Genomic DNA, 56,210 nt, shown 5'->3' on the forward strand with positions numbered 1-56,210 from the left:
GCCAATACAGGCTTTCGCCAATGTCCGCATTCCACTGGTAGAGCCGCATGGCCAGTTGCCGGTTGCCCCGCGCTTCGGTCAGGTACCTCGATATCCGCGTCTGCGACAAAGCGATGCCCACGGCTTCGAGCGTCGGCGTCAATAGGCTGAAGGGGGCTTGCATCGGGGTGGGCCGTGTTCTACTTTTTGCATTGTGAGCCTGGGGACAAGATCACTGCACCGCACATCCCCCTTGGACATGGAATACGATTTTTTGATCGGGGGCTTGGGTACGGAAGTGCCCAAGCCCTTTTTCCATGCGCGACGATGCAGCGAGATCAAAGGCCCCCACGCCTCCGGTTGTAAACCAGGGGGCATGCAGACGCCACAACCACCATTGCTCGGCCACCATGCGGCCTGAGCGTGAAAACGGGCTGCGAAACGCATCGCCGCTTTCACGCTCGGTCCGGACCGCTTACCCCGCGGTCAGCCCCCGCAGCTGCCGGTTCGCCACGGCCAGCATGGACAGGTCCACGTTGGGCTGGGTGCGCAGTTCGGAGAGGAGCTGCTCGACCCGCTCCACCACCGGGCGGTGGCGGGCGATCCAGCCGTCGACCGGGGCTTCGGCGGGAAGCTGGTCGGCGATCTCCAGCACGCGGATGGTCAGCGCGGTCTGGTGGGCGAACAGGTCGTCCAGCAGGGCGGCGACCGCCTGCTTCTGCCAGTGGTTCTCCACCTTCGCCGCCGTGGCCTTGTCGCGCAGCCATTCCAGCCCGAAGCGACGGCCCAGGATAAAGTAGACCGCCGCCACGGCGGCCACGTCGCGCTTGGTGCGCCGCGCGATGCGGACGAGGTCGGGGGCCGCAGCCAGCACCGGCAGCGCGGCCATGCGGCGGGCAAGCTCCGCCGGCACGCCCTGCTCTTCATAGTGCGCCACGCGGGCGGTGAGGCGGGCGGCCTCCTCCGCGTCGAGGAAGGCGTCCAGGCCCTTCATCAGCGTCTCGATGCCGGGGCGGTAGGCCTCCGTCTCCGCCGCGATGTCCAGCGGCTGCGGGCAGCTCGTCAGGAACCAGGCGACGGCGCGTTCCATCAGGCGGACCGTCTCCAGGATCAGGGAGGTCTGCAAGGCCGCCGGGACGACGTTGTCCAGATCCTCGATCCCCGTCCACAGGGAGCGCAGGCCGAAGCTGTCGCGCACGATGGTGTAGCCGCGCGCCACGTCGGCCGGACCCATGCCGGTCTTCTCCATCATCTCCTTGACGAAGGTCGGTCCGGTCCGGTTGACGAGGCTGTTGGTGACGCTGGTCGCGACGATCTCCCGCCGCAGCCGGTGGCGCGCGACGGCGTCGGCGTGGGTCTTGCGCAGCGGCTTGGGGAAGTAGCGGGTGAGGTCGTCCGCCATGAACGGGTCGTCCGGCAGGTCGGACGCCAGCAGGTCGTCGTACAGCGTGATCTTGGCGTAGGCCAGCAGCACCGCCAGCTCCGGCCGGGTCAGGCCCTGGTGATCGGCAAGGCGGGCGGACAGCTCCTCTTCGTCGGGCAGATACTCGATGGCGCGGTTCAGGCGGCCGGACTTCTCCAGCGCGCGGATGAAGCGGGCCTGCGATTCCAGCGCGTCCGGACCCTGGCTGCGCGCGATGGTCAGGGCCTGGCTTTGCAGGTAGTTGTCGGCCAGCACCAGACAGGCGACCTCGTCGGTCATCTCGGCCAGCAGGATGTCGCGCTGCTTCACCGTCATGTCGCCGCGCGCCACCACGTCGTTCAGCAGGATCTTGATGTTCACCTCATGGTCGGAGGTGTCCACGCCCGCCGAATTGTCGATGGCGTCGGTGTTCAGCCGCACGCCGCGCAGCGCCGCCTCGATGCGGCCGCGCTGGGTGACGCCGAGGTTGGCGCCCTCGCCGATCACCTTGGCGCGCAGCTCGCGCCCGTCCACGCGCAGGGCGTCGTTGGCCTTGTCGCCGGCCTCCGCGTTCGTCTCGCCGGAGGACTTGACGTAGGTGCCGATGCCGCCGAACCACAGCAGGTCCACGTCCGCCTTCAGCAGGGTCTGCATCAGTTCCTGCGGGGTAACGTGCGCCTTGTCGATGCCGAAGCGGGCGCGGATCTCCGGCGTCAGCTCCAGCGACTTGGCCGTTCGGTCGTAGATGCGCCCGCCCTTGGACAGCAGGCCGGCGTCGTAGTCCGCCCAGGAGGAACGCGGCAGGTCGAACAGGCGCTTGCGCTCCTCCCAGCTCTGCGCCGGGTCGGGATCGGGGTCGAGGAAGATGTGGCGGTGGTCGAAGGCGGCGAGAAGTCTAATGTGCTTCGACAGCAGCATGCCGTTGCCGAACACGTCGCCGGACATGTCGCCGACGCCCACGACGGTGAAGTCCTGGCTCTGGATGTCGCGCCCCAGCTCCCGGAAATGGCGCTTCACCGATTCCCAGGCGCCGCGGGCGGTGATGCCCATCTTCTTGTGGTCGTAGCCGGCCGACCCGCCCGAGGCGAAGGCGTCGCCCAGCCAGAAGCCGTAATCCAGCGACACCGAATTCGCGATGTCGGAGAAGGTGGCCGTGCCCTTGTCGGCGGCGACGACGAGGTAGGGGTCGTCCCCGTCATGCCGCACCACCTCGGCCGGCGGGACCACAGCACCCTCGGTGTCGAGGTTGTCGGTGATGTCCAGCAGGCCGCGCATCAGCGTCTTGTAGCACTCGATGCCCTCGGCCAGTTGCGCCTCGCGGCCGGCGCTGGCGGGGGGCGGGCGCTTCACGACGAAACCGCCCTTGGAGCCCACGGGCACGATGACCGTGTTCTTGACCATCTGCGCCTTCATCAGGCCCAGGATCTCGGTCCGGAAGTCCTCGCGCCGGTCGGACCAGCGGATGCCGCCGCGCGCCACCTTGCCGCCGCGCAGATGCACGCCCTCCATCCGGGGGCTGTAGACGAAGACCTCCACCATCGGGCGGGGCAGCGGAAGCTCGTCGATGGCGCGGCTGTCGATCTTGAAGGAGATGTAGCTCTTGGGCCTGCCGTCCGCGCCGCGCTGGTAGGCGTTGGTGCGCAGCGTGTTGCGGATCAGGTTCAGGAAGCGCCGCAGGATGCGGTCCTCGTCCAGGTTCTTCACCCCGTCCAGCGCGCGTTCGATCTCCGCGATCAGGCCGGGGTCGTTCGGCACCTGCCGGGCCGGGTCGAAGCGGGCGTGGAACAGCGCCATCAGCTTGCGCGCGATCGGGGCGTGCTCGGCCAGCGTGCTTTCCACCACGTCCTGGCCGTAGGCGATGCGGGCCTGGCGCAGGTACTTGGCGTAGGCGCGCAGCACCGTCACCTCCCGCGCGGTCAGCCCGGCGCGGAGCACGAGGCGGTTGAAGCCGTCATCCTCCATCCGTCCTTCCCAGACGGCGGCGAAGGCCTCCTGGAACTTCTCCTTCACCATGGCGCAGTCGATGGGCAGGCCGTTCTGGCTGCGCGCGGTGAAATCGTGGATCCACACCGGGGCGGCGTGGCCGGCGACCGTGACGTCGAAGGGCACCTCGGTGATGACCTTCAGGTCCATGTGCTCCAGCATCGGCATCACGTCGGACAGCGGGACCGGTCGCCCCTCGTGGTAGATCTTGACGTGAAGCTCGTGCTCCTCCGCCTCCAGCGGGCGGTAGAGGTTGATGCCCAGCCCGCCCTGCGCCATCGCCTTCTCGATGCGCTCGATGTCGTAGACGGCGGTCTCCGCGTTGAACTGCTCGCGGTAGCTGGTGGGGAAGGCGTCGGCGTAGCGGCGGAACAGGGCGCCGCCGTCCTCCTCGCCGTTGGCGTCGAGCAGCGCGTCGCGCAGGTGGTCGTCCCAGCCGCGCGCCGCCTGGACCAGCCGCGCTTCCACCTCCGCCACGTCCACCGCCGGGACGCGGCCCGGCTCCGTCCGGATGATGAAGTGCAGGCGGGCCAGCACGCTTTCGGTCAGCTGCGTGGTGAAGCCGGCGCAGGTGCCGGCGAAGGCCGTCTCCAGGATCGTCTGGATGCGCCGGCGCAGCGTGGTGTCGTAGCGGTCGCGCGGCACGTAGACGAGGCAGGAGGCGAAGCGCTCGAACGGGTCCTTGCGCACGAAGAGGGCGAGGCGCTGGCGTTCCTGGAGATGCAGGATGCCGATGGCGATGTCGAACAGCTCCGGCACCTGGATCTGGAACAGCTCGTCCCGCGGGTAGGTCTCCAGGATGTGCATCAGGGCCTTGCCGTCGTGGCCCTGCGGGTCGAAGCCGGCCAGATCCATCACCTCCGCGACCTTGCGGCGCAGATAGGGGATCTCGCGCGGGCTGCGGTTGTAGGCGACGGAGGTGAAGAGGCCGGCGACCAGCCGTTCGCCGACGATCCGTCCCTCTTCATCGAAGCGCTTGACCAGGATGGCGTCCATCGGCACGGCGCGGTGCACCGGCGACGGGCGGTTGCCCTTGGTCACCATCAGGACGCGCGGGTTGCGCAGGAAGTCGCGCACGTCCGGCGGCAGGGTGGCGTAGTTGCGCAGCCCGTCGAAGACGGTGACCGAATCGTCGCGCAGGATGCCGAGCCCGCTGCCCGGCACCAGGGCCAGCGCCGGTTCCACCCCGTCGCCGCCCCCTTCGAACCGGTATTCGCGGTAGCCGAGGAAGGTGAAGTGGTCCTCGTCCGCCCAGGTCAGGAAGGCCTTGGCCTCGTCCACCTCCTCCGCCGGGACGGCGGTGCCGGCGGCGGCGGCGTCCTTCACGGCGGCGCGCACCTGCTCGCGCATGGCGCGCCAGTCGGCCACGGCGGCGCGCACGTCGGCCAGCACGCGCTCCAGCCCTTCGCGGGCGTGGGCCAGGGCGTCGGCGTCGGTGACCGCGCCGACCTCCACATGCATGAAGGACTCGGGCGCTGCGTCGGTGGGTGCGGCGGCGGGCTCGTACAGCTCGACCAGCTGGCCGGCGGCGTCGCGCTTCACCCGCACCACGGGGTGGATGACGAGATGGACGGTCAGCCCCTGGCGGTTCAGCTCCGCCGTCACCGAGTCCACCAGGAAGGGCATGTCGTCGTTGACGATCTCCACCACCGTCCGGTGGGACTGCCAGCCGTGCTCCTCGACGCGGGGGTTGTAGACGCGGACCTTGGCGGCGCCGTGTGTCCCGGGCGCGGGTTCGCGCTGCTGGCCCCACTGCCACATGGCGAGTGCGGCGCCGTAGAGCTGTTCGGCCGGAGCCTGGATGATGTCGTCGGGCGGCACGTTGTCGTAGAACTGCCGCACGAACCGCTCCGCCGGCGCGGCGCGGCTGCGGCTCAGCCGCTCGCGCACCTGACGCACGACCTCTTCGGTCAGCTCGTCCTTGAGCTGTTCCGCCCTGAGAGCCATCGCTCCATTCCTTCCCATCGTCCTGCGGCTTTTTTCCCGGGGCCGTTTGTCCCGGGACCCTCTGCCGTCTTTCTAGGCAGAGGGTAGCGGATTTGCCGAATCTGGCAACAGGCGGTGGGGCTTGGCCGCTCACGCGCAGGGCCTATGTCTTCCGGATGGGTTGCCGAACCAGAGTGTAATGGCGGACTGTTTTGTTTGCTCTCTTACGATCGTCGCACTTCGAAAGGGGGGCTTCGGATGGATGCTGCCGCCGGGCTTTTCTTCGCGACCGCGCTGGCCATGGGAACCGGCGCGTTGGGCTGGCTGCTGCGCGGACGCCGTGCGGTTCCGGCGTCCGCGCAACCGGACACTCCGGAACCCGCATCCGGCCCCGAACCCCCGCCGCCACCCCCGCCCCCGCCGCCGCCAGTGATCGAGCCGGAGGGCTCGCACCACGGGACGCTGACGCAGGCGATCCTGGACGCGGCGGTGGACGGCGTCGTCATCATGGACGAGCGGGGGATCGTCCGCTCCTTCAACGCGGCGGCGGAGCGCCTTTTCGGCTACGAGGCGGCGGAGGTGGTCGGCCGCAACGTCAACATGCTGATGCCGGAACCCTACCGGTCCGCCCACGACGGCTACCTGACGCACTATCGGGACACCGGCGAGGCGCGCATCATCGGCAAGGGGCGGGAGGTGCAGGGCCTGCGCAAGGACGGGCGCACCTTTCCCATGGACCTCGCGGTCGGCGCCGCCCTGGTGGACGGGGAACGGCTGTTCACCGGGATCATCCGCGACATCTCCGCCCGCAAGGAGACGGAGGAGCGGCTGCGCTACAGCGAGGTGAAGAACCGCGCCATCCTGGAAGCGGCCGTGGACGGCATCATCACCATCGACGAAAGGGGCCGAATCGAAAGCTTCAACCGCGCGGCGGAACGCATCTTCGGCTACAGCGCGGCGGAGGTGCTGGGCCGCAACGTCAGCCTGCTGATGCCCGCCCCCTACCGGCAGGCGCACGACGGCTATCTCGACAGCTATCTGCGGACCGCGCAGCCGCGCATCATCGGCATCGGGCGCGAGGTGGAGGGGCGCCGCAAGGACGGGCGGAGCTTTCCCATGGACCTGGCGGTGGGCGAGGGAACCCTGGACGGGCGCCGCATCTTCGCCGGCACCGTGCGCGACATCACCGAGCGCAAGGAGGCCGACGCCGACCTGCGCAAGGCCAAGGACGAGGCGGAACGGGCCAGCGTCGCCAAGACCAAGTTCCTGGCGGCGGCCAGCCACGACCTGCGCCAGCCCGTGCAGTCGCTGGTCTTCTTCACCTCCGCGCTGGCCGCGCAACTGCCCGAAGGCTCCGCCCGCACCATGGTCAGCGACATGGAGGTGGCGGTCGAGGCGCTGAAGACGCTGCTGGACAGCCTTCTGGACGTGTCCAAGCTCGACGCCGGCGTGGTGACGGTGCGGCCGATGATCTTCCCCATCGACAGCATCCTGGCGACCACGCGGGTCAGCTACACCAGCGTGGCGGCGGCCAAGGGGATCAAGCTGACCGTGGTGTCGAGCGGCGCGGTGGTGCGCACCGACCCCGCGCTGTTCGGCCGCATGGTCCAGAACCTCGTGGACAACGCCGTGCGCTACACCACCACCGGGCGCATCCTGGTCGGCTGCCGGCGGCGCGGCGACGCGCTGCGGGTGGAGGTGTGGGACACCGGCATCGGCATTCCCCCCGGCCAGACCGAGGAAATCTTCGAGGAGTTCACCCAGATAGCCAACCCGGAGCGCGACCGGGAAAAGGGGCTGGGCCTCGGGCTCGCCATCGTCCGCCGGCTGGGGCGGCTGCTCGGCCATCGGGTGTCGGTGCGTTCGGTGCAGGGACAGGGGTCGGTCTTCTGGGTGGAGGTGCCGCTCCAGCCCTCCATCCGGCCGCGCCCCGCGGTGGCCCGGCCCGACCTGTCGGCCGGCGCCGGGCGGGGTGTGATCGTGCTGATCGACGATGAGCCGGTGGTGCTGTCCAGTCTGCGCGCGGTGCTCCAGACCTGGGGGTTCGAGGTCATCGCGGCGGAGTCGGCGCAAGACGCCATCCGGCTGCTGACCGCCCGCGAACGGCCGCCGTCCATGATCCTGGCCGACTACCGCCTGCGCGAGGGGCGCACCGGGACCGAGGCCATCCGGGACGTGTGCGACCTGTACCACCGCGCCATCCCCAGCATCATCATCACCGGCGACACCGCCCCCGAGCGCATCCGCGAGGCGGAGGCCAGCGGCATCAGCGTGCTGCACAAGCCGGTGACCCCGCCCGTGCTGCTCAGCGCGTTGACGCAGACCATCGGCAACGCCTGATAAAAGGCGAGGCGCTTAGCATCCGAATCAATGGAAGTTGAATGAGTGTCGCGTGACGGGTATTTTCCATGGGAGCGCGGTGATGCTGCGCAACCATCGAGACGAGCATGCCCAACGACGACGTCCGGCCCGCCGCGGCCACCCCGGTACCGCCCGCCAAGGCGCCCCTCTTCATCCTGGTGGTCGATCCCGATCCCACCCTGTCGGGTCTGGCGCGCTCCGCGCTCGACGGCTTCTCGCTGAACGGCACCCCCGTGGAGGTGCTGACCGCCGCCACCGCCGACGACGCGCGCGCCGCGCTCTACGCCCACCCCAACACGGCGGTCGTCCTGCTGGAGCCCGTGCTGGGCGGTGAGCCGGCCTCCGGCCTCGCCCTGATCGAGACGATCCGCAAGGAGATGGGCAACAGCCGCGTCCGCATCATCGTCTGCACCGCGCACCCGGACCGCGTGCCCGAGGACGAGGTGGTCGAGACGCACGACGTCAGCGACTACCGCGCCAAGGACAGCCTGACGCCGCGCGCGCTGCGCACCGCCGTGATCGCCCGGCTGCGCGCCTTCATCGGCCTTCAGGCGCAGGCGGCTGGGCGCAAGGGGCTCGCCCGCATGCTGGTGGCGACCACCGGCCTGCTGGAGATGCGCACGCCCGACGTGCTGTTCCCCAACATCCTGCCGCGCGTCGTCGGCCTGCTGGGCATCGGGCAGCACGCGCTGCTGTGCATCCAGGGCGACACGCTGCCGCGCGACCGCAAGATCCGCGTGCGCGCCTCCACCGGCCGCTTCGCCAAATGGAAGGACGTGGACGTCGCCGAAATCGGGGAGCCCAGGGTCGCGGCGGCGCTGGAGCGGCTGAGCCCGAGCAGCGAAACCATCGTCGAGCCGGATTTCTGCGCCCTGCGCCTGCGCGCCCACGGCGGCATCATCGGCATGATCTATGTCGAGGGCCACAACAACGACGGCACCGCCCGCGAATGGCAGCTGCTGGAGCTGTTCCGCAACAAGTGCTCCATCGCCTTCGAGAACGCGCTTCTGTTCGAGGAGCTGAACACCGCCCAGAAGGCCACCGTGCTGGCGATGGGCTCGCTCGCCGAATACAAGGACAACGCCGCCGCCGGCCACCTCCAGCGCGTCGAGCGGCTGGTCGGAGACATCGCCCGCGAGTTGCACGCCCAGGGCCATTTCCGCGACGAGCTGGACGAGGAGCTGGTGGAGAAGGTCGGGCTCGCCAGCCTGCTGCACGACGTCGGCATGCTCTCCGTGTCGGACGAGACGCTCGGCATTCCGGGCGAGCTGGCGAACAACGACAAGGAGATGATCCACCGCCACACCACCATCGGCTACCGCATCCTGAGCGAGGCGTCCGTGCCCCTGCGCGGGCGCAGCATCCTGTCCATCGCCGCGGAAATCGCCCGCTACCACCACGAGCGCTACGACGGGTCGGGTTATATGGAGGGCTTGCGCGGCAAGGCCATCCCGATCAGCGCGCGCATCATGGCGGTCGCCGACGTGTTCGACGCGCTGATCACCGACCGCCAGTACCGCAGCGCCTGGACGCTGGAGCAGGCCATCGCCTGGATCACCGAACGCGCCGGCCGGGAGTTCGACCCGGTGGTGGTGGAAGCCTTCGTGACGGTCGTGCGCCGCATTCAGGCCACCGACCCCGGTTGGTTCCCGAAGCCGGAGGGCGGAAACCAGGGGCTGCTGATCGGCGCCATCGGCCGCAAGCTGCGCGCGCTGTTCGGCAGCCGCGCCGAACCAATCAACTGAGGGGGCTCGGCCCCCCGGACGCAATGGCGGCGCCGTCGTTCCGCGCCGTCATTCCGCGCCGCCGTTTCACCTCCGCGCTGTGCCGCCCCTTGGAACGCTCGCCACAAAATTAAAAAATTTTCTTACGATCGCGCTTCGATTGCGGTCTATATGGCGATACAATTCTTGAAATGATGTTATTGTGAACACATACAAGTCTGTGTTGCCAAGTCCGTGTTGCGGCCTGCTGCGGGACGGTGAGCCCGGCAGCGTTCGGCGGAGCGAATCATGAAAGCAAAAAAATTCCTTGGTGCCCTGTTGACCTCCTGCGCCCTGCTGGCTGGTGCCTTCGAAGCGCGGGCGGCCTATCCGGACAAGCCGATCACCATGATCGTCGCGTACGGGGCGGGCGGATCGACCGACGTCACCGCGCGCATGCTGTCCCCCTACATCGAAAAATACCTGGGCGGCGGCGCGCGCATCGTGGTGCTGAACAAGGGCGGCGCCGGCGGTGAGATCGGCTTCGCGGCCATCGCGGACGCGACGCCGGACGGCTACACGATCGGCTTCATCAACACGCCGAACGTCGTCACCATCCCCATCGAGCGCAGCGCGCGCTTCTCGATCGACCGGCTCGACCCGCTGTACAACATCGTGGACGATCCGGGCATCATGACCGTCCACGCGGATAGCCCCTACAAGACGGTCGAGGATCTGGTGAGCCAGGCCAAGGCCAACCCGAACACCATCACCGTCGGGTCGACGGGTGTGGGCTCGGACGACCATCTGGCGGAACTGATGCTGCAACGGCAGGCCGGCGTGCGCTTCACCCACGTTCCGTTCCCCGGCAGCGCGGAGAACTACCGGTCGATGCTGGGCCGGCACATCCAGGTCTGCGGGCAGAACCTGGGCGAGGGGCTGCGCGGCAAGGCCGGCGGCGATCCGATCCGCATCCTGGGCGTGATGTCCAAGGAGCGCTGGAGCATGGCCCCCGACCTGCCGACCTTCAAGGAACTGGGCTACGACTTCACCATGGCCTCGCTGCGCGGCATAGGCGCGCCGAAGGGCCTGCCGGCCGACATCCGTGCCAAGCTGGTGGAGGCGGTCACCAAGGCCGCCAACGATCCGGAGTTCCAGAGCAAGGCCAAGGAGACCTTCCAGCCGTTGCGCCTGATGGACTCCGAGGCGTTCGGCGCGGAGCTGAAGCAGCTCGACACCGACTTCCGGGGCCTGTGGAAGGAAACGCCCTGGCTGAAGTAGCCGGGCCTTCCCGGAAAGGCGCCTGAACGAAAAAGCCTCTCTCCCGTCGGGGAGAGAGGCATTTTTCTTTGGAACTTTCGAGCGGCCTTTCCGCCGAAGGCGGGGGCGCCGCTGCGGTACGGTAAGCAGCTTTATGCGCAAAGCCCTTCTCCCCTTGGCCTCACGCGCAAACGAAGTTTGCGCTGACGGCGGCAGGCGGCCTGTGGCCGCCGAGTGCGGGGAGAAGGGTTGGGATGAGGGGTCGTTACCGCTCGAAGAGCGGGAAAATCGCTGGCCGGCTGCGCCGGTGCCACCCTCACCCCAACCACGCTTGCCTGCGAACGCCTTCGGCGTCCTCCGGCGGCGCGCCCCTCAAGGGAGAGGGGCTTTTGAGCGCTAGATCAGCTACTTGTCGCCTATGGATATCACGCGGCGGTGATGCGGGTGATGAAGGCCTCGATCTCGTTGTCGAGCTTGTTGAAGTTCTGCGACAGCTCTTCGGTCGTGGTCTGGACGGCGCCGGCGGAATGGCCGGTGGTCTCGGCCGCCTGCTGCACCAGACGCATCTCCTGCAGCACGGCCATCGTGTCGGTGGCGGCGCGCTGCGAGCGCTCGCTGATGTCGCGGGTCGCCGCGTCCTGCTCCTCGACCGCGGCGGCGACGGTGCTGAGCGACTCGTCCACCTGCCGGATCGTGTTGACGATGGCGCGGATGGCGTTGACCGCCGCCGTGGTGGCCGCCTGGACGGCCGCGATTTCCGAGCCGATCTCGTCGGTGGCCTTGGCGGTCTGGTTGGCGAGGCTCTTGACCTCCTGCGCCACGACCGCGAAGCCCTTGCCCGCCTCGCCCGCGCGGGCGGCCTCGATGGTCGCGTTCAGCGCCAGCAGGTTGGTCTGCCCCGCGATGTTGTTGATGAGGCCGACGACCTCCTCGATCTTGCGGCTGGCCTCGCTCAGGCCCTGGACGATGCTGTCCGTCCGCCCGGCCTCGTCCACCGCGCCGCGGGCGAGCTGCGTGGACTGGGAGATGGAGCGCGTGATCTCGTCGATGGAGGCGCGCAGCTGTTCCGCACCGGCGGCCACGCTTTCGACCTCGGTGGTCGCCTCCTGCACCGCGTGCGCGACGCTGTCGCTGTGGTGGGCGGTCTGCCGGGCGTTCTCCAGCATGACGTTGGCCTCGCCGCGCATGGAGTCGGCGGAGCGCACCACCTCGCCCATCATCGCCTTGACCGAGGCCTCCAGGTCGTTGGCGAGCGCGTTCATGGCGCGGCGCTGCTCCTCCGCGGCGCGGGCGCGCATGGCCTCCTGCTCCTTCGACATCTCCTGCACGCGCAGCGCGTTGTCCTTGAACACGCGGACCGTGCGGGCCATCTGGCCGATCTCGTCCCCGCGTTCGGCCGCGGGAATCTCGTTGTCGAGCTGGCCCTGGGCCAGCCGCTCCATCACCGTCGTCAGGCGCACGACCGGGCGGGCGATGTTGAAGCCGATGAACAGCGCCACGCCGACCGTGATCAGCAGCGCCACGACGGCGGAGGCGATGAAGGCCTGGGTGGTCTTGTCCACCGACGCGTTCACGTCCGCGTAGGCGGCGGCCGACTGCTCGCGCTGGTAGGCCAGATAATCGCGCGCCGTGGTGTGCAGACGGGCGTAGGCGGCCTGCACCTCCTGCAGAAAGTCGAGCGGGTCGATGCCCATCTTCAGCAGGTCGAGGAAGCTGGTCACCTTGGCCTGGTAGGCGCCGGTTTCACTGCCGAAGCGCTGCAGCAGCTTGCCTTCATCCTCGGTCGAGGACGCGTCGCCCTTGAGTTTGTCCGCTTTGCCCTTGAGCTTGCCCAACTGCTCCAGCAAGGCCTTCGACTCTTCCTCGATCGCCTTCGGCGAGGCGTTGGCGGTGCTCAGGATCACCGTGCGGTACAGGGCCGCGTGGGCCACGGTCAGCGTGTCGGTGAAGTTCTGGACTTCCGCCTCGCGGCTGAAGGACCGGTTGAAGAGCGTGTCCAGCAGATGTGACTGCGCCGTGATGGCCGATCCGCCGAGCAGGGCGATCATCAGCATGCCGATGATCGCCGTAGCCGCCGGAATCCCCATTTTCGTCGGGATATGAAGGTGATTGAGGATCGTCATGATACACCTGCATCAACCTCTGCCCCGTCGGAGGAACGGCGCTTGGGCAGCGGAAAGAGAACCTGCCGCGCCACCGGCCCGAAGGCCGGCGGCGGGAGTTGTTAGGCAACGCTACTCGACCGGTTACTTGAGCCAGGGGGTGGCCTGCCACAGGGCGCGCAGGTCGGTGTCGATCTGCTTCAGCTCGGCCGCGAAGGCATCCGGGCTGAGAACGCGCAGGGGCTGATAGGTCTCCTTGGCGTCGGCCTTGGCGATGAATTCCGGATCGTTGACCGCCTTGGTGATGGCGTCCACCAGCTTGGCCCGGACGTCCGCCGGGATCCCCTTCGGCGCGCCGATGCCGCGCAGCGAGGCCATCAGCGCCGAGAAGCCCTGTTCCTTGAAGGTCGGCAGGTCGGGCGCCGACTTCCAGCGCTGCTCGCTCATCACGCCCAGGATGCGGATCTGGTCGGTCGCCTGACCGCGCAGCGCCTCGCCCAGGTTCATGCCGCCGACCTGGATCTTCTTGGCGATCATGGCCTTGTAATTGGCGCCGCTGCCGGAGAAGGGAACGTGCGTGAACTGCACGCTGGCCTGACGCTGCAGCGTCAGCATGGCGAGATGCTCGTCCGAGCCCACGCCCGTCGACCCGACGGTGATGGTGTTCGGGCTGGCCTTGGCGGCCTCCACCAGATCCTTCACCGTCTTGTAGGGGCTGTCGTTGACCACGGCCAGGACGTCGGGGTCGTCCACGACGTTGACCAGCGGTTCCAGGCGGTCCAGCGTGAAGCGGGCCTGACGCTCCACCGGGATGGAGACGACGTTCGGCGTGTTCAGCCAGCCGATCGTGTAGCCGTCCGGAGCCGCATCGGCGATGGCCGCGAAGCCGATCTCGCCACCGGCGCCGGGCTTGTTCACGACCTCGATGCGGGCGCCACCCAGGTGCTTCTCGATGAGGGGAGCCAGCAGGCGGGCCGTGACGTCGGTGGACCCGCCGGCGTCGTAGGCCACGATCATGGTGATCGGCTTCTCCGGATAGGCGGCCTGCGCGGAGGCCGCCGTGAGCGCCAGCACGCTGGCCGCGAGCGCCAAGAACTTGCTGCGAATGTTCATCTGGATGCCCTTTTTCCTGCCTGGTTCCTGTGTGTCCATCGCCGTATTGGCTTTTTGGAAATTGCACAAACCAATTGTTTCCAATGGGCTTCTGTAGATTTTGCTTTGAGAAGTGATCGCTAAATAAAGCGCCGGAATAGTTCGCAGCCGGAGATTGCTGCGCATCGGCGGCGAACGCGATGTATTCTGCGGGTATGCTGCTGACGTTGCGCAGCATATCGGGATATGTACGGCAGGCCGTGAGAAAAACCCGCCAAGGTATGTTGGTGGAGAAGGAGAGGTCGGCGGTCGGCGAGAGAGGTGTTGGGAGTCTTGCACGGCCGAATCCGATCCAAAGGCACTGTATGCTCTATCGTTGCACGAAGTTAGCAGGAGAGAATTCGTGCATCAATGGCATTTGATGTCGCAGAACCCTTAGAGAACGAAGAAGTTCGCGCGATACCGGCGGCCCGTTGCGGGGGTCGCGCGAATCTTCCGTACGCAGAGGTTGTCTCCTTTGAAAACAATCGAACAATAAACGCGCCGAATGGTCCTAGCCCATGGCGACCATGAAGGCGACCGATATGGAAATCGGGGACAGCAGGGTCGAGATCAGCAGCGACATGGCGACCAGTTCCCGTCCCGCCTCGTACCGTTCGGCGAAGACATGGGCGTTGACGCCGATGGGCAGGGCTGCCGCCGTCACGGCCGGCGCGATCCAGTCCGGGGGCAGGGAGAAGACCTTGACGGCCAGGAGCCAGGTCAGGGCCGGATGCAGGCCGACCTTCATGACCGACATGATCGCCGCCGGCAGCAGCCGCCCGGAGGTCGGGCTGAAGGCCAGCGTCGCCCCCAGCGTGAAGCAGGCGCAAGGCAGCACGGTCTGTGCCATCAGGCCCAGGCCCTTCATGACCATCGCCGGAACCTGAAACCCGCTGAGGTTGGTGACGAGGCCGAAGAGGACGGACATGACCAGCGGGCTCATCGCCGTCGCCTTCACCGCCTTGATCGCCGCCGCGGTCGGCTTGCCGCCGGTCGAACGCTGGGATTCGGCGAGCAGGGTCGCCACGGTGAACAGCAACGGCGATTGGAACACGATGAGCAGCAGGACCGGCACGGCCACCGCGGGGCCATAGGCCTCCATGATGATGGGCGTGCCGAGCAGGGCGATGTTGGAAAAGGAACTGGCAAGCCCGACGGGCGCGAATTCGGCCTTCCGGCGCTGCAGCAGCATCCAGACCGCCGCCACCGCGAACACCATCAGCGCCGCGACATAGAAAGAGGCCAGGAATCCCCACTCGATGGGATTGGGGATGTTGGCCTTCGCCATGTTGGAGAAAAGCAGGGCGGGCAGGGCGTATATGCCGAGAAAACGGGAAAGCCCCTGAACCATCGTGTTGCTGAATCCACGATACCGCGCGGCCCAATAGCCGAGCGCGATCAAAGCGAACATCGGCAAAACGATCTGGAAGATAAGCGTCATGGGTGGATCACCGTTGGGGCTTCCCGATTTTCAGCCGAATCACACGCTTTCCAGCTTGCGCTCCCGCTCGATGATCTCCAGGGGCGGCACGCCCAGAACCTCGACGAGGGTCTTGCCGGCCTTGATCTCCTCGGTCCACTTCTGCTCGCGCGCGAGCAGCTTCAGGCTGGCCTCCAGCGTTTCGTCGGCGACCTCCAACGGGATCACGACCACGCCGTCCTCATCGCCCAGGATGATGTCGCCGGGGTTGACCGGCACGTTGCCGACCGAGGCGAGCACGTCCATCTTGCCGCCGAAGTTCTTGTGCGGTCCGCGCGGAACGGCGCCCCTGGCAAAGACGGGGACGTTCATGCTGCGGATCTCGGCGAGGTCGCGCACCGTGCCGTCAACGACCAGGCCCCCGAGCTTGCGGACGCTGCAGCAGCGGACGACCCACTCGCCCGCCATGGCCACGTCGTCCAGCCCGCCGCCGGCCACCACCACCACGTCGCCAGGCTCCGCCAGGCTCACCGTGTGATGGACCATGCTGTTGTCGCCGGGCATCGGCACGACCGTCCGCGCCTGCCCGCAGATGCGCATGCCGGGCACCATCGGCTTGATGCGGGAGTCCATGCTCTGGCAGCGGTTCTGCGCGTCGGAGGCGACGCTGCTCGGAACGGTGCGCCACTTATCCAGGGATTCCGGAGACAAGCGCGGATAATCGACAATGTAGCGTTGCATGGCCATGGGAGGGGACCTCTTGTCATCTGGGCTGAACGAAGCGGGGCTTTGAAGCGCGACCGGCGGTGCCGCCGGTCGACGCGCGACGACAGCGGAACCGATGACGATCAGGGCGGAGTGGATCGGCACCGCCGGAATGGCGGAGGCCGGCCGGACGCGCACCCCTCTTCCGGGAAGTTCACGGGCGCGCACCGTCCGAAGTGGCCGACACATCCATGGCGCTTACAACCCCGAGCGGATAGTGTCCTATTTGTTTCGTATTTGAAGCATAGCCCTTCGGGCGGTCATACGCAAGTAGGTTGCCAAAAAGTAAATTCATGCAAGCTGATTTGATGCTGATCCGGCCGGTGACAACCCTACAAATGCATGCAATCCCGCGGCAAGAAGCCACACGGTTGCGTGCAATTGCGATTTAGGGCAGGAAAAGGATGTTGTTGGGCGATACCTGAAATCGCCAGGGTTGCGCCGGTCGGGGTGGCACCCGATTCGGGCGTTACGGAAAACCGGCGCCGTGTCTTACGGGCCGGCAACACACCCGGCAACACACAACGCGAGAGGACGCGCGTGTTCGTCACGCTGTGCGTGTGATCTCGGAAACCGGAAGGGGAGGGAAAAATGCGAAGGGCCGGTGCCCGAAGGCCCGGCCCTTTGATCGCATGCGGCGTCTTCCGGTTTTCGGAAGACTGTCTTCCCTTCGGGAAGATGGAGCGGGCGAAGGGATTCGAACCCTCGACCCCAACCTTGGCAAGGTTGTGCTCTACCCCTGAGCTACGCCCGCGCTCCGTGTCGTCGTCCGTCACCGTGTTCGGTGCCGTCCGGCGGCGTGCGGCGGACTATACTCATCGCCGAACGCAATGCAAGCGTCATGTTTCACTTTTTTGGGACCGCTGGACGAAACCCGGCATGCCCGTTAAAAACGCCGGCATGGACGACGCGTTGACCCCCGAGGGCAGGGCCGAGCCGCCGCTGCCGACCAGCCCGGAGCAGCTCCTGGAGCATCTCGCGGCGCTCGGCATCCGTACCGTGACCCACAGCCACCCGCCCCTGCACACGGTGGAGGAGAGCAAGGCGCTGCGCGGCGCGCTGCCCGGCGGCCATTGCAAGAACCTGTTCCTGAAGGACAAGAAGGAGCAGCACTGGCTGGTGGTGGCGCTGGAGGACGCGCGGGTCGACCTGAACCGCTTCGACAAGGTGATCGGCTCCGCCCGGCTGTCCTTCGCCTCGGCCGACCGGCTGTGGCGGCATCTCGGCGTGCGGCCGGGCTCGGTCACGCCCTTCGCGCTCGTCAATGATAGAGAGAGGCGGGTGAGGGTGGTGTTGCAGCAACAGATGCTGGACCACGACCCGCTGAACTATCACCCGCTGCTGAACGACCGCACCACCGCCATCAGCCCCGACGACCTGCTGCGCTTCATCCGCGCCGGCGGGCACGAGCCGATGATCGTTCCCTTCGGGACCGAAGAGGCGTAGCGGGCCGGCGCTGTCCACCCAAACGCTTGCGCAACCCAAAAGCTTGCGCAACGGGCGCCATGCGCTCATGTATCAGGCAAAGTCGCACAGGGATTCGTGAGAGCCATGTTTTCAATTCCGCCCGCCAAGCCCCCCGCCGGTTCCGCCAACGCTGGCGCCGCCGCCGGTGACCTGATCAAGGACAGCAGCGACCGCGCCTTCATGGCCGACGTGATCGAGGCGTCGCAGTCGGTCCCGGTGATCGTCGATTTCTGGGCGCCCTGGTGCGGCCCGTGCAAGCAACTCGGCCCCATCCTGGAAAAGGCGGTGCTGGCGGCCAAGGGCAAGGTGCGGCTGGTCAAGATCGACACCGACAAGGACCCGATGATCGCCTCGCAACTGCGCGTGCAGTCGATCCCGGCGGTCTACGCCTTCTTCCAGGGGCGTCCGGTGGACGGCTTCATGGGCGCCCTGCCGGAGTCGCAGGTGAAGGCCTTCGTGGAGAAGCTGATCAAGCTGGCCGGCGCCGCGGGCGGCGCGGAAGGCGACATCCTGGGGGAGGTGCTGGCCCAGGCCAAGGAGGCGCTGGAGGCCGGCGATATCCAGACCGCCTCGGAGATCTACAGCGAGATTCTCCAGGCCGACCCGGAGAACCTGAACGCGACCGCCTACGCCGGCCTGATCCGCTGCCTGATCGCCACCGACGATCTGGCGCGCGCCAAGCAGATGCTGGACAAGACGCCGGAGTCCATCGCCAAGGACAAGGACATCGCCGCGGTGCGCAGCGCGCTGGAGGTGGCCGAGCAGGCCGCCAACGCCGGCCCGATCCCGGAGCTGACGGAGAAGGTCGCCGCCAACCCGGACGACCACCAGGCGCGCTTCGACCTGGCACTGGCGCTGTTCGCCGCCGGCAAGCGCGAGGAGGCCGTGGACGCGCTGATGGAGCTGGTGCGCCGCGACCGCGAGTGGAACGAGCAGGCCGCGCGCAAGCAGCTGGTGAAGTTCTTCGAGGCCTTCGGCCCGACCGACCCGCTGACCGTCCAGTCGCGCCGCCGCCTGTCTTCGATTCTGTTTAGCTAGGGCGGGGCTTGCTCTGTTCGCGGTGACGGGGGGCTCTATATTCGTCGCATGAGCCGGAACCCCTTCGACCCGTCACTGGACCGCCTGCCGCGGCAACTGCCGATCTTCCCGCTTGCGGGGGTTCTGCTGCTGCCGCGCGGGCGGCTGCCGCTGAACATCTTCGAACCGCGCTACCTCGCGATGGTCGAGGACGCGCTGGCCGGCGACCGCATGATCGGCATGGTCCAGCCCACCGACCCGGCCAGCCGCGAGATGGAGCCGGCGGTCTACGACACCGGCTGCGCCGGCCGCATCACCAGCTTCGCCGAGACCGGGGACGGCCGCTATCTGATCACGCTGACCGGCGTCAGCCGCTTCACCATCCGGCGGGAGGTGGACGGGGTGCGCGGCTACCGCCTCGTGACCGCCGCGTGGGAGCGATTCGCCGACGATCTCGCCGAATCCGGTGGCGACGTGGACCGGCCGCGGCTGCTGGCCGGGCTGAAGGGCTATTTCAAGACGCAGGGGCTGTCGGTGGACTGGTCGGCCATCGAGTCCACGCCGGACGAGCGGCTGGTCACCTCGCTTGCCATGATCTGCCCCTTCTCGCCCAGCGAGAAGCAGGCGCTGCTGGAGGCGCCGGACCTGCCGGAGCGCGCGAAGCTCTTGATCGCGCTGATCGAGATGGCCATTCTCGACTGCCATGATGGCGACGGCTGCGCGCCACGCCACTGACCCCATTCGTTTGTTCATCCTGACCGCGAGGCCCGTTCCATGAGCGCCCATACCACCGAGGACACGCCCGGCGAAGGCAAGACGCAGGCCCGCGTCGACCCGAAGCTTCTGGAAATCCTCGTCTGCCCGCTGACCAAGGGGCCGCTGCGCTACGACGCCGAGCGCGCCGAGCTGATCAGCGAGCGCGCCGGTCTGGCCTATCCCATCCGCGACGGCATTCCCATCATGCTGATCGACGAGGCCCGCAGCCTCGACACCAAGCCCGGGGCCGCCTGATATGACGGACGAGAATTTCGCCACGGACGAGTTCGGCACGAAGCACTGGCCGGTCGAAATCCGCCTGAAGAAGGAGGAGAAGCGGCTGGAGATCGACTTCGACGACGGCCGGACCTTTTCCTACCCGGCGGAATTCCTGCGCGTGCACAGCCCGTCCGCCGAGGTGCAAGGGCACGGCCCCGGCCAGAAGCAGACCGTCGCCGGTCGCCGCCACGTCGGCATCATGAACCTGGAGCCGATCGGCCGCTACGCGGTGCGGATCGTCTTCGACGACCTGCACGACAGCGGCATCTTCTCCTGGAAGTACCTGTACGAGATCGGCGAGGACCAGGACCGGCTGTGGGCCGAATATCTGGCCGAGCTGGAGCAGAAGGGGCTGAGCCGGGATCCCAAGGGCCGGCGGTGAGGCCTTGAAACCGTCGAACCCGTTGCCCCCTCCCTAACCCTCCCCCGCTGCGCGGTGGAGGGAACTGCCGCCGCTCCGCAAACTCACCCTCTCCCGCGCAGCGGGGGAGGGAGGGACCCGCGCCAGCGGGAGGGTGGGGGCACCGTTCGCCATTTTCCCAACGCGAGTCCAGCCGTGCGGCGGCTCATCCTTCTCGCCCTCCTTCTCGCCGCGCTGGCGCGTTCCGGCGGACCCGCCGGGCCGTTGCCCCAGGACGCCTATGTCTGGCAGAGGCGGTGGACGCCCGCGCTCGGCGACGCGCTGCGGCAGTCGGCGGACATGGTCGGGCGCTGGCGGGTGCTGGTCGCGGAGGTGGACGGGGCGCGGCGGTCGATCCGGATGGCGCCGGACTGGGGCGCGCTGGCGCGGAGCGGGCGCGCCGTCGTGCTGGTCGTCCGCATCGACGGATCGGTGCCGCCGCCGACCGACGACGCATTCCTGGCGGACCTTGCGAACATTCCCGCCTGGGCGCGGGAGCAGGGCGTGCCCGTCGCCGGGGTCGAGATCGACCACGACTGCGCCACGGCACGGCTGGACGGCTACGCGCGGTTCCTGGCGGCGTTGCGCGATCGCCTGCCCGCTGGCTTGCCGCTGTCGATCACGGCGCTGCCGACGTGGCTGCCGTCGCCCCTGTTCGGCGATCTGGCCGGGCGGGCGGACGAGGTCGTCCTTCAGGTCCATGCCGTGCGGAATCCCCGCTTCGGGCTGTTCGATCCGCGCACTGCGCGGGGGTGGGTCGACGCGATGGCTCGCCGCACCGACAGACCCTTCCGTGTGGCGCTGCCCACCTACGGAACGCGCGTCCATTGGGACAAGGACGGCCGCATGGCCGCCGTGGAGAGCGAGGCGCCCACCCTCGCAGGCGATGGTCCGGCGGACGAGTTGTCCGCGGCGCCGGAGGCGGTCGCCGGCCTGCTGCGCGCGCTGGAACGCGACCCGCCCGCCGGACTGCGGGGCGTCGCGTGGTTCCGGCTGCCCACCGCGGAGGATAGCCGGGCCTGGAGCCTCGCGACGTGGCGTGCGGTGGCGCAGGGACAGCCGCTGCGGACGGCTCTGTCTGCGCAGGTGCGGCGTTCCGACACGCCGGGCGTGCAGGACGTGGTGCTGACCAACGCGGGCGAGGTCGATGCCGCGCTGCCGCGCGCCGTCCGGCTGGACGCAGCCTGCACCGTGGCGGACGGGATCGGCGGCTACGAACTTCAGCGTGACGGGAACCGGCTGATTCTGGCAAAGACGCGGGATGGCTGGCTGCGCGGCGGCCAGCGGCGCGTGATCGGCTGGATGCGCTGCGGCGAGAAGGAAGGGGCCGTCGATGTTCGACCGTAAGGTGGCCGTGCTGGCCGTCGGTGCTGCGCTGGCCGTGACCACCGCCATCGCCTGTGGGCCGGACTTTCCCTGGCAGCTTCTGGACCGGCGCGAGGCGACGCTGACGGCCGCCCCGGCCAACGGCTTCGCCTTCGAAGCGGCGCATCTTCTGCCAGCCCCGGCGGACGGGCTGAAGGCGGTCGAGCCGACCGGCTGGGATCATGACGAGGACAAGGACCGGGACGAGGCGGAGCGCGCGGGGCTGACCGAGGAGCAAGGGGGGCTGATCGCCGCGATGCGGTCCGCTCCATCCGGCGACGAGGCCTTCGCGCGCGGGGAGGGGCTGCCGACCGCCGTGCGGCTCTACACGGCGGGCGCGGTCGCCTTCCGTACGGGCGATCTTGAGGGCGCGACCCGGCGCTTCGACGCGATCCTGGGCTTGCCGGAGGCGGAACGGAACGCCCGCGCCGTGTGGGCGGCCTACATGCTGGGGCGGACCTTGGCCGCGCGCGGGGACCTGGACGGGGCGCTGTACGCCTTCGCCCTGACGCGCGATCTGGCGCGCGGCGGTGCCCCCGACCCGCTGGGGCTGGCGGTGGCGAGCTTCGGCGAGGAGGCGCGGCTGTATCTCGCCGCAGCGGACCGGACGGCGGGGAACGACGGTGCCGCCATCGCCGTCGCCGCGACTCTCTATGCGGAGCAGGCGGCGCGCGGGTCGGACGATGGCGTCGATTCGTTGCGCATGGTGGCGGAACGGCTCTTCGAAGACCCCGCCCGGCTCGACGCGGCCATCGGCCAACCCATCGTGCAGCGGCTCGTCGTCGGATACGCGCTCGCACGCTCCTTAAGCCCCTGGGTCGAGCCCCCCGCGAAGCAGGACCGGCGGGTTGCCGCCCTGGTCGATTCTCTGGAAAAGCGTGGGGTGGCGTCTGTGGCTGGGGCCGACCGGCTGGCGTCGCTCGCTTATTTGATGGGCCAGTACGACACCGCCCGGCGCGCGGCGGAGCGGGCGTCCGGGCCGCTGGCTGTCTGGGTCAAGGCGAAGCTGGCGTTGCGCGACGGCGACCTTGGCAAGGCCGCCGCCCTGTACGCGGAGGCTTCCCGCGCCTTCCCGGAGGCCGGCGGCGTGCTGTCGGACCCGGCCACCACGCTGCTGCAGGGGGAGAGGGGCACGCTGGCCCTGGCGCGCGGCGAGTATGTCAACGCCCTGGAGCTGCTTCACCCCGTGGGGCGCGACTATTGGGGGGACGTGGCCCACATCGCGGAGCGCGTTCTGACCGTGGACGAACTGAAAGCCTTCGTGGACCGGAAGGGCGAGATTCCGGCCGGTGGCTCGGATTCCTGGCCGGATTCCTGGATAAGCGAACGCGCCAGCCTGCGCGACCTGCTGGCCCGCCGGCTGATGCGCGACGGCCGTTACGACGAGGCTTTCGGCTATTTCGCGCGCCCGGAGACCGCCGATCAGGCGAGGGACTACGCCAAGGCTCTGCGAAAGGCGCGCGACGGCTGGTGGTGGATCGACCACGCGCGGGCGCTGTTCGAGGCGGCGGTGCTGGCCCGCCGCCACGGCATGGCGATGATGGGCTACGAAGGGCCGCCCGATCTGCACGTCTACGACGGTGCCTATGAAGGCGGGCTGGGGCAGGACCGGCTGGACGGCCCCTACATCACGGACGGCGAGAAGCGCCGGTTCGAGGACAGCCGCGCCAAGCCGGACAAGCGCTGGCACTACCGTTACATCGCCGTGGACCTCGCGACGGAGGCGGCGGACCTGTTGCCGCACCGCTCCCAGGCCTTCGCCGCCGTGCTCTGCCGCGCGGCGAAATGGATGGACCAGACGCGGGAGGAGGACCGGTTCCGCGCCCTCTACGAGCGCTATGTGGAGGACGGGCCATACGTCCCGTGGGCCAACCGGTTCGGGCAGGACTGCCCGGAACCGGACTTCGACGGGGCGGCGCGCCGGTTGCCGGCCTATGTGTGGCTGGATGCGCGCACCGCCGTCCGTCCGTACCGCTGGGGAATCGCCTTCGCGGCCTTGGCCGTCGCGGGCGCGGTCGCCGCGCTGGTCCGGCACCGGCGGCGTTACGGCAGAACCACCACGTAGCGCTTGGTCGTCGTCTCCACGACCTCCCACACGCCGTCGAAGCCCGGCTCCAGCGTGAAGCGGTCGCCGGGGCGGACGGTCCAGCGGCGGCCGTCGGCGTGGGTGATGGTGCTGACGCCTTCCAGGATCTCGCAGTATTCCCACTCGTCGTAGACGATGCGCCAGGAACCGGGTGTGGAGCGCCAGACGCCGGCGAAGCGCTTGCCGTCCGGCGACTCGTACTGGTTCCAGGTGGTGAAGACGGGGGCGCCGGACAGGATGCGGTCCGGGGCGGGGCCGCCGGTCTCGGGCTCGGCTTGGTCGGTCAGCAGGGCGAAGCTCATCGGGGACGCCTCCTCACCAGGTCGACAGCAGCGGCGGCAGGTCGCGCACCGTGTCGATGCGGCGGTAGTTCTCGGTCGGCGGTTCCGCCTCCTCGTGCGCCCAGGTGACGTGGTAGGGCACATGCACGGCGTGGCCGCCAACGGCCAGGACCGGCAGGACATCCGAACGCACCGAATTGCCCACCATGACGAAGCGCGCCGGGTCCACCCCATGCTTGCCCAGCAAGCGCCCGTAGGTCTCCGGATCCTTCTCGCTGACGATCTCCACGGCGTTGAAGCGCTCGGCAAGGCCGGAGCGGGCGATCTTGCTTTCCTGGTCGAACAGGTCGCCCTTGGTGATCAGCATCAGGCGATAGCGGCCGGACAGCGCCTCCACCACCTCCGCCACGCCGTCCAGCAGGTCCACGGGATGCTCCAGCATGGCCTTGCCGAAGTCGATCAGGCTCTGGATGTCGCGCCCGCCGATGCGCCCGTCGGTCAGGTCCACCGCCGTCTCGATCATCGATAGCACGAAGCCCTTGATGCCGTAGCCGTAGACGCGCAGGTTCTCCCGTTCCGCCCGCAGCAGGCGCCGGTCGATGTCCGCCGGGTCGGCGGCGTGGGACAGGAGCGCGCGGAAACGCTCCTGCGTCATCGAGAACAGCGACTCGTTGTGCCAGAGGGTGTCGTCGCCGTCGAAGGCGATGGTGTCGATCATGGGGAGGCTCGGTTCCGAAATCCGTGTGCGATCCAGAGGTATGACGCGGCGCGCGGCCTGTCCAGCGCCTGCCTGCATCGTGAGCCCGTCCGTGCGACTGCCCAAAGCGTGTGCGGACGAAGGGGCCGCGGTGGCGGCGGACAGTATTGGTAACAAACAATATCCGTGAGATGGAGGCCTCAATAGAAGCGGACAAATCAACGGCGTGGGTGGGTGTTGTTCGTGTCGCCATCAATTCGCGGAGCGTCTAATCTCTGCCGCTGCTCATGACTTGTGCATCGGTGATATTCCTGAGGCAGCTATCGAGATTGCACACGGCGGGCATTCCCACTTGTCGGTGGTAGGACCACTTTGGATGGGTAATATTCTTTCTCACAGGCCGAGGGCGCGGCCGACGGTTCCGAAGCGGTTCCGCTGGCCCCCTCGCTCAACCGACGAAATAGGAAAAACCACCATGGCAATGGCTCTGCAATCGGCCCGCGTTGGCCGTGGCTCCTGGGCTGCTCCGGTGGCGCATGTGCTGGACAATGTTCTGGATACATTCGCTCTGTGGCGGCAACGGGCTCTCACCCGCCGCGAACTCGCCCGTCTCGACGACCGCATGCTGCACGACATCGGCATCAACCAGTTCGAAGTCGAGTGCGAAGTCAGCAAGCCGTTCTGGAAGGCCTGATCCTTCCCGGCTGACCGAGACGCTCATGAAAAAGGGCCGCTTCCGTTCGGGAAGCGGCCCTTTTCGTGTCTGGGGTGCCTTGTTCAAACCCTCTCCCATCCCCGATGGGAGAGGGAGGGACCCGCGAAGCGGGAGGGTGAGGGCAAGGTTTTGCCGAGAATCCTACGCTCGCGTTGCCTGGATTCTCGGGCTGACCTTGCCCTCACCCTCCCACCGCTGATGCGGTGGGCCCCTCCCTCTCCCGCCGGAGGCGGAAGAGGGGGGAATATATCAGATGCAGATCTGCTGGAGCGGCGCGAAGCCGTTGAAGCAGACGGCCGAGTAGGTCGTCGTGTAGGCGCCGGTGGCGTGGATGCGCACGCGGTCGCCGGCCTTCAGGTCCAGCGGCAGCTTGTACTCGGCGCGCTCGTACAGCACGTCGGCGCTGTCGCAGGTCGGGCCGGCCAGCACGACCGCTTCGCCGTCGCAGTCGCCGTCATCGCCCAGCACCTCGATCGGGTACTGGATGGCTTCGTCCATCGTCTCGGCCAGACCGCTGAACTTGCCGATGTCCAGATAGACCCAGCGCTTCAGGTCGGTGGCCGACTTGCGGGAGACGAGCACGACCTCGCTCTCGATGATGCCGGCGTTGCCGACCATGCTGCGGCCCGGCTCCACGATGGCTTCCGGCAGGCGGTTGCCGAAGTGGGTGCGCAGGGACTCGAAGATGGCCTGGCCGTAGGCGGTCGTCTCCGGCACGTCGGTGCGGTAGCGGGTGGGGAAGCCGCCGCCCAGGTTGATCATGCCCAGATCGACGCCCAGCACCTCAAGCTCGCGGAACAGCTGCGCCACCTGGAAGATGGCGTGGTCCCACTGCATCAGGTCCTTCTGCTGCGAGCCGACGTGGAACGACACGCCGTAGGGCACGACGTCCATGTCGCGGGCCTTCAGCAGCAGCTCGCGCGCCATGGCGAGGTCGCAGCCGAACTTGCGCGACAGCGGCCACTCCGCACCCTCGCCGGAGGTCAGGATGCGGCAGAAGACGCGCGAACCGGGGGCGGCGCGGGCGATCTTCTCCAGCTCCGCCTCGCTGTCGAAGGCGAACAGGCGCACGCCCAGCTCGAAGGCGCGGCGGATGTCCGCTTCCTTCTTGATGGTGTTGCCGTAGGAGATGCGCTCCGGCGAGCAGCCGGCGTTCAGCACCATCTGGATTTCCGGCACGCTGGCGGTGTCGAAGGCGGAGCCCAGGCGGGTCAGCAGGCTGAGGATTTCCGGCGCCGGGTTGGCCTTCACGGCGTAGAAGATCTTCGCGTCCGGGAGGGCTTCCTCCAGGTCGTGGTAGTTGGCTTCCACGACGTCCAGATCGACGACGAGGCAAGGAGTCTGCGGGCGCTGCTCTTCGAAAAAGCGCGCAATCTTATCGGTCATCTCAGTCTCCCGGACGCAAGATGCAGGTGTCTGGACGAATTGTGAGTAGTCGGGGTACGGAGCGGCCGCGCGCAACTGACCAAAAACAAAAGGTCAGGCGCTCAGGCCGCCGATACTGGACTGCCGTTCGACCTTGCCTGTGTGCGACAGGACTGTCCGGGCTGGGATATTTCGGAAACGGGTGAGCCGGCGCCCACCCACAACAACATGAACCATCGTAACCTCCAAGACGCCGCCTTGCTTAAGGGACGGTCGGGGATCACGCGTTACGTCGTTGCATAACCACATCTCGAAAAGACGAGGGCGGGCCAGCGGCACGTGCGCTTGCGAGTTGCGGTTACATAGATCCATCAGCCCGGCATTTAAAGTGAAAAATGCGCCGCGCCGCAAAAAAGTAGCAACCCTCCGTCTGGGGTGGAAAGTCCCATAAATATCATGGGCTTGGGTGGTGTTTTCGGGCCGGTTCAGGCGTGCTTGGCGGCCAGCGTCCGGTGCGCCAGCGCCGCCCCCAGCGCGACCAGCCCGATGGCCCCCATCATGGGACGCTGCGTGCCGGTGTGCAGGTGGCCGACGGCCACGCCAACCCCCGCCGCGATGGCCATCTGCGCGAAGCCGACCAGGGCGGAGGCGAGGCCGGCCATCATCGGGTAGGGGCCGACCGCGCCGGCCATGGCGTTGGGCAGGGTCAGCCCGGCCCCCACCATGAAGACGAAGACCGGTGCCACCACCGCCGCCAGATGCGCGACGTCGGCGACCGCCAGCGCCACCCCCAGCAGCCCGCCGGCCAGCGACAGCGCCGTGCCCGTGCGGATCATCCAGGGGCCGCCCTTGCGGTGGCTCAGCCGTCCGGCGAGGAAGGAGCCCAGCGTGTAGCCCAGCACCACCACGCCGAAGCTCGCCCCATACTGCGCCGGGGTCAGGTGCAGCCGCCCGATCAGCACGAAGCTGGAGCCGGAGATGAAGGCGAAGATGCCGCTGTAGGTGAAGGCCACCGTCAGCATGAATCCCAGGAAGCCGCGGTCGCGCAGCAGCAGAATGTAGTTGGCGGCCATCCGGCCGGGCTGCAGGGCGTTCTCGTCCCGGTGCGCGTTGGTCTCGGCCAGCAGCGCCCAGGTCGCACCCAGGATCAGCACGGCGAAGCCGGTCAGCAGCAGGAAGTTGCCGCGCCAGCCGAACAGCTCCGTGATGACGCCGCCCAGGATCGGGCCGACCGCCGGGGCCAGCGTCATCGCCATGGCCATGTAGGCGAGCGCCGTCGCCGCCCGGTCGCGCCCGAACACGTCGCGCACCACCGCCCGCGCCACCACCGGGCCGCAGCAGGCGCCCAACGCCTGGAAGAAGCGGGCAAGGATCAGCCCGCCGATGCTGTCGGTCAGCGCGCAGGCCGCACTCGCCACCAGATAGATCGCCACCCCGCCCAGCAGCGCCGGCCGCCGGCCGAACCGGTCCGACACCGGCCCGTAGACGAGCTGCGACACCGCGAAGCCGACCAGGAAGACCGACAGAGTCAGCTGCACGGTGGCGATGTCCGTCCCGAACACCGTGACCAGCGTCGGCAGCGAGGGCAGGTACAGGTCGGTCGACAGCGGGCCGAAGGCGACGAGCGCGGTCAGCAGCACCCGAACGGCGAGGGAATCGGGGCGGGGCATGGGCTTCACAGCGATTCCGGAAGGGAGGGGCCACTCGGCAGCAGACGGCTCTATAACAGAGGGCGCGCCGCGCGGCCCCGCCCGCTTTCGGCATGCTTCCGTTGCAAGTGAAACAACCCTTATCCGTACCGCAGCAGCCGCGCCCCGTTGGTCTTCAGCCAGGCGCGCGGCGCCTTCACGTCGGGGGTCAGCTGCGCGCACAGCGCCCAGAATCGGGCGGAGTGGTTCATCTCCCGCAGGTGCGCCACCTCGTGGCCGACCACATAGTCCAGCACCGGCTCCGGCGTCAGGATCAGCCGCCAGGAGAAGGACAGCCGGCCGGTGGCGGAGCAGCTTCCCCAGCGGCTTTTGGTGTCGCGCACGGTCACGGCGGCGACCCGCGCGCCGATCAGGGCGGCCTTGGCGCGCGACCGTTCGGCCAGTTCGCGCTTCGCCTCCGCCATCAGGAAGTCGCGCACGCGCCGCGCGACATGCTCCGGCTGGCCGCCGACCAGGATGGCGCCGTCCTCCCGCCGGGTGGCGCCGCGCAGGTCGGCGGTGTGGCGGATCACATGATCGACGCCCAGGTAAGGCACGACCGCCCCGTCCGCGAAGGGCAGCTGCGGGGGCAGCGCGGCCAGCCGCGCCCGCACCCAGCCGTCGTGGCGGCCGACGAATCGCAGCGCCTCGATTTCCGGCACGCCGACGGGAATCACCACCTGGACCAGCCCGCGTCCCGCGTCCACCCGCAAGGTCATCCGCCGCGCGCGGGCGCTCTCCCGCAGTTCCAGCGGGACGGGCAGTCCCTCCACGGCCAGCGCGCGCGGGGCTTTCGGGCGGGGGCTCTTTGGTTTGCGGCGGAAGATCATATCTCTTTATAGACCGGCGGGGGCTGTGCAGCCAATGGATCGGCGGCCGCGCGATCGCGCGGCCAGTGGAACGGCGACTTTTCACATTCGAACGGATTTTGTCTCAACTGAGTTCTGCATGTGACATTTGACTCTGGCTGCCAAGTCGCAGGATAAAGTGTCCTTAACCCGAGCGGTTTGGTGAAGTCGTGACCGAGTATACCGAAAAGAGTCTATCCGAAAGTCATATGACGAGCCGTGAATCCCGGCTTGAGGCCTTGTTGTCGGCCAACGGCGCCGCTCACGCTTTGCTTTCGCCGGATGGGCGGATTCTCGTGGTCAACCAAGCCTTCGCCGCCGTCTTCGGGTGTCTGCCGGAGGATATCGAGGACAAGGGCCTGGCCGTGCTCGGCATCCCCCCGGCCATCGTCGCGCAGGTCGTGGCGCAGCTTCGCCGCGTCGTGGTCACGGGCAACCCGGTCACCGCTCCGGGGCTGCTGCCGAAGGGGGAGGTGACACTGACCCCCGTGCGCGATGCCGACGGGGTCGTCACGGCCGTCGCCGCCATCGCCGACGCGAACGCCGCCCTGCTGGCCGCCGCGCGGACGGAGACGGAGCAGGCACGTGCCGAGACCGAGAAGGCGCGCGCCGCGAAGGGCCGCTTCCTGTCCGCCGCCAGCCACGACCTGCGCCAGCCCTTCCAGGCCATGCACCTGTTCCATCACCTGCTGATGGGGCGCCTGACCGATGCCGGCTCCCGCGAGTTGGGCGACAAGCTGGAGCAGGCCATCACCGCCGGCGAGACGCTGCTGCGCGCGCTGCTGGACGTTTCGGCGCTGGAGGCCGGGTTGGTGAAGGCGAAGCCGCAGACCTTCCCGATGGACGAAACGCTGGGCCGCCTGCTGCAGGAATTCGCGCCGGAGGCGGAGGCCAAGGGCCTGCGCTTCAACGTGCGCCCGGCCGAGCTGGACGTGACGACCGATCCCGTCCTGCTGGAACGGCTGCTGCGCCCGATCCTGTCCAACGCGCTGCGCTACACGGAAAAGGGCGGCGTGCTGCTGGCCGCGCGGCGGCGTGGCACGGCGTTGCGGGTGGAGGTGTGGGACACCGGAATCGGCATCGCCGAGGGCGATCAGGCCGCGATCTTCGAGGACTTCCACCAGCTCGGCAACCCCGGCCGCGACCGCAAGCAGGGGCTGGGCCTTGGCCTCGCCATCGCGCGGCGTCTGGCGGAGGTGCTGGGGACCGCGATCACCGTGCGCTCGCGGCCCGGCAAGGGCTCCGTCTTCGCGGTGGAGGTGCCGCTGGCCGACGCCGAACGCGACGATGAAGACGAGACCGACGGCATCAACGGTGACGTGACCGCCGCATCCGCCAAGGCATCCAATGCCGAAGCCGACCAGGACGCCGACAAGGGCACCGTCCTGGTCATCGAGGACGACGCCATGCAGCTTGAGGGCATCGGGCTTCTGCTGCGCGGCTGGGGCTATGCGGTGATCCCGTCGCGCAGCCTGTCGGAGGCCTACGCACGGCTGGCCGCCACGCCGGCGGCGCCGGACCTCGTCCTGTCCGACCTGCGGCTGACCGGGCCGGAAACCGGCATCGACGCCATCCGCGCCGTCCGCGACCGCTGCGGCCGTCGCCTGCCCGGCGTGATCGTCACCGGCGACACCGACCCCGACCGGCTGCGCGCCGTCGACCGCTCCGGCTTCGACGTGGTGCACAAGCCCTACGACCCGGTGGTGCTGAAGTCCCTGATCGCCCACAGCCTGTCCGGCGCGGGAACCCGCGCGGGCGTGTGACCCGTCCGGCCGTTTCTGCTATGATCCCACGGGCATTCAGGACATAGGGATCGGATTCGAAGCCATGGCAGCCGCCGGAACGGACCATCCGCGGTACGAGGACATCCGGGCGCGCCGGATTGCGCAACGGCGCGCGGCGGCGCTGACCGCGCTGAAGCAGGCCGATGCGCTGGCCCGCCGGGCGGGCGGTCGCCTGGTCGTGTTCGGGTCTCTGGCCGAGGGCGGCTTCCACGAGCGCTCCGACGTCGATGTCGCCCTGCTCGGACTTTCGCCGGGTCCGGACAGCGACGTTGCGGCGGAGGTGGACACGCTGCTCACCACCGCCGGCTTCGAGGCGGACGTGATCCCGGACCGCTTCCTGTCCCCAAACCTTCGTGAAAGGGTGCTGCGCCATGGCCGCGAACCCGGCGCTCTGGGCTGACGTTCAGCGCGACCTCGATGCCGCGCGAACGAATGTCCGCACCGCGGCGGCGCGGGCCGAGACGTTGCTGGCCGGCGATCCCTTGCCCGAGCCCTTGCCAGACGACGTGCGCATGGACCGCGAATACGCCATCGGCTTGATGCTGCACAACGGCTATGGCGCGATGGAGAGCGCGCTCGAACGGCTGGTCCAGGCCGTCGATGGCGCTTTGCCCATGGGCGCCGCCTATCACGCCGAGCTGATCCGCCGCGCCGCCGCGCCCATCGAAGGCTTGCGCCCGGCTATGCTCTCCCCGACGACGGCGGCGAGGTTGCAAAAGCTTCGGGGCTTCCGGCACGCCTTGCGCCATGCCTACGATGGCTATGATTTCGCCCGCGCGGCGGAGAACGTCCCCATCGCCGTGGAAGCCGAAGCGGGCTTTCGGGCGGATGTGACGGCCTTCGCCCGGGCCATGGGCATTCTGTAGGCAGCGGACCGGCCGAACGAACGGATAGCCGCGCCCACGCTTGCCCCGGCGGTCCCGCCGATCGGCCAAGCGCGGCTTGCCGGCAAAAGGCCCATACTTCCCGTGGAGGCCCCGGCGGAGAGTCCGGGGGTGTCCCGCCCCGGCCATGGCCTCCGGAGGGAGGGTGCCATGCTGCGCTGTGCCGGTTGGCGTTGGTCCTTCGTAATGGCGGTCGCAATGGTGACGCTGGGTCCGGTGAGCCCGGCCCCGGCGGCTTCGGTCGATAAGGACTGGAGCGGGCGCGGCGTGACGCAGGGCGATTGGGACCGGTTCGATCGGGACCGGTTCGGGGACCTGCGTGGGTGCCTGTTCGGCTATCGGCCCGGCCTGGATGTCCTCACTCCCGGCTACAACCCGGCGCCGGTGTCCGGCTATTGCCCGCCGCCGGTCGCTTATTACCCGACCCCGCTGGTTGCCGCACCGACGACGCCCCTCATCCTGTCGGGTCCGAGTCGCTATTACTGCGATCTGCCCTCCACGGCTTTGGCCGGCAATGCGCTGTCGCGGGTGACCGGGTCGCTGTGCCGGGACGGCTCTGCCGTTTGGGCTCTGCCCCGTTGATCCGTACGGCTGATTGACAGCACACCCATCTCTCCCTAACGCTTGCGGAAAAGAAGTACAAAGTCGGGGAGGGATTTTTTCATGCCGACACGGCCACCAGGGCCGGATTGCGTCTTCATACCGCCTGCCGCGCCGCCTGCACCCGTTCCAGGTTGCGGGTGAGCAGTCGCGCGCGCCCAACCGCCATCACCAAAACTTCACGTCACCATAACTTCAAAAGACCGTCGCGGGACCGCAACCCGCGCTCTGCATTCCAAGAAATCCACCAATCGACCGGTCCAACGCCGACCGGCACAGGGAGAGACAGACCATGCTGACCCGCCGCACGCTCGCCGCCTCGACGGCCGCGCTTGCCCTCGCCGTCGGACTTTCCGGCAGCGCCCTTGCCCAGCAGAAGACCGTCATCGAGTTCTGGCACGGCCTGCCGCAGCCGCTCGGCGGCCAGCTTGAGCAGGTGGTGAAGGGCTTCAACGACAGCCAGGACAAGGTGCAGGTCAACGCCAGCTACAAGGGAAGCTATCCGGAGACGATGCAGGCCGCCATCGCCGCCTTCCGCGCCGGCAACGCTCCGCACGTCGTGCAGATGTTCGAGGTCGGCACCGCCACCATGCTGGCCGCCGGCCCGGCCATCAAGCCGGTGCACCAGCTGATGAGCGAGACGGGGGCCGCCTTCGACGCCAACGCCTATATCCCGGCGGTGCGCGGCTACTATTCGTCGAAGGACGGCAAGATGATGGCGCTGCCCTTCAACAGCTCGACCACCATCACTTTCTACAACAAGGACGCCTTCCAGAAGGCCGGGCTCGACCCGAACAAGCCGCCGGCGACCTGGCCGGAGGTGATCGACGCCGCCCGCAAGCTGAAGGCCGCCGGGGTCAACTGCCCGATGACCTTCTCCTGGCCGACCTGGACGCAGTTCGAACAGGTGGGCGCCATCCACAACAAGCCCTTCGCCAGTCAGTCCAACGGCTTCGGCGGGCTGAACGCGGAACTGAAGGTCAACGACCCGTTCTTCGTGAAGCATCTCCAGACGCTGGTCGATCTCCAGAAGGAAGGGCTGCTGAAATACGCCGGGCGCGACACCGCCGCCGACCCGCTGTTCCCGTCGGGCGAGTGCGCCATGATCCAGGCCTCCTCCGGCCTGCGCGGGCGCATCGTGAAAGAGGCGCAGTTCGCCTGGGGCGCCGCCCCGCTGCCCTACTGGCCGGATGTGAAGGACGCGCCGAAGAATTCCATCATCGGCGGCGCCGCCTTCTGGGTGATGACCGCGCCCAAGCGCACAGCGGACGAGTACAAGGCCGTGGCCGACTTCTTCAGCTATCTCGCCCGGCCGCAGGTGGACGCCAAGTGGCACATGGACACCGGTTACGTCCCCGTGACCTTCCTCGGCTTCGAGGAGGCGAAAAAAGCCGGCTTCTATGAGAAGAACCCCGGCGCCGACGTGCCCGCGCAGCAGCTGACCCGCACGCCCACGACTGAGAACAGCATGGGCCTGCGGCTCGGCAACCTGCCGGAGATCCGCAACATCATCCAGGAAGAGATGGAAAAGGCCTTCCAGGGCCAGCAGACCGCCCAACAGGCGCTCGACAGCGCGGTCAAGCGCGGCAACACCGTGCTGCGCAACTTCGAACGCGCCAACAAGGGCTGAACAGGCCCTCTCTCGTCCGCCGCAAGGGAACTCTGAAGGCAACCACTGACCGTCATTCCCGCGAAGGCGGGAATCCAGGGCACCTCGACAACCTTCTGGGTCCGCCTGGATCCCCGCCTTCGCGGGGATGACGGTGGTCGGTCGTTCTTGGAAAGCCCTTGTTGCGGTGCGGGTCGATTTCGAGGACTTCATGCAACGTCGCGTCATTTTCGACAACAAGGCGTTGCCCTACCTGCTGCTCGCGCCGCAGGTGGCGGTGACGCTCGTCTTCTTCATCTGGCCGGCGGTCCGGGCCGTCTGGCAGTCCGTGCATGTGCAGGACGCCTTCGGCCTGCGCAGCCAGTTCGTCTGGTTCGAGAATTTCCAGGCGGTTCTGGAGGACCCCAGCTACCTCGACAGCCTGCGGGTGACGGTGATCTTCAGCGGGGCGGTCACGCTGCTGTCGCTGGGGGTGGCGTTGGGGCTGGCCGTGCTGGCGGATTCGAAGATCAAGGGGGCGCGCGTCTACAAGACGCTGCTGATCTGGCCCTACGCGCTGGCGCCCGCCGTGGCGGCGGTGCTGTGGATGTTCATCTTCAACCCGGAGATCGGCATCCTCGGCCGCGCGCTGAACGACCTCGGCTACGCCTGGGACTACCGGCTGAACAACGCGCAGGCGCTGACCATGGTCATCCTGGCGGCGAGCTGGAAGCAGGTTTCCTACAACTTCATCTTCTTCCTGGCCGGGTTGCAGGCGATTCCGCGCTCCGTGCTGGAGGCGGCGAGCATCGACGGGGCCAGCGCGCCGCGCCGCTTCTGGACGATCACCTTCCCGCTGCTGTCACCGACGACCTTCTTCCTGCTGGTCGTGGACATGGTCTACGCCTTCTTCGAGACCTTCGGCACCATCCACGCCCTGACCCACGGCGGCCCCGGCCGGGCGACCGAGACGCTGATCTTCCGCGTCTACCAGGACGGCGTGGTGAACCAGGACCTTGGCGGTTCCTCGGCGCAGTCGGTGATCCTGATGGTGATCGTCATCGCGCTGACCGCCGTCCAGTTCCGCTTCGTCGAGCGCAAGGTGCACTACTCATGATGGCCCGGCGACTTATGGACCTCGTGCCGCACGCCGTGCTGATCCTGGGCGTGTTGGTCTTCGCCTTTCCGATCTACGTCACGCTGATCGGCTCCACCTGGGACGCGGGGACCATCGGGCGCGGCAACCTGCCGCTGACGCCGGGCGGGGAGTGGTTCGACAACTATGCCTCCGCCTGGGCCGAATCGCAGAGCGAGCGGCTGCTGCACACGCCCGTGCGCGTGATGATGTGGAACAGCCTCGTCATGGCGCTGACCATCGCGCTGGGGAAGATCGCCATCTCCATCATCTCCGCCTACGCGGTGGCCTTCTTCCGCTTCCCGCTGCGCATGGTCTTCTTCTGGATGATCTTCATCACGCTGATGCTGCCGGTGGAGGTGCGCATCATCCCGACCTACGAGGTCGTGGCGAACCTGGGCCTCATCGACACTTACGCCGGGTTGACCGTTCCGCTGATCGCCTCAGCCACGGCGACGCTGCTGTTCCGGCAGTTCTTCCTGACCATCCCGGACGAGCTGGTGGAGGCCGCCAAGATCGACGGCGCGGGGGCGGTGCGATTCTTCGTCGACGTGGTGCTGCCGCTGTCGCGCACGAACATCGCGGCACTCTTCGTCATCCTCTTCATCTACGGCTGGAACCAGTACCTGTGGCCGCTGCTGGTCACCAACAGCGGCAGCATGGAAACGGTGGTCATCGGCATCACCAAGATGATCGGCACCGGCGAGGCCGCGACGGAGTGGAACGTCATCATGGCGACCACCGTGCTGGCCATGCTGCCGCCCGTGGCGGTGGTGGTGCTGATGCAGCGCTGGTTCGTCAAAGGCCTTGTGGACAGCGAGAAGTAAAAAGACATGGCAACGGTCGATCTGAAGCAGGTCCGCAAGTCCTACGGCTCCGTCGAGGCGATCAAGGGCATCGACATCGCGGTGGCGGACGGGGAGTTCCTCGTGCTGCTCGGCCCGTCGGGCTGCGGCAAGTCCACGCTGCTGCGCATGGTGGCGGGGCTGGAGAGCATCACCGGCGGCGACATCGCCATCGGAGGGCGCGTGGTCAACGGGCTGGAGCCCAAGGACCGCGACATCGCCATGGTGTTCCAGAACTACGCGCTCTACCCGCACATGAGCGTGTTCGACAACATGGCCTACGGGCTGAAGATCCGGGGACTGCCCAAGTCCGAGATCCAGGCGCGCGTGGCGAAGGCGGCGGAGATCCTGGAGCTGAACCGCTTCCTCGACCGCCGGCCGAGCCAGCTGTCCGGCGGGCAGCGCCAGCGCGTCGCCATGGGCCGCGCCATCGTGCGGGAGCCCGCGGCCTTCCTGTTCGACGAGCCGCTGTCGAACCTCGACGCCAAGCTGCGCACGCAGATGCGCGTGGAGATCAAGCGGCTTCAGGACCGGCTGGGCATCACCAGCCTTTACGTGACGCACGATCAGGTGGAGGCGATGACGCTCGCCGACCGCATCCTGGTCATGAACCACGGTGTGGCGGAGCAGGTCGGCACGCCGCTGGAGGTCTACCAGCGCCCGGCCAGCCTGTTCGTGGCGGGCTTCATCGGCTCGCCGCCCATGAACGTCGTGGACGCCCGCATCGACGCGCGGGGGGAGGGGGTGGACCTGCCCGGCGGCGTCCGGCTGCCGCTGCCGCGCCCACAACCGGACCTCGCCGGCCGCGCGGTGAAGCTGGGCGTCCGGCCAGAGCATCTGTCGGTGACGGCCGACGGTCCGCTGGCCGTGTCGGTGGAGCTGGTGGAAGCGCTGGGCGCCGACACGGTGGTCTATGGGCGGCTGCCGCACGGGGAGGCGCTGGTGGTCCGCATGGCCGGCCTGCCGCGCTGCCGCGAGGGCGAGACGCTGCGCCTGACCGCCGCAGCCGACGCGCTGCACCTGTTCGACGCGCAAACCGGGTGGCGCCTGCCCGGCTAATCCGACTAAACTGCTCAGGTACAAAAGCAAAGGGAAGAGACGAACCCATGAGTGACACGACAAGCGACAGGGCGAAGAAGGTCCCGCCCTTCCACCTCGCCTTTCCCGTCCGCGACAAGGAGGAGGCGCGCGCCTTCTACGCGGGCATGCTCGGCTGCGGGGTGGGGCGGGAGTCCGACCGCTGGATCGACTTCGACCTCTATGGCCATCAGGTGGTGGCCCATGTGACGGAGGAGGCGGGAACCCACGCCACCAACCCCGTGGACGGGGAGGAGGTGCCCGCCAGCCATTTCGGCGTGATCCTGGACTGGGACGACTGGCACGCCCTGGCCGACAAGCTGAAGGCGTCGGGCATCAAGTTCCTGATCGAGCCGCAGATCCGCTTCAAGGGCCAAGTCGGCGAACAGGCGACCATGTTCTTCCTGGACCCGAGCGGCAACGCGCTGGAATTCAAGAGCTTCCAGGACATGAGCCAGATTTTCGCGCGCTAGCGGCGCGTCCTGGTGTACCTCTTCAGGCATTGAACACCCACCGAAGAAGGGATCAGAGACGTGAAGCTCTACATGAAGCCGGGCGCCTGCTCGCTGTCGCCGCACATTGTCCTGCGCGAGACCGGCCTGCCCTTCGACCTCGTGAAGGTCGATCTCGCCGCCAAGAAGACCGAGGACGGCAGCGACTTCCTGGCCGTCAACCCGAAGGGGCAGGTGCCCACGCTCGCGCTCGACGAGGGCGGGATCCTCACCGAAGGGTCGGTGATCGTGCAGTATGTCGCCGACCGCGCCCCGGACTCCGGCCTGCTGCCGCCGGCGGGCTCGCTGGACCGCTACCGCGTGCAGGAGTGGCTGAACTTCATTGGCACCGAGCTGCACAAGACCTTCAGCCCGCTGTTCCGCCCGACCACGCCGGACGCCTATAAGGACATCGTCAAGCAGACGCTGAACGCCAAGTTCGCCGTGGTGAACGCCGCGCTGGACGGCAAGGCCTACCTGATGGGCGACCGCTTCACGGTGGCCGACGCCTATGCGTTCACGGTGCTGCGCTGGGCGAAGCCGATGGGCATCGACCTCGGCGGTTTCCCGAACCTCGTCGCCTATCTGGCGCGTGTGGCCGAGCGCCCGGCGGTCGCCGCGGCGCTGGCGGCGGAGGCGTAAGGAACCGCTTGCCCCCTCCCTCCCACGGCTTCGCCGCGGGTCCCTCCCTCCCCCGCTTCGCGGGAGAGGGGCCTTGGGCAACGCGGCGGCAGCCCCCTCCACCGCCAACGGCGGGGGAGGGTTAGGGTGGGGGCAATGCCTTACGCCGCGGACCGCTTGCCGCCGCCGGCCGCACCACCATGCGCGCCGCCATGCGGGGCGGGGCGGCGGTTGTGGCGGTTCTGCTGGTTGACGGACGACTTGGCCTTCAGCGGCTGATCGCCGCCCGGCGTGCCACGGGGCTTGTCGTTCTGGGGCTTGGTGGCCTGCGGCTTCGGCGAAGCGCCCTGCGTGGCCCCTTGGGGAGCGGCCTTCGCGGCCTTCGCGGCCTGCTGCGGCCGGCCGCCACCCTGACCCTGGCCCTGCCCACGGTTCCCCTGCGGGCGGCCCTGCTGCTGTTGCTGCGGCTTCTTGCGCGGCGGCTTGGCGGTGGAGGCGTGCAGCGCGGCGACGACGGTCGCGTGGTAGGGATGGTCGTGGTCGGCGGGGACCGGCTGGCGGATCGTCTTTTCGATGTCCTTCAGGTAGGCCACCTCCTCCGCGTCGCAGAAGGAAACGGCGCTGCCGTCGGTGCCGGCGCGGGCCGTGCGGCCGATGCGGTGGACGTAGCTTTCCGGCTCGTTCGGCAGGTCGAAGTTGATGACGTGCGTGATGCCGTCGATGTCGATGCCGCGCGCGGCGATGTCGGTCGCCACCAGCGCCCGCAACTCGCCGGCCCGGAAGGACTCCAGCGCGCGGACGCGGGCCGACTGCGACTTGTCGCCGTGGATGGCGTCGGCGGGAATGCCGGCCTTGCGCAGATGGTCGGCGACACGGTCGGCGCCGTGCTTGGTGCGGGCGAAGACGATGGTCCGCTCCATGGCGCTGTCCTGCAGCAGGTCGGCCAGCAGGCGGCGCTTGTCGGCCTTCTCAACGAACAGCACGCGCTGGGCGATGCGCTCCACCGTGGTGGACTGCGGGGCGACCTCGATCCGCTCGGCGTCGGTCAGGATGCTGTGGGCAAGTTCGACCACCGCGTCCGGCATGGTGGCGGAGAACAGCAGCGTCTGGCGCTGCTTCGGCAACACCGCGACCACCTTCCGCACGTCGCGGATGAAGCCCATGTCGAGCATGCGGTCGGCCTCGTCCAGCACGAAGACCTCGATGTTGTCGAGCACGCACTGCTTCTGCGCCATCAGGTCCAGCAGGCGGCCGGGGGTCGCCACCAGCACTTCCGTCCCGCGCGCCAGCGCCGCGACCTGCGGGCTCTGCCCCACGCCGCCGTGGATCACCGTGCGGCGGATCGGCAGGTGCCGGCCGTAGGTCTTGAAGCTGTCGGCGATCTGCAGCGCCAACTCGCGCGTCGGGGTCAGGATCAGCGCGCGGGGCGCCTTGGCCTGGACGCGGCGCTTGGCCTCGAACAGGCGCTGGAGGATCGGCAGGGTGAAGGCGGCGGTCTTGCCGGTGCCGGTCTGCGCGAGGCCCAGAACGTCGCGGCCTTCCAGAAGAACGGGGATGGCGCGGGCCTGGATCGGCGTGGCGGTCTGGTAGCCCTCCTCCGCGACGGCGCGCAGAAGGGGCTCGATCAGGCCGAGGCCACTGAATTCGGTCATGCGTGATGGGTCCTGGTCACGTGAAAAGGGGCCGCACCCCCTGGGGGCGCCGCCGGGCTGTCGCGCTCCGCCGCGGGAGTGCGCGGAGCCATCAATTCACCGTGGGAAGGCGCAACAGGCGCGCCGGTACCGGGCCAACAGATACCAAGAGTCAAGGAGCCGGCAGCCCCAAAGCGGAATCGACCGACCACACATAGGCGGTGGGGCGGCCTTTGGCAAGCAAACACGGTCCCGGAGACCGGAGAGGACAGGAAATGTCCCGCGCCCGCCCCCTTCCGCGGAAGGGGGCGGCGGCCGATCGCGGAACGTCAGCGCTTGGTCACGACGCCGCAGGCGACGCGGTCGCCCGACGCGCCGGCCGGTTCGCTGGCGTAGTCGTCCTGCTGGGCGTGGACGACGAAGGAGGTGCCGCCCGGCTTGAACAGGCTGGCCTGCCCCTCGCCCAGCGTCACCTGCTGCGCGATGATCTCGAAGGCGCCCTTCCCGGAGTCGGTGACGAGGAAGTTCGGCAGGTCGCCGGCGTGGGTGGGGGCCGCGTCGAAGCCGTGCTGGCCGCCGCCGGGGTTGAAATGCCCGCCCGCCGCCGCGAAGGTCGGGGTGCAGGCGCCGTTCTCGTGGATGTGGACGGCGTGCCAGCCGGGCTTCAGCCCCTCCAGCTCGCCGTGGATCAGCAGGCCGTGCGGGAACTGGGTCAGGCTGATGGTGCCCAGGTCCTTGCCGTCCGCGTCCTTCATGGCGGCCTGGGCCTGCGGTTGGCCGGGCATCTGCGCCGTCGCCGTCGTCGGCGCCAGTGCCAGCGCCGCGCCCAGAGCGAGAAGGGCCGCGCCGGCGGCCAGTGCGGTACGTCTCATGTCTCTTGTTCCTCCCACGGTTTGTCATTCCCACGGTGTCCGGGCCGGTGCGGGAGCCGCAACGCCCGGATGTGCAAAATTTGGGCTTAAGCCACCGTGTCAAGTCAACGCTCGCTTTCGGCCAACTGCGGCTTTTCGCCGCGCGAACGTCACACTGGGATTGCGAACGGCTTGCAGTATGATGGGCGCTCGCGTGCACGGCGAAGGTGATGGTGGGAATGGCGTCGCGGCTTGAGGCCTTGTGCCTGGAAAAGGGTTTGAAGATGACCGGCCAGCGCCGCGTCATCTCGCAGGTTCTGTCGGAGTCGGACGACCATCCCGACGTGGAGGAGGTCCACCGCCGCGCGGTGCTGATCGACCCGCGCATCTCCATCGCCACCGTCTACCGCACCATGCGCCTTCTGGAAGACGCGCAGGTGATCGAGAAGGTCGACCTGGGCGACGGCCGCGCCCGCTACGAGGAGGCGACGGCCGACCACCACCACCACCTGATCGACACCCGCAGCGGCCGCATCATCGAGTTCGCCAGCCCGGAGCTGGAGGCCCTGAAGGAGCGCATCGCCCGCGAGCTTGGCTACCGCATCGTCGGCCACCGGCTGGAAATCTACGGCATTCCGCTCGACGACACGGCCGACCACGAGTTGGATGGCGAGGGCGTGGGGGAGCCGTCATGAAGCAGGACGCGCGCGCCCTGACGCTCGATCCCTTCCCACCGGAAAGCGTCGGCGGCCGCGAGGCGGTGCGGCGCTGCTACACGGGTCTCTGCGACTGCGGCCAGCCGGAGCGCTACGCCCTGGAAGCGGCGGTCACCGTCTTCCGCTACCACAACCCGGACTGCACGCTGTTCCAGGCACAGACCATCGTCAGCCACTGGGTCGCCGGCCCGGTCCGGCATTGATAAAGCGCTTGCTTCCGTAGGTTGGGTTAAGCGTCAGCGCAACCCAACACACGTCGCTGTGCCAGAACTGTTGGGTTTCGCGAGCGCTCAACCCAACCTACGGTGATCTGCGGTGATCGTTCGTCTTACCGACGCCGCCTCTTCTCCAGGGTTTCCGGGGCGAAGTCCTCGGGCTTCATGGGCTTGTCGAAGGTGGGCGGCTTCAGGTCGTTGTCGATGCCGCTGACCACGTAGCGGCCGCCTTCCAGGTCGTAGGTGATCTCCATGGCCGGCGCGAAGGCGGGAAGCTGCGGGTAGGCGACGCCGTGCGCCTCGGCGTAGCGGACCAGATCCCCCCTGGCGTTGTAGTGGTCGGCCATGACGATCTGCCAGGAATCCTCGTCCAGATAGTAGGTGCGCTCCGGCAGGGCGTGGCGGTAGTTCGGCTTGATCTTGGCCTCCACCACCCAGACCCGGTGCAGCTCGTAGCGCAGGAATTTCGGGTTCGGGTGGTTGGGCCACAGGAAATCGACCGGCGACAGTCCGTCGGCGTTCATCCGATAGGCGTTGTAGGGCACGTACATCTCGCGCCGGGACACCAGCGTGAAGTCGAAGCGGTCGAGCGGCCCGCTGAACATGTCCAGCATGTCGGCGGTGCGGATGCCGCCCGTGGCCGGGTCCGGCCGGTCGTAGACGAAATCGCCGGCGCGCACCGGCTTGCCGGTCTCGCCCGCCCGGTACCAGGCGGCAAAGCCGGTCAGGATCGGGTCCAGCGTCCCGTGCAGCAGCAGGGTCGTCCCGGCCTCGGCCTTGGGGGACAGGGTGGTGCGGCGGTAATAGAGCGGGCGCCCCTCAAGCCCGGCGGCGTAGCCGGACAGACGATCCTCCCGGTAGATCGACATCGGCATGTTGCCGGCCTGATCCAGGATCACGGTCAGGCCGGTGCGGCTGACCGCCTCGCCGCGCCAGCGCAGGACGTGGTTCCACATCGCCTGGACGCCGTTGGCCGGGATGGGGAAGGGCACGCCCACCCGCGCGTCCTTCAGCGCCAGCCCGTTCTCCCCCAGCCTGGCGCGCCTGGCGTTTTCCAGCGTCGCCTCGTAGACGCGTCCTGGAGCGGCGGCGCTGCGCCGGGTCGGGAAGACCGGGATCTCGAAGGTCGGGTCCTTCTGCAGCAAGGCCTGAAGCCCCGCCGACAGCCGCACCTTGTAGCGCTCCAGGTCGGCCGGCCCCACGGTGAACCAGCGCGCGTCCTCGTCGTAGGGGTCGGGCAGGGGACGTCCCGGCACGGCGTCGTCCGGCATCTTCGTCAGCCCGCCCGCCCACAGCGGGATCGCGCGCGTCTTGTTGCCCGCCCGCACCGCGCCGAAGGGCGTCAGCTCCTCGCCCAGGGCGGGGACCTTTTCCGGCGGCGCCTTGTCCTGGGCGGTCTTGTCCTGGGCGGCGGCGGGCAGAGCGAGGAGAGCCAGCAGGGCGGCGGCGAAAAGGCGGTTCATGAGGTCAGCCGGGTTCGGGGTGCCCGAACCATATACCTCAAACGGGCATCAGCCCCCGACGGCAATTTTCTCCGCGGGGACGTCGTCCAGATAATGGGGTTCCGGGCGCAGGTAGAGGTCTTCGTAATGGACCAGAACCGGTTCGCCCAGCGGGACCGGGCGGCCGTCGCGCCACGCCCATTCGCCGCGGTCGCAGTCGGCGGCGCGGACATAGCCGTTGATGTAGAGCCGCCGGTCGCGGCCGGAGCGGTTCGGCCCCGAACCGTGGATCATGTGGGGGTGCCACAGGCCGACGTCGCCCGGCTCCAGCGCGAAGTCCACCAGCTTGGCCGGGTCGAGCCCGTGCCGCTCCAGCGCCTCCTCGGCGATGCCGGTGCCCAGGATGCTGCCGCGCGGGGCAAGGGCGAGGTCGCCCAGCAAATGGCTGCCGGGGTAGAGGCGCATCGCGCCGCTCTCCGCCGTGTGCGGGTCCACGGCGATGCCGGTCTGCACGTAGGACTCGCCCAGGTTCCGGTAGGCCTCGCGCGGGCGGCGGAAGCGGCTGTCCTGGTGGAAGGCGTAGTCGCCCCCGGCCGCCCCCGGCGGCTTCCAGTGCATCTGGTTGATGATCTGCTTCACGTCGCGGCCGACCAGCGGCTCCACGATCCGGAACATCCGCTCGTCCAGCCGCACGGCGTTCAGGATGCCGTCGCTGTAGGACGGCCACTGCACCATGCGCACGGTGTGCCCAATGGCCGGGTCTTTGGCGACGCGGACGTGGAAGTTGCCGTGGCGGAAGCTGCGCGGGTGCGTCAGGCCCTCCGCATACTGCCGGTCGAAGGCGTCGGACAGCTCAGCAACCTCCGATGCGGAGAAGACGCCGCGCAGGATCACGAACCCGTCGCGGCGGTAGGCGTTCCGGATGTCGGAGGCGGGCGGCAGGGGCATGATCGGGGTCCGGCGCGGTGGGCGACATCCATATCATTCGCCTTGCGCCGCCCGTTCGCAACTCCGCCGGGCGTGACAAGTGCTTCGGGATTCGGGCGACCTCATACGCGATCCGAAACATTCGGATCGCTGCGTTCACACGCCACGCAGGCTTCGGCCCTCACGGGCCGCGGCCGCCGTCGCGGCCGATACCGTGTTCGAAACGTCAGAGCTTTTCGAACACGGTATCAAAGGGTCGCGACGTACCGCTCCACGTCGCGCAGCGCCGTTTCGACCGCCTCGGCCAGCGCGGTGACCCGGTCCCATGGGGCGCCGCCGTTCGCCGCCTGCTCCAGCGCCTGCGCCGCGTTGCCGAGGATCTTGGCGCCGGCGTTGCGCGAGCACCCCTTCAGGTTGTGGGCGCAGCCCCGCAAGCGGACGGGATCCTGGGAGGCCAGGGCCTCGGCCAAATCCCCGGCGATGCTGCGGCTGACCGTGACGAAGTCGCCCAGCAGCTCCTGCACCAAGTCGGGGTCGTCGCCGCAGAGCTGGCGCAGCGAGTCGAGTTCGAGCGGGGGCGGGGTTTCCGCCGGGGGAGCCGCCGCCGGGGCCGGTGCCGTGGGGGCAGGCGCAGCCGCCGCCGGCATGTGGCGGGCCAGCGCGGCGCCGAGTTGGCCGAGGTCCAGCGGCTTGCTCAGCACGCCGTCCATGCCGGCGGCGTAGTAGCTTTCGATGTCCGCGGGGGCGGCGTTGGCGGTGATGGCGACGATCGGCAGATGAAGGCCGGTTTCCCGCTCGGCCAGACGGACGCGGCGCGTCAGCTCGAAGCCGTCGACCTCCGGCATCTGGATGTCGGTCAGCAGCAGGGCGTAGCGCCGGGTCTCCAGCGCGGCCAGGGCCTCGGCACCGCCGTTGGTCATCTCCGCCGTGTAGCCCAGCGAGTTCAACTGCATCTGGAGGACCTTGCGGTTGATCGCGTTGTCCTCCGCCACCAGGATCAGGCGGCCCTGGGCGTGCGCCTCCTCCAGGCTGGACGGTGGGACGGTGGGTAGGGTGGACGGCGCCGGGCGGGGGGCTGCCGGTTGCGCAAGGACAGTGGGAGTCGGCGGCGCGGGCGGCTCGTTGTCCTGGGCGGCGCGGCCGGCGGCGACGGCGACGGCGCGCACCAGGACGGACCGGCGCACCGGACGGCTGACCGGGATCGGCCCCTCCGACAGGCGGGCGGCGCCGGTCGAGGGGTCGTAGAGCAGCACGGTCGGCACGCGCGGCTCGCCGCTGCGGCGGCCGAGCACCTGCGGGGCCTGGGCGGCGGCGGGGGTGTGCAGGGCCTCGTCCACGACCACCACGTCGAGCGCGCGACCGGCGGCTTGCGCCGTGCGCGCCTGCTCGGCCAGCGTGCTGGCCTCTCCGGCCGGCAGGACGCGGGCGCCCGCCGTTTCCAGGTAGCAGGAGACGAAGCTGCGCTCCATTTCTTCCGGCAGGCCGATCAGGACGGTCAGGCCGGACAGGTCGATGTCGGGCGGATGGGCGGCGGCCAGGGCGGCGCCCGCCACCGCCAGAGTCAGGTCCACCCAGAAGGTGGAGCCGTCGCCGGGGGCGCTGTCCACGCCGATCTCCCCGCCCATCAGCGCGACCAGCCGCCGGCAGATCGACAGGCCCAGCCCCGTGCCGCCGAAGCGCCGGGTGGTGGAGCTTTCCGCCTGGGTGAAGGGCTGGAACAGGCGTCGGCGCGCGGTTTCGCTGATGCCGATGCCGGTGTCGGTCACCTCGATGCGCAGCCGCGCCCAGCCGTCCCCCTGCCCGGCGAGCGAGGCGCGCACCACGATGCGGCCGGATTCGGTGAACTTGATGGCGTTGCCGCCCAGGTTGAACAGGATCTGGCGCAGCCGCACCGGGTCGCCGATCAGGTCCGGCGGGATGGACGGGTCCACGTAGGTCAGCAGCGACAGGCCCTTCGACCGCGCCGCCGGGGCCAGCGTGTCGGCCACCCCCTCGACCAGCGCCGGGACGGAGACCGGAACCTGCTCCAGATCCATCTTGCCGGCCTCGATCTTCGAGAAGTCGAGGATGTCGTCGATGATGCGCAGCAGCGAGGTCGCCGACTCCCGCATCGTCGCCACCGTGTCGAGCTGCCCGGCGTCGAGATTCGTGCGTTCCAGCAGCTCCAGCATGCCCAGCACGCCGTTCATGGGCGTGCGGATCTCGTGGCTCATGGTGGCGAGGAAGGCGGACTTGGCGGAGGTCGCCTGCTCCGCCTGTTCCTTGGCGATCTCCATCTGGCGCTCGGCCAGCTTGCGGCGGGTGATGTCGTAGATCCAGGCCAGATAGACCGGCTTGCCGTCGAACAGCGTCGGGTCCACCGACACCAGCGCCCAGAAGGTGGAGCCGTCGGCGCGGCGCAGCTTCACCTCCGCGTCGCGCAGCTGGCGGCGGAAGGCGGTCCAGTGCGTCTCGTGCACCTCGTGGGTGCCGTCCTCCTCCTGCTCCACGATCAGGCCGCCGATGGCGGCCCCGGTCAGACGGTCCTTCGCCACGCCGACCAGATTCACCAGCCGGTCGTTGCAGACGGTGATGATGCCGTCCTCGTCGAAGGCGCAGACGCCGACGGGGCTCGATTCCAGGACGGCGCGCATCTGCTCGCGGCTCTGCCGCAGCTCGTGCGTGCGCTCCTCCACCTTGGTCTCGATCGCCATGATGTAGTCGTAGGCGCGCAGCGCCGCGATCACGGCGGTGAACAGCCCTTCCGCCGACAGGTCGGCCTTGGACTTGTAGTCGTTGATGTCGTAGCCGACGATCACGTCGCGCTGCGGCGCCTGGCCGGGCTGGCCGGTGCGCAGGATGATGCGGACGTCGCGGTTGCCCAGCTCACTGCGGATCCAGTGGACCAGCTTCAGGCCGGCGTCGTCCTCCTCCATCACCACGTCCAGCAGGATCACCGCGATGTCGCGCCGTTCCTGGAGGATGGCGCGCGCGTTGGCGGCGGTGAGGCTGCTGATCAGGTCCAGCGGCCGGCCCTGGAACTGCACGTCGGCCAGCAGCAGACTGGTCATGGAATGGACGTCGGCTTCGTCGTCCACCACCAGAATCGGCCAGGGCGGACGGGGGGACGCGGTCTCGCCCTCCTCCTCCGCGAACAGGATCTCGTCGTCGGCGTCCAGCGCGACCGCCTCGTCCGTCATGCTGCTTCCGTTCCCATGGGCTCTTCCGTGGCTTCGGCCATCCGCGGCGCCGAACGCGGGATTCGCACAATGAAGGTGGTCCCACTTTGGGGTGTGCTGTCAACCGAGATTTTCCCGCCGAGCGACTGGGTCACGAGGTTGAACACGATGTGCAGGCCAAGCCCGCTGCCGCCGGTGCCGCGCTTGGTCGTGAAGAAGGGTTCGAACACCTTCGGCAGGTTATCGGCGGGGATGCCGGCGCCGTCGTCGGCGAAGCGGATTTCCAGCTCGTCGTCGGGCAGTTCCTGCACCGTCAGCGTCATGTGTCCTTCCGCCTGATCGGGGAAGGCGTGGGTCAGGGCGTTCATGACGAGGTTGGTGATGACCTGGCTGAGCGCGCCGGGGTAGCTGTCCATGCCGACGCCGTCGGGGCAGTCGATGGTCACCTTGTGCGGGCTCTTGCGCAGGCGCGGCCCCAGCGAGGTGATGATCTCCTCCAGATAGGCGCGCAGGTCGAAGCCGCGGCGTTCCTGGCTGGTCTGGTCCACGGCGACGCGCTTGAAGCTCTGGATCAGCTCCGCCGCGCGGGTCAGGTTCTGCTCGATCAGGCGCGAGGACTCGCCCGCCGCCGCCACATAGGCGACGAGGTCGGACTTCTTCATGGCGCCCTTCTCGAAGGCCTCGGTCAGGGCGCGCGTCTTGGACGAGAGGTGGGTGGAGCAGCCGTAGGCGATGCCCACGGGCGTGTTGATCTCGTGCGCGACGCCGGCGACCAGCAGCGCCAGCGAGGCCATCTTCTCCGCCTGGACCAGGCTGTCCTGGGTTTCCTTCAGGTCGGCGTAGGCGGACTCCAGCGCCTCCATGGCGTTGAACACCTCCTCGGCGGAGCGGGCCTCGACCGTCACGTCGGTGAAGGTGCGGACGAAGCCGCCCTCCGGCAGGGGGTTGGAGCGCACCTCGATGATCGTGCCGTCCGGGCGCCGCCGCTTGAAGGCGAAGGGCTGGTCGGGGACCACGGCGACCTGCTCCAGCTCCAGGTCGGGGTCGATGCTGAACTCCTCGAAGGCGCCATGCTCGCGCTGCCGGCGGACGATGTCGGGGAACAGCGGGCTGGTGGCCAGGAAGTCCGGCGGCACGTCCAGCAGCTCCGCCGCCCGGCGGTTCGACATCACCACCCGCAGATTGCGGTCCACCATGATGATGCCCTGGTCGGTGTTGTCGAGCGTGATCTGCAGCACGTTGCGCTCGCGGGCGAGGTCGCGTTCGGCCTGCATGCGCTCGGTCACGTCGGACATGGTGCCGGTCAGGCGGATCGCCGTGTCGTCGGCGCTGCGCAGCGCGGTCGCCCGGTCCTCGATCCAGGCCCAGTGGCCGTCGCGCCGCCGCATCCGGTAGACGGCGGTGTAGGCCATCGCCTTGTCGCGCACGCGCCGCCGGGATTCGGCCACCACGCGGCGGGCATCGTCGGGATGGATCAGCGCCTCCCACGTCTCGGCGTTCATCGCCAGCTCGTTCGGCCCGTAGCCGAGGATCGCCGGGAACTCCTTCGACCACCAATACTGCCCGGTGCGCAGGTCGTAGTCCCAGACGGAGGAGCGGGTGGCCGCGATGGCGAGCGCCAGCCGCTCCTCGCTCTGGCGCAGGGCCGCCTCCTCCTCGTCCAGGCGGGCGAGCATGCCGTTGTAGGCGGCGATGACGCGGCCCAGCTCGTCGGCGGAGAACCAGTCCACGGGGCGGCGGGCGTGCTCCTGCTCCGCCGTGCGGATGGAGTCGATCAGCCGGCCGAGCGGCACGCCGATGGTCAGCCGGTGGGCGGTCAGCGCCGTCACCACCGTGCCGACCAGCATCAGCAGCAGAAGCCAGAGTGTGTTCACCACCTCCTGGTGGATCTGCTCGTCCACCGAGGCGTAGGTGAAATACAGCGTCAGCGAGCCCAGCCGGCGGTTCTGCACCTGGATCTGCCGCCGCACCGTCTCGCGGTCGGCGAAGGGGCGGCAGTCCGGCCCCGGCCAGGCGAAATAGCCGTCGGCCAGCTCGTCCGCCACCTCGATGCACAGAAGCTCCCGGTTGACCGAGATGGCCTGGACGATGTTGCGGATCGCCGGCACGTCCACCGCCCACAGGCTGGAGGACAGGGCGACGGCGTTGATCTCCGCGATCGCCTCGATCTTGTCGCGGAGCGCCCCGCGCAACTCGTTGTACTTGCCGTAGAAGAAGATCGTGGAGAAGCCGAGCGTCGTCAGGGTCAGGATCGGAATCAGGATCAGCAGGAACTTGGCCGACACCGTCGGCACCCTTTTCCACGCCTGCTCGATCACCGTCATAGAGGGGATTCCAAACCCGGAGCGTCCGCGCGCGGGGCAGGGGGGAACCCTCCGATGCTCCGGCCTTACGGTTGTACTATCATCATATGCCGCGCGTCCACGGCGCAAGGCCGCCATGCGCGCGTCCTGCTATGGCTAAAGTGCCGCAACCCCGGCAAGCCGCTTGAGGAGTCCGAGGCGGTTGAACTACTCTGGGCAAGCACCGCCGCTTGGTAATTGTCGCGGCATGGCAACAGCGAGGACGAGATGGATTTTGTTGCGCACCAAACCCCCGATGCCAACGAGGTGCGCCTGAGCGGACGGTTGGAGTTCACCGATCACGACAGGCTGCCGGACATCGTCGCCCTGCTGGACCGGCCCGGAGTGCGCCGCTTCGTCCTCGACATGGGGGGCCTCGACTTCATCGACTCGGCCGGAATCGGGATGCTTCTGATCCTTCAGGATGAGGCGGAACAGCGGAACGTGAAGCTCGTCGTCCGCGGGCTGCACGGCGCCGTCAAGCAATCCATCGAGCTGGCGCGGATCAGCGAAATCATCACCGTCGAGGAATGAGGTGATGATGGGCGGCCCGGTTCCCTCGTCCGCACGCGCCTTCAGCGTGGTGCGGGATCGCGTGCCGGCGGAGGTCGCCGCCCGGGCGGCGGCACGCTTCGGCATTCCGGAGGACGGGGTGGGGGCGTCGCGCGCGGCGGCCGCCATGCTGGTCGCCCAGGCGGACCGCGACAGCGTGCGCGAGGCGCTCGACCAGAACAGCTTCCTGACCGTCGAGCTGACCGAACGGGAGGACACGACGGGCGCCATCGACGGCGACTGGCTGGGCGCCCCGCCGGTCGATCAGGGCTTCTATCTCTCGCTGACCACCGGCACGGCCTACGGGCTGCAATGCGCGGTGCTGGTGTGCGACGAGCTGGTGCGGCGCGGCGTGCTGCGGCCCGAGCGGCGCGGCAACATCGAGCTGTGCCTGCACGAGGCCATCGCCAACGCCATCGTCCACGGCAACATGGGCATCCCCAGCTCCACCAAGGATCAGCCGGAAGGCTACCGCCTGTTCAGCCAGATGCTGCGGGAACGGCTGGGCGACAACGCGGTGCGCGGGCGGCGGCTCGACCTCTTCGCGCGCTGGAACGCCGAAAGCCTGTCCATCGCGGTGGTGGACCAGGGCGGCGGCTTCGACACCAGCTCCCTGCCGGAGCGGGCCGACACCGGCGCGCATTCGGGGCGCGGTTTCCTGTTCATGCGGACGCTGGCCAAACGGGTCAGCGTGACCGACGGCGGACGCTGCACCGTCCTGCACTTCGATCTTTGACGGGCCGCCCATGGCCATCTCGCTCGCCGGAAGCCGGGTCCTGATCGTCGACGACAACGAGTTCAACCGGAAGTCGCTGTCGCTGATGATCCGTCGCGCGGGTCTGACGCAGATCGACTTCGCGGAGAACGGGGTCGAGGGCCTGCGCAAGGTGGCCTCCTTCCGTCCGGATCTCGTGCTGCTGGACGTCAACATGCCGGTCATGGACGGGCTGGAGATGTGCCGGCAGCTTCGCGAGACCCACACCCACGAGGAACTGCCGATCCTGTTCCAGACCGCGCTGGACAGCGACGAGGAGCAGGTGCGCTGCTTCGAGGCGGGCGGCAGCGACTTCATCTCCAAGCCGATCAAGCCCGGCGAATGCGTGGCGCGCGTCCGCCACCAGCTGGAAAAGCGCAAGCTGTTCACCGACCTCGCCAACTACCGCGCGCGGGTGGAGAAGGAGCTGAAGCACGCCCAGGCGATGCAGCTTTCCCTGCTGCCGGAACCGAAGCGGCTGAAGTCCGTGGCGGAGCGGTACGAGCTGGTGCTGGACGCCCATTTCGAAACCTCGTCGGAACTGGGCGGCGATTTCTGGAACGTCTATCCGCTGGACGACCAGCGCGTGGCCTTCCTGCTCGCCGACTTCGCGGGACACGGCATCACGGCGGCCATCAACACCTTCCGCCTGCACACGCTGATCGACCGCTTCCCGATGGACGCCGTGCTGCCATCGGAATGGCTGGCCGGGCTGAACGGGGCGTTGAAGGACGTGCTGCCGGTGGGGCAGTTCGCCACCGCCTTCTTCGGCATCCTGGACCTGCACACGGACACGCTGACCTACGCCTCCGCCGGCGCGCCCAACCCGGTGCTGGGGGTGGGTGGGGACATCCGGCTGCTCGACTCCGCCGGGCTGGTGCTGGGTGCGTCACGCCGCGCCAAATATGTGGACCGCAGCCTGCGCCTGCCGCGCGGCGGCTTCCTGTTCCTCTACAGCGACGCGCTGATCGAATGCAGCGGCGAGGCCAACGGCCCCATCGGGCAGGACGGCGTCCCCGACTTCCTGCGCGACGCGCTGGCCGTCAACCGGGCGCAGCCGCTGACGCCCCTGCTGGACCGCTTCTACGCCCGCACCGCGCAGCCGTTGCGTGACGACCTGACCGCCGTGTGGATCGCCCGGCGTCCGTAACCGGAGGGTTTGGAGAGGCCATGGACGGAACCGGCGGGGAGACGATCTGGGAGCGGGTTGCGGCCCTGCCACCGGAGCGGTTGCTGCCCTATCTCGCCGCGCAGGCCCCGCAGACGATGGCCGCCCTGCTGTTGCTGGTCGCGCCCGCCCGCGCTGCCCTGTTGCTCGCCGGGCTGCCCGAGGATGCGCGGGCGCGGGCGTTGCGCTGCATGGCTGTGACCCGCCCCGCCGCACCGGAGGCACTGGCCGACGTCGAGCGGGCGCTCCGCGCCGAGTTGCTGGACCAGCCCGATCCCGTTTCCGGAGCCGACCATTCCGCCGAGGTCGCGCGCATCGTCGAGGCGCTGCCGGACGAGCAGCGGCAGGCGGCTCTGGAGGCATTACGGCGTCCGGTGCCGCCCCTGCCGCCGGCTGAACCGACGACCGCCCACGCTGAGCCGCCGCACCCCCTGCCGCCGCTGTCGCCGGGCTTGGCGGCGATGCTGAGCACGACCGTGGTGGTCCACGACAGGCTTCCCATGCTGGAAGTCGCCATGGACCGCTTCGTGCGCATCCTGTCCACGACCCTTCGGGAGACCTTGGGCCGGACGGCGGAGGTGGGGTTGACCGCGCTCCGCTCCGTACGGTTCGGGGACTGGATCGAGGCTGTGCCGGGACGGGAGCCATTGCTCGCGGTGTTCCGGGCCGACCCGTGGGACAATCATGCCCTGTTCGCTCTTCACCGCGACCTGCTGGACGGCATTGGGGAAATTCTGCTTGGCGGGAACCGGGAAACAGCGGGACTGCGCGTCGCCGGGCGGCCGTTGACCGGCATCGACCGTGCCTTCGCCGACCGGATGGCCCAGGCTGCCCTGGCCGATCTGTCGACCGCCTTCGCCCCCATCGACGCGGTGTCCTTCCCGCTCGACCGGCTGGAGGACAATCCGCGTTTCGCCATCATCACGCGCCTTCACAACGCCTGTTTCCTCGCGGACCTCACCGTCGCCATGGATGGCCGTTCGGGGCGGCTGGAACTGCTGATCCCCTACGCCACACTGGAACCGGTGCGCCCATCGCTTCGCCGCATGTACATGGGGGAGCGTTTCGGCAAGGACCCGCGGTGGCAGGCGCATCTGCAACGTGAACTGGCGCGCGCGTCCGTCCGCGTGCAGGCGGTGGCGGGAACGGCGGACCTGCCGTTGGGTGTCATGCTGGGCTGGCGGGTCGGCACCGTGTTCGAACTCGACCGCGACGCGACCGAGGGGGTCACCCTGCTGGCGGGCGGCGTCGCCATAGCGCGCGCCGCGCTTGGACGCTGTGGCTCGCGCTGGGCGGTGGGGCCGCGCCCCGCTTTGGAAACGTCGTCGCTCGATCCCGCGCCGCTGCCGAGCGTTGAAGCGGTCAGCCCGCCGGAACAGGATTTCGACGCTTTCCACGCGGTGACCGTGCGGGTGTCGGCTGTGGTCGGTGAAGCCGACATGCTGGTCGAAAACCTAGCGAGCCTCGGGCAGGGACGGGTGGTCGGGCTTGACCGGCGGGTTGACGACCCCATCGCGATCCTCGCGAACGACCGGCTCGTCGCGCGGGGCGAACTGGTCGTCGTCGAGGGTCGCCTCGCCGTCCGGCTGAGGGAGATCGCAGCGGCCCAGGCCTAGCTTAGGCCTGCGTTTCGGAGGTGGCGGCGCGGCGGCGCATCCACATCACGCTCTTCAGCGCGCAGAAGCTCGCGCCGATGCCCAGTGCGATCAGGAGCAGGATCTTCGGGCCGTTCTCGCCAATGGCGGCGGCGGCCTCGCCGAACATATAGCCGGCCCCGGCGAAGCTGCAGGCCCAGATGCCTGCGGCGAGGAAATTCCAGAACAGGAACTTGCTCCAGGGCATGCGCGAGGTGCCGATGGCGACGGAGGCGATGTTGCGCACGCCGTAGAGGAAGCGGAACACCATGATGAAGCCGACGCCGTAGGTCTCCAGCCACCACAGCACGCGGGCGGCGCGCGCCTCGGCGGAGGGGAAGCGGGCCAGCGCCTTGCCGCCCCACTTGCGGCCCAGCCAGAAATAGCACTGGTCGCCCAGGAAGCTGCCGATCCAGACGGCGCCGATCAGCCAATACAGGTTGATGATGCCGATCTGGGCGCCCATGCCGCCGAAAATGACGAAGGTCTCACCTTCGAAGAAGGCCCAACCGAAGGCCAGGGGATAGAATGCGTCGCCCCAACTCTGAAGCCAGGTGATCCAATCCAAAGCACCCTCCCCGCGGGCCGTTCCTTATCCGATCGGACACCTGTCCGGCCGGTTGTTTGCGTGCGGACCGGGCGGGGCTCGTGCTTTCGGGCCGGCTCAGTCCTCCCTTCCGGCCGGTCTGGGGTGCCGTTGGTGGGCACCGCCATTGGTCGGTTGGTCAGACACATCATTGCACATTCGGGCGTGTCTTGTCGCGCAAACTTTCCCAGGACAAAGGTCAAGGGGTGGAGCAAAAGAGGGTATCAGCCATCCTCCCCGGACAGCTCACCCACCACTTGGCGGGCCGCCCGCAACAGCAGGGGGTTGGGTTCGAACGGGCCGGACTCGGCGTCCTCCTCCCAGTTGTCGGGGGCGACGCGCCGCTTCAGCTCCCGCGCCGCCTCGCCCAGCAGATGGGCCAGCTTCTGGTCGGGCAGCGCCTGGACCAGCGCGCGCAGTTCCGCGTTGGTCAGGGCCGCCGGGTCGAACGGCCCCGGCTCCGGCGGCGGAGCCGGGGGAACGAGCGTCATGGGGATCGGGGTGGGGCCGGCCGGGACCGCTTCCCGCACCACGTCGACGGCCATCGGCTCCGCGACCGTGGTGGCGCGCGACCGGCGCGCCGGTTTGCGCGCCCGTTCCGTTTCGGGAAGGCTGTCGAACAGGAGGGGTTGCGTGCTCATCCGTTCACCCGCAGTTTGCGAAGTGTTCTCGGTTCATTCTAATGAATGAGCCCTGCTTGTCGAGTGCAAACTTTGAGAACCGGACTCCGCCCCCTGCGGTCAGCCATTACGGGCCGGCGGGCGCGATCCGTTCCAGGAACCGTTCCGGCCGCAGGATGCGGGTGCGCCCGATGGAGCGGACGGACAGAAGCTGCTGGTCCACGGTCACCAGCCAGTCCGCGTCGGCGGCCAGCGCCACCGCCAGGAACATGTCGTCGTCGGGGTCGCGGCACAGACGGCCGACCGTGGCGGGCTCGATCCGGTGCACCTGCTCCGTCAGCGCGGCGAGGAAGGTCTCGCGTTCGGCGGCGGGCTTGTAGCGGTCGAAGTCCGGGCGCATCAGCACATGGCGAAGTTCGGCCAGCGTGGCGTCGGAGGCGAACAGCACCCCGCGCGTCCGCGCCGCCTCCACGCTGTCGCGGATGGCGAGGCTGCGCCGGGGCACCTGGCCGCCCAGCAGGGCGTAGGCGACGAGGATGTTGGTGTCCAGCACGACCCGGAAGGGTGCGGCGGGCGGGCTGTGATCATTCGTGGTCATATGTCTAAAGGCATAAGGTCTTGGCGCGCTTTCGGAAAGCCGCGGCTTGAGGCGGGAAATCCTTCTGGGGTAGAAGGGTTCGCCTTGCACACATTCTCACGGATTGGCTCCGGCATGACCACCGTTCTGATCGTCGACGACAGCCGCCTCGCCCGCGACATGGTCGGCAGCGTGATCGCCTCCCTGCGTCCGGGCTGGACCATCCTGTCGGCGTCGGGCGGCGACGAGGCGTTGACCAAGGTCGAAGGCGCCATCCCGGTGGCGGCCATCGTGGACTACAACATGCCGGGCATGGACGGGTTGACCCTGTCGGCCAAGCTGAAGGAGATGTTCCCCAGCCTGACCATCGGCATCCTGACCGCCAACGTGCAGGACGCCCTGCGCAAGAAGGCGGAGGCGCTCGGCTGCCTGTTCATCCCGAAGCCGATCACGTCGGACAAGATCCGGGAGTTCCTGGCCGCGGCGGGGCAGTGACCGCCATGACGCCGCTGCTCCTGGATCCGGATGAAGCCGAGTCCATCGCCGAACTGTTCAACATCGGCATGGGCCAATCCGCCGCCGCGCTCAGCGAGATGATCGGGGAGGAGGTGCAACTCTCCGTGCCCGCCCTGACCGTGTCGAGCCGGTCCCGCATCGCCCGCAACCTCGGCCCCGATGCCGCCGCCCGCGTCTGCGCGGTGCACGGCGCCTTCAGCGGCCCCTTCACCGGCGAAGCGATGCTGGTCCTGCCGGAGAGCGGCACGCTGGCCCTCGTCGGCCGGCTCGTTCCCGTGGATCCGGCCGCCGCAGCACCGGGCGAGGTCGAGCAGGACGCGCTGACCGAGATCGGCAACATCATCCTGAACGGCTGCCTCGCCAGCCTGTCCAATCTGGTGGAAGGCGAGATCGCCGGCGCGCTGGCCAGCTATTGCAGCGGCCTGCCGGCCGAGGTCATCGGCGCCGCCGATGATCCGGTGCTGTTCGTCCGCATCGAGGTGGCGCTGGCCTCCGGC

The 56,210-nt window shown here is 68.7% G+C and carries 49 protein-coding genes and 1 tRNA gene (2 of these 50 only partly in view); 29 read left to right on the forward strand and 21 right to left on the reverse strand.

All coding sequences use genetic code 11. The features are described 5' to 3' along the window. Both ACSVC7_RS00280 and ACSVC7_RS00285 read right to left on the reverse strand, forming a co-directional pair. A protein-coding gene (locus ACSVC7_RS00280) for a hypothetical protein (protein ID WP_448204394.1) crosses the window boundary here: on the reverse strand, positions 1–163 show its 5' portion. 530 nt of this gene lie to the left of the window's left edge; the window shows 163 of its 693 coding nt (coding positions 1–163); it begins with the start codon at positions 161–163; the stop codon falls past the left edge of the window. 291 nt (positions 164–454) lie between these two features. Further along, a complete protein-coding gene (locus ACSVC7_RS00285; protein ID WP_448204395.1) occupies positions 455–5,311 on the reverse strand; it encodes an NAD-glutamate dehydrogenase in 4,857 nt (1,618 codons plus the stop codon). A gap of 237 nt (positions 5,312–5,548) precedes the next feature. Between ACSVC7_RS00285 and ACSVC7_RS00290 the strand changes: the two genes are divergently transcribed. From ACSVC7_RS00290 to ACSVC7_RS00300, 3 genes are all read left to right on the forward strand, one after another. Continuing rightward, positions 5,549–7,630 (forward strand): hybrid sensor histidine kinase/response regulator, encoded by a 2,082-nt coding sequence (locus tag ACSVC7_RS00290; RefSeq protein ID WP_448204396.1) that lies wholly within the window; start codon positions 5,549–5,551, stop codon positions 7,628–7,630. A 107-nt stretch (positions 7,631–7,737) separates the two neighbouring features. Next, entirely contained in the window at positions 7,738–9,396 is a 1,659-nt protein-coding gene (locus ACSVC7_RS00295) for an HD-GYP domain-containing protein (RefSeq protein ID WP_448204397.1), read from the forward strand. A gap of 267 nt (positions 9,397–9,663) precedes the next feature. Further along, entirely contained in the window at positions 9,664–10,635 is a 972-nt protein-coding gene (locus ACSVC7_RS00300) for a tripartite tricarboxylate transporter substrate binding protein (protein ID WP_448204398.1), read from the forward strand. Between the two features lie 404 nt (positions 10,636–11,039). Here ACSVC7_RS00300 and ACSVC7_RS00305 read toward each other — a convergent pair whose 3' ends face one another. From ACSVC7_RS00305 to ACSVC7_RS00325, 5 genes are all read right to left on the reverse strand, one after another. After that, positions 11,040–12,737, reverse strand: coding sequence for a methyl-accepting chemotaxis protein (locus tag ACSVC7_RS00305; protein ID WP_448204399.1), 1,698 nt, complete (start codon positions 12,735–12,737; stop codon positions 11,040–11,042). A 123-nt stretch (positions 12,738–12,860) separates the two neighbouring features. Beyond that, entirely contained in the window at positions 12,861–13,829 is a 969-nt protein-coding gene (locus tag ACSVC7_RS00310) for a tripartite tricarboxylate transporter substrate binding protein (RefSeq protein WP_448204400.1), read from the reverse strand. Between the two features lie 532 nt (positions 13,830–14,361). Continuing rightward, positions 14,362–15,291 carry an AEC family transporter gene (locus tag ACSVC7_RS00315; protein WP_448204401.1) on the reverse strand — a complete coding sequence of 310 codons (930 nt, stop codon included), beginning with the start codon at positions 15,289–15,291 and terminating at the stop codon, positions 14,362–14,364. Between the two features lie 39 nt (positions 15,292–15,330). Then, a complete protein-coding gene (locus tag ACSVC7_RS00320) occupies positions 15,331–16,017 on the reverse strand; it encodes an RraA family protein (RefSeq protein WP_448204402.1) in 687 nt (228 codons plus the stop codon). Positions 16,018–16,714: 697 nt separating this feature from the next. Beyond that, positions 16,715–16,789 (reverse strand) — tRNA-Gly (locus ACSVC7_RS00325). Between the two features lie 146 nt (positions 16,790–16,935). Between ACSVC7_RS00325 and ACSVC7_RS00330 the strand changes: the two genes are divergently transcribed. From ACSVC7_RS00330 to ACSVC7_RS00360, 7 genes are all read left to right on the forward strand, one after another. Then, positions 16,936–17,481 (forward strand): prolyl-tRNA synthetase associated domain-containing protein, encoded by a 546-nt coding sequence (locus ACSVC7_RS00330; RefSeq protein ID WP_448204526.1) that lies wholly within the window; start codon positions 16,936–16,938, stop codon positions 17,479–17,481. Between the two features lie 105 nt (positions 17,482–17,586). Next, positions 17,587–18,540 carry a tetratricopeptide repeat protein gene (locus ACSVC7_RS00335; protein WP_448204403.1) on the forward strand — a complete coding sequence of 318 codons (954 nt, stop codon included), beginning with the start codon at positions 17,587–17,589 and terminating at the stop codon, positions 18,538–18,540. A gap of 48 nt (positions 18,541–18,588) precedes the next feature. Next, complete coding sequence (locus ACSVC7_RS00340) at positions 18,589–19,254, forward strand: LON peptidase substrate-binding domain-containing protein (RefSeq protein ID WP_448204404.1); 666 nt, start codon at positions 18,589–18,591, stop codon at positions 19,252–19,254. Positions 19,255–19,293: 39 nt separating this feature from the next. Further along, positions 19,294–19,530 (forward strand): Trm112 family protein, encoded by a 237-nt coding sequence (locus tag ACSVC7_RS00345; protein WP_448204405.1) that lies wholly within the window; start codon positions 19,294–19,296, stop codon positions 19,528–19,530. A gap of 1 nt (position 19,531) precedes the next feature. Beyond that, positions 19,532–19,936 carry a gamma-butyrobetaine hydroxylase family protein gene (locus tag ACSVC7_RS00350; protein ID WP_448204406.1) on the forward strand — a complete coding sequence of 135 codons (405 nt, stop codon included), beginning with the start codon at positions 19,532–19,534 and terminating at the stop codon, positions 19,934–19,936. A gap of 174 nt (positions 19,937–20,110) precedes the next feature. After that, the gene (locus ACSVC7_RS00355; protein ID WP_448204407.1) at positions 20,111–21,301 is read left to right on the forward strand and encodes a DUF3142 domain-containing protein; all 1,191 of its coding nucleotides are present in this window, start codon (positions 20,111–20,113) and stop codon (positions 21,299–21,301) included. Further along, positions 21,288–23,384, forward strand: a complete 2,097-nt coding sequence (locus ACSVC7_RS00360) for a tetratricopeptide repeat protein (protein WP_448204408.1) — start codon at positions 21,288–21,290, stop codon at positions 23,382–23,384. Before ACSVC7_RS00355 ends, ACSVC7_RS00360 begins: the two co-directional genes overlap by 14 nt. On the opposite strand, the gene ACSVC7_RS00365 is transcribed toward ACSVC7_RS00360, so the two are convergent. Both ACSVC7_RS00365 and ACSVC7_RS00370 read right to left on the reverse strand, forming a co-directional pair. Next, positions 23,363–23,707, reverse strand: a complete 345-nt coding sequence (locus tag ACSVC7_RS00365; RefSeq protein WP_448204409.1) for a cupin domain-containing protein — start codon at positions 23,705–23,707, stop codon at positions 23,363–23,365. The genes ACSVC7_RS00360 and ACSVC7_RS00365 overlap by 22 nt on opposite strands. 13 nt (positions 23,708–23,720) lie before the next feature. Next, positions 23,721–24,404, reverse strand: a complete 684-nt coding sequence (locus ACSVC7_RS00370; RefSeq protein WP_448204410.1) for an HAD family hydrolase — start codon at positions 24,402–24,404, stop codon at positions 23,721–23,723. 454 nt (positions 24,405–24,858) lie between these two features. Between ACSVC7_RS00370 and ACSVC7_RS00375 the strand changes: the two genes are divergently transcribed. Next, entirely contained in the window at positions 24,859–25,077 is a 219-nt protein-coding gene (locus tag ACSVC7_RS00375) for a DUF1127 domain-containing protein (RefSeq protein WP_448204411.1), read from the forward strand. A 270-nt stretch (positions 25,078–25,347) separates the two neighbouring features. Here the strand turns inward: ACSVC7_RS00375 and ACSVC7_RS00380 are convergent, their stop codons facing one another. From ACSVC7_RS00380 to ACSVC7_RS00390, 3 genes are all read right to left on the reverse strand, one after another. After that, positions 25,348–26,484: a type III PLP-dependent enzyme gene (locus tag ACSVC7_RS00380; RefSeq protein ID WP_448204412.1), complete on the reverse strand. Its 1,137-nt coding sequence runs from the start codon at positions 26,482–26,484 to the stop codon at positions 25,348–25,350. A 464-nt stretch (positions 26,485–26,948) separates the two neighbouring features. Continuing rightward, on the reverse strand, positions 26,949–28,133 hold the full coding sequence (locus tag ACSVC7_RS00385; protein WP_448204413.1) for a multidrug effflux MFS transporter: 1,185 nt from the start codon (positions 28,131–28,133) through the stop codon (positions 26,949–26,951). A gap of 119 nt (positions 28,134–28,252) precedes the next feature. Then, positions 28,253–28,981: a M48 family metallopeptidase gene (locus ACSVC7_RS00390; RefSeq protein WP_448204414.1), complete on the reverse strand. Its 729-nt coding sequence runs from the start codon at positions 28,979–28,981 to the stop codon at positions 28,253–28,255. Positions 28,982–29,208: 227 nt separating this feature from the next. Between ACSVC7_RS00390 and ACSVC7_RS00395 the strand changes: the two genes are divergently transcribed. The 10 genes from ACSVC7_RS00395 (at position 29,209) to gstA (ending at position 38,045) form a co-directional block, all read left to right on the forward strand. Then, the gene (locus ACSVC7_RS00395) at positions 29,209–30,762 is read left to right on the forward strand and encodes a hybrid sensor histidine kinase/response regulator (protein ID WP_448204415.1); all 1,554 of its coding nucleotides are present in this window, start codon (positions 29,209–29,211) and stop codon (positions 30,760–30,762) included. Positions 30,763–30,826: 64 nt separating this feature from the next. Continuing rightward, complete coding sequence (locus ACSVC7_RS00400; RefSeq protein ID WP_448204416.1) at positions 30,827–31,183, forward strand: nucleotidyltransferase family protein; 357 nt, start codon at positions 30,827–30,829, stop codon at positions 31,181–31,183. Beyond that, positions 31,155–31,649 (forward strand): ribonuclease toxin HepT-like protein, encoded by a 495-nt coding sequence (locus tag ACSVC7_RS00405; protein WP_448204417.1) that lies wholly within the window; start codon positions 31,155–31,157, stop codon positions 31,647–31,649. Before ACSVC7_RS00400 ends, ACSVC7_RS00405 begins: the two co-directional genes overlap by 29 nt. Positions 31,650–31,853: 204 nt before the next feature. Beyond that, the gene (locus ACSVC7_RS00410) at positions 31,854–32,249 is read left to right on the forward strand and encodes a hypothetical protein (protein WP_448204418.1); all 396 of its coding nucleotides are present in this window, start codon (positions 31,854–31,856) and stop codon (positions 32,247–32,249) included. 310 nt (positions 32,250–32,559) lie between these two features. Further along, complete coding sequence (ugpB, locus tag ACSVC7_RS00415) at positions 32,560–33,897, forward strand: sn-glycerol-3-phosphate ABC transporter substrate-binding protein UgpB (RefSeq protein WP_448204419.1); 1,338 nt, start codon at positions 32,560–32,562, stop codon at positions 33,895–33,897. Between the two features lie 190 nt (positions 33,898–34,087). After that, positions 34,088–34,972 carry a sn-glycerol-3-phosphate ABC transporter permease UgpA gene (ugpA, locus tag ACSVC7_RS00420; RefSeq protein WP_448204420.1) on the forward strand — a complete coding sequence of 295 codons (885 nt, stop codon included), beginning with the start codon at positions 34,088–34,090 and terminating at the stop codon, positions 34,970–34,972. Further along, positions 34,969–35,817 carry a sn-glycerol-3-phosphate ABC transporter permease UgpE gene (gene ugpE / locus ACSVC7_RS00425; RefSeq protein WP_448204421.1) on the forward strand — a complete coding sequence of 283 codons (849 nt, stop codon included), beginning with the start codon at positions 34,969–34,971 and terminating at the stop codon, positions 35,815–35,817. Before ugpA ends, ugpE begins: the two co-directional genes overlap by 4 nt. 6 nt (positions 35,818–35,823) lie before the next feature. After that, the gene (locus ACSVC7_RS00430) at positions 35,824–36,894 is read left to right on the forward strand and encodes a sn-glycerol-3-phosphate import ATP-binding protein UgpC (protein WP_448204422.1); all 1,071 of its coding nucleotides are present in this window, start codon (positions 35,824–35,826) and stop codon (positions 36,892–36,894) included. A 47-nt stretch (positions 36,895–36,941) separates the two neighbouring features. Next, the gene (locus tag ACSVC7_RS00435; protein ID WP_448204423.1) at positions 36,942–37,385 is read left to right on the forward strand and encodes a VOC family protein; all 444 of its coding nucleotides are present in this window, start codon (positions 36,942–36,944) and stop codon (positions 37,383–37,385) included. A gap of 60 nt (positions 37,386–37,445) precedes the next feature. Next, the gene (gstA, locus tag ACSVC7_RS00440) at positions 37,446–38,045 is read left to right on the forward strand and encodes a glutathione transferase GstA (protein ID WP_448204424.1); all 600 of its coding nucleotides are present in this window, start codon (positions 37,446–37,448) and stop codon (positions 38,043–38,045) included. Positions 38,046–38,185: 140 nt separating this feature from the next. On the opposite strand, the gene ACSVC7_RS00445 is transcribed toward gstA, so the two are convergent. Next, complete coding sequence (locus ACSVC7_RS00445) at positions 38,186–39,676, reverse strand: DEAD/DEAH box helicase (protein ID WP_448204425.1); 1,491 nt, start codon at positions 39,674–39,676, stop codon at positions 38,186–38,188. Between the two features lie 308 nt (positions 39,677–39,984). Further along, positions 39,985–40,527, reverse strand: coding sequence for a superoxide dismutase family protein (locus tag ACSVC7_RS00450; RefSeq protein WP_448204426.1), 543 nt, complete (start codon positions 40,525–40,527; stop codon positions 39,985–39,987). 218 nt (positions 40,528–40,745) lie between these two features. Between ACSVC7_RS00450 and ACSVC7_RS00455 the strand changes: the two genes are divergently transcribed. After that, positions 40,746–41,201: a Fur family transcriptional regulator gene (locus ACSVC7_RS00455; RefSeq protein ID WP_448204427.1), complete on the forward strand. Its 456-nt coding sequence runs from the start codon at positions 40,746–40,748 to the stop codon at positions 41,199–41,201. Next, positions 41,198–41,425 (forward strand): hypothetical protein, encoded by a 228-nt coding sequence (locus ACSVC7_RS00460; protein WP_448204428.1) that lies wholly within the window; start codon positions 41,198–41,200, stop codon positions 41,423–41,425. The genes ACSVC7_RS00455 and ACSVC7_RS00460 overlap by 4 nt, the downstream gene beginning before the upstream one ends. Positions 41,426–41,550: 125 nt before the next feature. On the opposite strand, the gene ACSVC7_RS00465 is transcribed toward ACSVC7_RS00460, so the two are convergent. From ACSVC7_RS00465 to ACSVC7_RS00480, 4 genes are all read right to left on the reverse strand, one after another. Further along, entirely contained in the window at positions 41,551–42,900 is a 1,350-nt protein-coding gene (locus ACSVC7_RS00465; RefSeq protein ID WP_448204429.1) for a DUF1329 domain-containing protein, read from the reverse strand. Positions 42,901–42,948: 48 nt separating this feature from the next. Next, positions 42,949–43,827, reverse strand: coding sequence for a phytanoyl-CoA dioxygenase family protein (locus tag ACSVC7_RS00470; RefSeq protein ID WP_448204430.1), 879 nt, complete (start codon positions 43,825–43,827; stop codon positions 42,949–42,951). A gap of 227 nt (positions 43,828–44,054) precedes the next feature. Then, a complete protein-coding gene (locus tag ACSVC7_RS00475) occupies positions 44,055–46,985 on the reverse strand; it encodes a hybrid sensor histidine kinase/response regulator (protein WP_448204431.1) in 2,931 nt (976 codons plus the stop codon). After that, the gene (locus tag ACSVC7_RS00480; protein ID WP_448204432.1) at positions 46,982–49,288 is read right to left on the reverse strand and encodes a PAS domain-containing sensor histidine kinase; all 2,307 of its coding nucleotides are present in this window, start codon (positions 49,286–49,288) and stop codon (positions 46,982–46,984) included. The genes ACSVC7_RS00475 and ACSVC7_RS00480 overlap by 4 nt, the downstream gene beginning before the upstream one ends. Before the next feature lie 246 nt (positions 49,289–49,534). Between ACSVC7_RS00480 and ACSVC7_RS00485 the strand changes: the two genes are divergently transcribed. From ACSVC7_RS00485 to ACSVC7_RS00500, 4 genes are read left to right on the forward strand one after another with little or no spacing between them, the layout of a single operon-like run. After that, positions 49,535–49,840, forward strand: a complete 306-nt coding sequence (locus tag ACSVC7_RS00485; RefSeq protein WP_448204433.1) for an STAS domain-containing protein — start codon at positions 49,535–49,537, stop codon at positions 49,838–49,840. A 4-nt stretch (positions 49,841–49,844) separates the two neighbouring features. Further along, a complete protein-coding gene (locus tag ACSVC7_RS00490; RefSeq protein ID WP_448204434.1) occupies positions 49,845–50,594 on the forward strand; it encodes an ATP-binding protein in 750 nt (249 codons plus the stop codon). A gap of 10 nt (positions 50,595–50,604) precedes the next feature. After that, the gene (locus tag ACSVC7_RS00495) at positions 50,605–51,762 is read left to right on the forward strand and encodes a PP2C family protein-serine/threonine phosphatase (protein WP_448204435.1); all 1,158 of its coding nucleotides are present in this window, start codon (positions 50,605–50,607) and stop codon (positions 51,760–51,762) included. A 20-nt stretch (positions 51,763–51,782) separates the two neighbouring features. Further along, positions 51,783–53,396: a FliM/FliN family flagellar motor switch protein gene (locus tag ACSVC7_RS00500; protein ID WP_448204436.1), complete on the forward strand. Its 1,614-nt coding sequence runs from the start codon at positions 51,783–51,785 to the stop codon at positions 53,394–53,396. Position 53,397: 1 nt separating this feature from the next. Here the strand turns inward: ACSVC7_RS00500 and ACSVC7_RS00505 are convergent, their stop codons facing one another. The 3 genes from ACSVC7_RS00505 to ACSVC7_RS00515 all read right to left on the reverse strand — a co-directional run bounded on the left by ACSVC7_RS00505 (position 53,398) and on the right by ACSVC7_RS00515 (position 55,218). Further along, entirely contained in the window at positions 53,398–53,982 is a 585-nt protein-coding gene (locus ACSVC7_RS00505) for a DedA family protein (protein ID WP_448204437.1), read from the reverse strand. Between the two features lie 242 nt (positions 53,983–54,224). Continuing rightward, a complete protein-coding gene (locus ACSVC7_RS00510; RefSeq protein WP_448204438.1) occupies positions 54,225–54,641 on the reverse strand; it encodes a hypothetical protein in 417 nt (138 codons plus the stop codon). Positions 54,642–54,747: 106 nt separating this feature from the next. Next, positions 54,748–55,218 (reverse strand): putative toxin-antitoxin system toxin component, PIN family, encoded by a 471-nt coding sequence (locus ACSVC7_RS00515; protein ID WP_448204439.1) that lies wholly within the window; start codon positions 55,216–55,218, stop codon positions 54,748–54,750. A 114-nt stretch (positions 55,219–55,332) separates the two neighbouring features. On the opposite strand from ACSVC7_RS00515, the gene ACSVC7_RS00520 reads away from it, so the two are divergent. Both ACSVC7_RS00520 and ACSVC7_RS00525 read left to right on the forward strand, forming a co-directional pair. After that, entirely contained in the window at positions 55,333–55,692 is a 360-nt protein-coding gene (locus ACSVC7_RS00520) for a response regulator (RefSeq protein ID WP_448204440.1), read from the forward strand. A gap of 5 nt (positions 55,693–55,697) precedes the next feature. Further along, positions 55,698–56,210 carry the 5' portion of a chemotaxis protein gene (locus ACSVC7_RS00525; RefSeq protein WP_448204441.1) on the forward strand. The gene runs 90 nt beyond the window's last position, so 513 of the gene's 603 nt are visible here — the first part of the coding sequence; the start codon lies at positions 55,698–55,700; its stop codon lies beyond the right edge, outside the window.

Source organism: Azospirillum mesophilum, assembly GCF_053470405.2.

Excerpts from the sequence above, each read along its gene's own strand:
- ACSVC7_RS00285 (WP_448204395.1), bottom strand. The coding sequence starts at position 5,311 with ATGGCTCTCAGGGCGGAACAGCTCAAGGACGAGCTGACCGAAGAGGTC.
- ACSVC7_RS00290 (WP_448204396.1), top strand. The coding sequence starts at position 5,549 with ATGGATGCTGCCGCCGGGCTTTTCTTCGCGACCGCGCTGGCCATGGGA.
- ACSVC7_RS00295 (WP_448204397.1), top strand. The coding sequence starts at position 7,738 with ATGCCCAACGACGACGTCCGGCCCGCCGCGGCCACCCCGGTACCGCCC.
- ACSVC7_RS00300 (WP_448204398.1), top strand. The coding sequence starts at position 9,664 with ATGAAAGCAAAAAAATTCCTTGGTGCCCTGTTGACCTCCTGCGCCCTG.
- ACSVC7_RS00305 (WP_448204399.1), bottom strand. The coding sequence starts at position 12,737 with ATGACGATCCTCAATCACCTTCATATCCCGACGAAAATGGGGATTCCG.
- ACSVC7_RS00310 (WP_448204400.1), bottom strand. The coding sequence starts at position 13,829 with ATGAACATTCGCAGCAAGTTCTTGGCGCTCGCGGCCAGCGTGCTGGCG.
- ACSVC7_RS00315 (WP_448204401.1), bottom strand. The coding sequence starts at position 15,291 with ATGACGCTTATCTTCCAGATCGTTTTGCCGATGTTCGCTTTGATCGCG.
- ACSVC7_RS00320 (WP_448204402.1), bottom strand. The coding sequence starts at position 16,017 with ATGGCCATGCAACGCTACATTGTCGATTATCCGCGCTTGTCTCCGGAA.
- ACSVC7_RS00330 (WP_448204526.1), top strand. The coding sequence starts at position 16,936 with ATGGACGACGCGTTGACCCCCGAGGGCAGGGCCGAGCCGCCGCTGCCG.
- ACSVC7_RS00335 (WP_448204403.1), top strand. The coding sequence starts at position 17,587 with ATGTTTTCAATTCCGCCCGCCAAGCCCCCCGCCGGTTCCGCCAACGCT.
- ACSVC7_RS00340 (WP_448204404.1), top strand. The coding sequence starts at position 18,589 with ATGAGCCGGAACCCCTTCGACCCGTCACTGGACCGCCTGCCGCGGCAA.
- ACSVC7_RS00345 (WP_448204405.1), top strand. The coding sequence starts at position 19,294 with ATGAGCGCCCATACCACCGAGGACACGCCCGGCGAAGGCAAGACGCAG.
- ACSVC7_RS00350 (WP_448204406.1), top strand. The coding sequence starts at position 19,532 with ATGACGGACGAGAATTTCGCCACGGACGAGTTCGGCACGAAGCACTGG.
- ACSVC7_RS00360 (WP_448204408.1), top strand. The coding sequence starts at position 21,288 with ATGTTCGACCGTAAGGTGGCCGTGCTGGCCGTCGGTGCTGCGCTGGCC.
- ACSVC7_RS00365 (WP_448204409.1), bottom strand. The coding sequence starts at position 23,707 with ATGAGCTTCGCCCTGCTGACCGACCAAGCCGAGCCCGAGACCGGCGGC.
- ACSVC7_RS00370 (WP_448204410.1), bottom strand. The coding sequence starts at position 24,404 with ATGATCGACACCATCGCCTTCGACGGCGACGACACCCTCTGGCACAAC.
- ACSVC7_RS00375 (WP_448204411.1), top strand. The coding sequence starts at position 24,859 with ATGGCAATGGCTCTGCAATCGGCCCGCGTTGGCCGTGGCTCCTGGGCT.
- ACSVC7_RS00380 (WP_448204412.1), bottom strand. The coding sequence starts at position 26,484 with ATGACCGATAAGATTGCGCGCTTTTTCGAAGAGCAGCGCCCGCAGACT.
- ACSVC7_RS00385 (WP_448204413.1), bottom strand. The coding sequence starts at position 28,133 with ATGCCCCGCCCCGATTCCCTCGCCGTTCGGGTGCTGCTGACCGCGCTC.
- ACSVC7_RS00390 (WP_448204414.1), bottom strand. The coding sequence starts at position 28,981 with ATGATCTTCCGCCGCAAACCAAAGAGCCCCCGCCCGAAAGCCCCGCGC.
- ACSVC7_RS00395 (WP_448204415.1), top strand. The coding sequence starts at position 29,209 with ATGACGAGCCGTGAATCCCGGCTTGAGGCCTTGTTGTCGGCCAACGGC.
- ACSVC7_RS00400 (WP_448204416.1), top strand. The coding sequence starts at position 30,827 with ATGGCAGCCGCCGGAACGGACCATCCGCGGTACGAGGACATCCGGGCG.
- ACSVC7_RS00405 (WP_448204417.1), top strand. The coding sequence starts at position 31,155 with ATGGCCGCGAACCCGGCGCTCTGGGCTGACGTTCAGCGCGACCTCGAT.
- ACSVC7_RS00410 (WP_448204418.1), top strand. The coding sequence starts at position 31,854 with ATGGCGGTCGCAATGGTGACGCTGGGTCCGGTGAGCCCGGCCCCGGCG.
- ugpB (WP_448204419.1), top strand. The coding sequence starts at position 32,560 with ATGCTGACCCGCCGCACGCTCGCCGCCTCGACGGCCGCGCTTGCCCTC.
- ugpA (WP_448204420.1), top strand. The coding sequence starts at position 34,088 with ATGCAACGTCGCGTCATTTTCGACAACAAGGCGTTGCCCTACCTGCTG.
- ugpE (WP_448204421.1), top strand. The coding sequence starts at position 34,969 with ATGATGGCCCGGCGACTTATGGACCTCGTGCCGCACGCCGTGCTGATC.
- ACSVC7_RS00430 (WP_448204422.1), top strand. The coding sequence starts at position 35,824 with ATGGCAACGGTCGATCTGAAGCAGGTCCGCAAGTCCTACGGCTCCGTC.
- ACSVC7_RS00435 (WP_448204423.1), top strand. The coding sequence starts at position 36,942 with ATGAGTGACACGACAAGCGACAGGGCGAAGAAGGTCCCGCCCTTCCAC.
- ACSVC7_RS00445 (WP_448204425.1), bottom strand. The coding sequence starts at position 39,676 with ATGACCGAATTCAGTGGCCTCGGCCTGATCGAGCCCCTTCTGCGCGCC.
- ACSVC7_RS00450 (WP_448204426.1), bottom strand. The coding sequence starts at position 40,527 with ATGAGACGTACCGCACTGGCCGCCGGCGCGGCCCTTCTCGCTCTGGGC.
- ACSVC7_RS00455 (WP_448204427.1), top strand. The coding sequence starts at position 40,746 with ATGGCGTCGCGGCTTGAGGCCTTGTGCCTGGAAAAGGGTTTGAAGATG.
- ACSVC7_RS00460 (WP_448204428.1), top strand. The coding sequence starts at position 41,198 with ATGAAGCAGGACGCGCGCGCCCTGACGCTCGATCCCTTCCCACCGGAA.
- ACSVC7_RS00465 (WP_448204429.1), bottom strand. The coding sequence starts at position 42,900 with ATGAACCGCCTTTTCGCCGCCGCCCTGCTGGCTCTCCTCGCTCTGCCC.
- ACSVC7_RS00470 (WP_448204430.1), bottom strand. The coding sequence starts at position 43,827 with ATGCCCCTGCCGCCCGCCTCCGACATCCGGAACGCCTACCGCCGCGAC.
- ACSVC7_RS00475 (WP_448204431.1), bottom strand. The coding sequence starts at position 46,985 with ATGACGGACGAGGCGGTCGCGCTGGACGCCGACGACGAGATCCTGTTC.
- ACSVC7_RS00480 (WP_448204432.1), bottom strand. The coding sequence starts at position 49,288 with ATGACGGTGATCGAGCAGGCGTGGAAAAGGGTGCCGACGGTGTCGGCC.
- ACSVC7_RS00485 (WP_448204433.1), top strand. The coding sequence starts at position 49,535 with ATGGATTTTGTTGCGCACCAAACCCCCGATGCCAACGAGGTGCGCCTG.
- ACSVC7_RS00490 (WP_448204434.1), top strand. The coding sequence starts at position 49,845 with ATGATGGGCGGCCCGGTTCCCTCGTCCGCACGCGCCTTCAGCGTGGTG.
- ACSVC7_RS00495 (WP_448204435.1), top strand. The coding sequence starts at position 50,605 with ATGGCCATCTCGCTCGCCGGAAGCCGGGTCCTGATCGTCGACGACAAC.
- ACSVC7_RS00500 (WP_448204436.1), top strand. The coding sequence starts at position 51,783 with ATGGACGGAACCGGCGGGGAGACGATCTGGGAGCGGGTTGCGGCCCTG.
- ACSVC7_RS00510 (WP_448204438.1), bottom strand. The coding sequence starts at position 54,641 with ATGAGCACGCAACCCCTCCTGTTCGACAGCCTTCCCGAAACGGAACGG.
- ACSVC7_RS00515 (WP_448204439.1), bottom strand. The coding sequence starts at position 55,218 with ATGACCACGAATGATCACAGCCCGCCCGCCGCACCCTTCCGGGTCGTG.
- ACSVC7_RS00520 (WP_448204440.1), top strand. The coding sequence starts at position 55,333 with ATGACCACCGTTCTGATCGTCGACGACAGCCGCCTCGCCCGCGACATG.